Annotated in this window: 49 protein-coding genes, 6 tRNA genes and 3 rRNA genes (2 of these 58 running past the window's edge); 15 read left to right on the top strand and 43 right to left on the bottom strand. The window is 40.2% G+C overall.

Annotation, left to right across the window (positions count from 1 at the left end; genetic code table 11):
- The 6 genes from F931_RS14880 to tcuB all read left to right on the top strand — a co-directional run.
- Positions 1–480 carry the 3' portion of a LysR family transcriptional regulator gene (locus F931_RS14880; RefSeq protein WP_016142113.1) on the top strand. 450 nt of this gene lie to the left of the window's left edge, so the window shows 480 of its 930 coding nt (coding positions 451–930); its start codon lies off the left edge, out of view; it ends in the stop codon at positions 478–480.
- A 277-nt stretch (positions 481–757) separates the two neighbouring features.
- On the top strand, positions 758–2,068 hold the full coding sequence (gene citA, locus F931_RS14885) for an MFS transporter (RefSeq protein WP_016142114.1): 1,311 nt from the start codon (positions 758–760) through the stop codon (positions 2,066–2,068).
- A gap of 90 nt (positions 2,069–2,158) precedes the next feature.
- A complete protein-coding gene (locus tag F931_RS14890) occupies positions 2,159–2,953 on the top strand; it encodes a substrate-binding domain-containing protein (RefSeq protein ID WP_016142115.1) in 795 nt (264 codons plus the stop codon).
- Between the two features lie 131 nt (positions 2,954–3,084).
- Positions 3,085–4,014: a LysR family transcriptional regulator gene (gene nac, locus F931_RS14895; RefSeq protein ID WP_016142116.1), complete on the top strand. Its 930-nt coding sequence runs from the start codon at positions 3,085–3,087 to the stop codon at positions 4,012–4,014.
- A 103-nt stretch (positions 4,015–4,117) separates the two neighbouring features.
- Positions 4,118–5,524: an FAD-dependent tricarballylate dehydrogenase TcuA gene (tcuA, locus tag F931_RS14900; RefSeq protein ID WP_016142117.1), complete on the top strand. Its 1,407-nt coding sequence runs from the start codon at positions 4,118–4,120 to the stop codon at positions 5,522–5,524.
- Positions 5,514–6,647, top strand: coding sequence for a tricarballylate utilization 4Fe-4S protein TcuB (gene tcuB, locus F931_RS14905; protein WP_016142118.1), 1,134 nt, complete (start codon positions 5,514–5,516; stop codon positions 6,645–6,647). The genes tcuA and tcuB overlap by 11 nt, the downstream gene beginning before the upstream one ends.
- Positions 6,648–6,724: 77 nt before the next feature.
- Here tcuB and F931_RS14910 read toward each other — a convergent pair whose 3' ends face one another.
- On the bottom strand, positions 6,725–7,258 hold the full coding sequence (locus F931_RS14910; protein ID WP_016142119.1) for an HPP family protein: 534 nt from the start codon (positions 7,256–7,258) through the stop codon (positions 6,725–6,727).
- Positions 7,259–7,355: 97 nt separating this feature from the next.
- Here F931_RS14910 and F931_RS14915 point away from each other — a divergent pair, with 97 nt between their 5' ends.
- On the top strand, positions 7,356–7,907 hold the full coding sequence (locus F931_RS14915) for a TetR/AcrR family transcriptional regulator (protein ID WP_016142120.1): 552 nt from the start codon (positions 7,356–7,358) through the stop codon (positions 7,905–7,907).
- Positions 7,908–7,947: 40 nt separating this feature from the next.
- On the opposite strand, the gene F931_RS14920 is transcribed toward F931_RS14915, so the two are convergent.
- The 3 genes from F931_RS14920 to gcdH all read right to left on the bottom strand — a co-directional run bounded on the left by F931_RS14920 (position 7,948) and on the right by gcdH (position 11,999).
- Complete coding sequence (locus F931_RS14920) at positions 7,948–9,177, bottom strand: CaiB/BaiF CoA transferase family protein (RefSeq protein ID WP_016142121.1); 1,230 nt, start codon at positions 9,175–9,177, stop codon at positions 7,948–7,950.
- A gap of 52 nt (positions 9,178–9,229) precedes the next feature.
- Complete coding sequence (locus F931_RS14925) at positions 9,230–10,552, bottom strand: MFS transporter (RefSeq protein WP_016142122.1); 1,323 nt, start codon at positions 10,550–10,552, stop codon at positions 9,230–9,232.
- 226 nt (positions 10,553–10,778) lie between these two features.
- The gene (gcdH, locus tag F931_RS14930; protein WP_016142123.1) at positions 10,779–11,999 is read right to left on the bottom strand and encodes an acyl-CoA dehydrogenase; all 1,221 of its coding nucleotides are present in this window, start codon (positions 11,997–11,999) and stop codon (positions 10,779–10,781) included.
- A gap of 245 nt (positions 12,000–12,244) precedes the next feature.
- Here gcdH and gcvA point away from each other — a divergent pair, with 245 nt between their 5' ends.
- Positions 12,245–13,192 carry a LysR substrate-binding domain-containing protein gene (gcvA, locus tag F931_RS14935; protein ID WP_016142124.1) on the top strand — a complete coding sequence of 316 codons (948 nt, stop codon included), beginning with the start codon at positions 12,245–12,247 and terminating at the stop codon, positions 13,190–13,192.
- Positions 13,193–13,281: 89 nt separating this feature from the next.
- Here the strand turns inward: gcvA and F931_RS14940 are convergent, their stop codons facing one another.
- Positions 13,282–14,457: a zinc-binding dehydrogenase gene (locus F931_RS14940; protein ID WP_016142125.1), complete on the bottom strand. Its 1,176-nt coding sequence runs from the start codon at positions 14,455–14,457 to the stop codon at positions 13,282–13,284.
- A gap of 402 nt (positions 14,458–14,859) precedes the next feature.
- On the opposite strand from F931_RS14940, the gene add reads away from it, so the two are divergent.
- Positions 14,860–15,855, top strand: a complete 996-nt coding sequence (gene add, locus F931_RS14945; RefSeq protein WP_025470374.1) for an adenosine deaminase — start codon at positions 14,860–14,862, stop codon at positions 15,853–15,855.
- 169 nt (positions 15,856–16,024) lie between these two features.
- Here the strand turns inward: add and F931_RS14950 are convergent.
- The 14 genes from F931_RS14950 to rpe all read right to left on the bottom strand — a co-directional run bounded on the left by F931_RS14950 (position 16,025) and on the right by rpe (position 26,197).
- A tRNA-Pro gene (locus F931_RS14950) sits at positions 16,025–16,101 on the bottom strand.
- Between the two features lie 4 nt (positions 16,102–16,105).
- Positions 16,106–16,181: transfer RNA gene (locus F931_RS14955), tRNA-His, on the bottom strand.
- Positions 16,182–16,214: 33 nt separating this feature from the next.
- Positions 16,215–16,291: transfer RNA gene (locus F931_RS14960), tRNA-Arg, on the bottom strand.
- A gap of 56 nt (positions 16,292–16,347) precedes the next feature.
- Positions 16,348–16,424 (bottom strand) — tRNA-Pro (locus F931_RS14965).
- Positions 16,425–16,566: 142 nt separating this feature from the next.
- Positions 16,567–17,631 carry a quinolinate synthase NadA gene (gene nadA / locus F931_RS14970; RefSeq protein WP_016142127.1) on the bottom strand — a complete coding sequence of 355 codons (1,065 nt, stop codon included), beginning with the start codon at positions 17,629–17,631 and terminating at the stop codon, positions 16,567–16,569.
- Positions 17,632–17,775: 144 nt separating this feature from the next.
- The gene (gene argJ / locus F931_RS14975; protein ID WP_016142128.1) at positions 17,776–18,996 is read right to left on the bottom strand and encodes a bifunctional glutamate N-acetyltransferase/amino-acid acetyltransferase ArgJ; all 1,221 of its coding nucleotides are present in this window, start codon (positions 18,994–18,996) and stop codon (positions 17,776–17,778) included.
- 132 nt (positions 18,997–19,128) lie between these two features.
- On the bottom strand, positions 19,129–19,608 hold the full coding sequence (ogt, locus tag F931_RS14980; RefSeq protein WP_016142129.1) for a methylated-DNA--[protein]-cysteine S-methyltransferase: 480 nt from the start codon (positions 19,606–19,608) through the stop codon (positions 19,129–19,131).
- A gap of 11 nt (positions 19,609–19,619) precedes the next feature.
- A complete protein-coding gene (gene sugE / locus F931_RS14985) occupies positions 19,620–19,940 on the bottom strand; it encodes a DMT family transporter (RefSeq protein WP_004703760.1) in 321 nt (106 codons plus the stop codon).
- Positions 19,941–20,089: 149 nt separating this feature from the next.
- Positions 20,090–21,085, bottom strand: a complete 996-nt coding sequence (locus F931_RS14990) for a cation efflux transmembrane domain-containing protein (protein ID WP_016142130.1) — start codon at positions 21,083–21,085, stop codon at positions 20,090–20,092.
- A gap of 28 nt (positions 21,086–21,113) precedes the next feature.
- Positions 21,114–21,869, bottom strand: a complete 756-nt coding sequence (pcoB, locus tag F931_RS14995; RefSeq protein ID WP_016142131.1) for a copper resistance protein B — start codon at positions 21,867–21,869, stop codon at positions 21,114–21,116.
- A complete protein-coding gene (gene pcoA / locus F931_RS15000; RefSeq protein WP_016142132.1) occupies positions 21,856–23,793 on the bottom strand; it encodes a copper resistance system multicopper oxidase in 1,938 nt (645 codons plus the stop codon). Before pcoA ends, pcoB begins: the two co-directional genes overlap by 14 nt.
- A 41-nt stretch (positions 23,794–23,834) precedes the next feature.
- Positions 23,835–24,230, bottom strand: coding sequence for a hypothetical protein (locus F931_RS15005; protein WP_016142133.1), 396 nt, complete (start codon positions 24,228–24,230; stop codon positions 23,835–23,837).
- A gap of 103 nt (positions 24,231–24,333) precedes the next feature.
- The gene (gene supH / locus F931_RS15010) at positions 24,334–25,155 is read right to left on the bottom strand and encodes a Cof-type HAD-IIB family hydrolase (RefSeq protein WP_016142134.1); all 822 of its coding nucleotides are present in this window, start codon (positions 25,153–25,155) and stop codon (positions 24,334–24,336) included.
- A gap of 355 nt (positions 25,156–25,510) precedes the next feature.
- Positions 25,511–26,197 carry a ribulose-phosphate 3-epimerase gene (gene rpe / locus F931_RS15015; protein ID WP_000043044.1) on the bottom strand — a complete coding sequence of 229 codons (687 nt, stop codon included), beginning with the start codon at positions 26,195–26,197 and terminating at the stop codon, positions 25,511–25,513.
- Between the two features lie 184 nt (positions 26,198–26,381).
- Between rpe and F931_RS15020 the strand changes: the two genes are divergently transcribed.
- Entirely contained in the window at positions 26,382–26,654 is a 273-nt protein-coding gene (locus F931_RS15020; protein ID WP_004794449.1) for a DUF2218 domain-containing protein, read from the top strand.
- Here the strand turns inward: F931_RS15020 and fghA are convergent, their stop codons facing one another.
- The 6 genes from fghA to nudL form a co-directional block, all read right to left on the bottom strand.
- On the bottom strand, positions 26,655–27,500 hold the full coding sequence (gene fghA, locus F931_RS15025) for an S-formylglutathione hydrolase (protein ID WP_016142135.1): 846 nt from the start codon (positions 27,498–27,500) through the stop codon (positions 26,655–26,657).
- Positions 27,469–28,920 carry a C13 family peptidase gene (locus F931_RS15030; RefSeq protein WP_005071224.1) on the bottom strand — a complete coding sequence of 484 codons (1,452 nt, stop codon included), beginning with the start codon at positions 28,918–28,920 and terminating at the stop codon, positions 27,469–27,471. The genes fghA and F931_RS15030 overlap by 32 nt, the downstream gene beginning before the upstream one ends.
- 136 nt (positions 28,921–29,056) lie before the next feature.
- Positions 29,057–29,848 (bottom strand): class I SAM-dependent methyltransferase, encoded by a 792-nt coding sequence (locus F931_RS15035; protein WP_016142136.1) that lies wholly within the window; start codon positions 29,846–29,848, stop codon positions 29,057–29,059.
- Between the two features lie 9 nt (positions 29,849–29,857).
- Positions 29,858–30,523, bottom strand: a complete 666-nt coding sequence (gene tsaB / locus F931_RS15040; RefSeq protein WP_016142137.1) for a tRNA (adenosine(37)-N6)-threonylcarbamoyltransferase complex dimerization subunit type 1 TsaB — start codon at positions 30,521–30,523, stop codon at positions 29,858–29,860.
- Positions 30,524–30,656: 133 nt separating this feature from the next.
- The gene (locus F931_RS15045) at positions 30,657–31,184 is read right to left on the bottom strand and encodes a gamma carbonic anhydrase family protein (protein WP_080649728.1); all 528 of its coding nucleotides are present in this window, start codon (positions 31,182–31,184) and stop codon (positions 30,657–30,659) included.
- A gap of 22 nt (positions 31,185–31,206) precedes the next feature.
- Positions 31,207–31,833, bottom strand: coding sequence for a CoA pyrophosphatase (gene nudL, locus F931_RS15050; protein ID WP_080649504.1), 627 nt, complete (start codon positions 31,831–31,833; stop codon positions 31,207–31,209).
- Positions 31,834–31,947: 114 nt separating this feature from the next.
- Here nudL and F931_RS15055 point away from each other — a divergent pair, with 114 nt between their 5' ends.
- Positions 31,948–32,496 (top strand): NUDIX hydrolase, encoded by a 549-nt coding sequence (locus F931_RS15055; protein WP_002115876.1) that lies wholly within the window; start codon positions 31,948–31,950, stop codon positions 32,494–32,496.
- 56 nt (positions 32,497–32,552) lie between these two features.
- Here the strand turns inward: F931_RS15055 and F931_RS15060 are convergent, their stop codons facing one another.
- The 6 genes from F931_RS15060 to F931_RS15085 form a co-directional block, all read right to left on the bottom strand.
- Positions 32,553–34,562, bottom strand: coding sequence for a putative pilus system protein FilF (locus tag F931_RS15060; protein WP_080649505.1), 2,010 nt, complete (start codon positions 34,560–34,562; stop codon positions 32,553–32,555).
- A gap of 12 nt (positions 34,563–34,574) precedes the next feature.
- Positions 34,575–35,825 carry a putative pilus assembly protein FilE gene (filE, locus tag F931_RS22410; protein WP_016142141.1) on the bottom strand — a complete coding sequence of 417 codons (1,251 nt, stop codon included), beginning with the start codon at positions 35,823–35,825 and terminating at the stop codon, positions 34,575–34,577.
- A 17-nt stretch (positions 35,826–35,842) separates the two neighbouring features.
- The gene (locus F931_RS15070; RefSeq protein WP_016142142.1) at positions 35,843–37,507 is read right to left on the bottom strand and encodes a putative pilus system OmpP1/FadL family transporter FilD; all 1,665 of its coding nucleotides are present in this window, start codon (positions 37,505–37,507) and stop codon (positions 35,843–35,845) included.
- Positions 37,508–37,519: 12 nt separating this feature from the next.
- Positions 37,520–38,698, bottom strand: coding sequence for a putative pilus system protein FilC (locus F931_RS15075; RefSeq protein WP_016142143.1), 1,179 nt, complete (start codon positions 38,696–38,698; stop codon positions 37,520–37,522).
- 45 nt (positions 38,699–38,743) lie between these two features.
- Complete coding sequence (locus F931_RS15080; protein ID WP_016142144.1) at positions 38,744–39,577, bottom strand: putative pilus system C39 family peptidase FilB; 834 nt, start codon at positions 39,575–39,577, stop codon at positions 38,744–38,746.
- 300 nt (positions 39,578–39,877) lie between these two features.
- Positions 39,878–40,729, bottom strand: coding sequence for a putative pilus system protein FilA (locus tag F931_RS15085; protein WP_016142145.1), 852 nt, complete (start codon positions 40,727–40,729; stop codon positions 39,878–39,880).
- A gap of 355 nt (positions 40,730–41,084) precedes the next feature.
- On the opposite strand from F931_RS15085, the gene F931_RS15090 reads away from it, so the two are divergent.
- Positions 41,085–42,437: an anthranilate synthase component I family protein gene (locus F931_RS15090; protein WP_016142147.1), complete on the top strand. Its 1,353-nt coding sequence runs from the start codon at positions 41,085–41,087 to the stop codon at positions 42,435–42,437.
- A gap of 3 nt (positions 42,438–42,440) precedes the next feature.
- Here F931_RS15090 and hisC read toward each other — a convergent pair whose 3' ends face one another.
- The 12 genes from hisC to F931_RS15150 form a co-directional block, all read right to left on the bottom strand.
- Positions 42,441–43,526, bottom strand: a complete 1,086-nt coding sequence (gene hisC, locus F931_RS15095) for a histidinol-phosphate transaminase (RefSeq protein ID WP_016142148.1) — start codon at positions 43,524–43,526, stop codon at positions 42,441–42,443.
- 69 nt (positions 43,527–43,595) lie between these two features.
- A complete protein-coding gene (gene hisD / locus F931_RS15100; RefSeq protein WP_025470377.1) occupies positions 43,596–44,885 on the bottom strand; it encodes a histidinol dehydrogenase in 1,290 nt (429 codons plus the stop codon).
- Between the two features lie 106 nt (positions 44,886–44,991).
- Entirely contained in the window at positions 44,992–45,675 is a 684-nt protein-coding gene (gene hisG / locus F931_RS15105; protein WP_005071248.1) for an ATP phosphoribosyltransferase, read from the bottom strand.
- On the bottom strand, positions 45,675–46,931 hold the full coding sequence (murA, locus tag F931_RS15110; protein ID WP_016142150.1) for a UDP-N-acetylglucosamine 1-carboxyvinyltransferase: 1,257 nt from the start codon (positions 46,929–46,931) through the stop codon (positions 45,675–45,677). The genes hisG and murA overlap by 1 nt, the downstream gene beginning before the upstream one ends.
- 6 nt (positions 46,932–46,937) lie before the next feature.
- Positions 46,938–47,189 (bottom strand): BolA family iron metabolism protein IbaG, encoded by a 252-nt coding sequence (gene ibaG / locus F931_RS15115; RefSeq protein ID WP_002115399.1) that lies wholly within the window; start codon positions 47,187–47,189, stop codon positions 46,938–46,940.
- A gap of 138 nt (positions 47,190–47,327) precedes the next feature.
- Positions 47,328–47,666 (bottom strand): ribosome hibernation-promoting factor, HPF/YfiA family, encoded by a 339-nt coding sequence (hpf, locus tag F931_RS15120; RefSeq protein WP_016142151.1) that lies wholly within the window; start codon positions 47,664–47,666, stop codon positions 47,328–47,330.
- Between the two features lie 167 nt (positions 47,667–47,833).
- Positions 47,834–49,282: an RNA polymerase factor sigma-54 gene (gene rpoN / locus F931_RS15125; protein WP_016142152.1), complete on the bottom strand. Its 1,449-nt coding sequence runs from the start codon at positions 49,280–49,282 to the stop codon at positions 47,834–47,836.
- Positions 49,283–49,647: 365 nt separating this feature from the next.
- A 5S ribosomal RNA gene (rrf, locus tag F931_RS15130) occupies positions 49,648–49,762 on the bottom strand.
- 186 nt (positions 49,763–49,948) lie between these two features.
- Positions 49,949–52,839: ribosomal RNA gene (locus F931_RS15135) — 23S ribosomal RNA — on the bottom strand.
- Between the two features lie 354 nt (positions 52,840–53,193).
- Positions 53,194–53,269 (bottom strand) — tRNA-Ala (locus tag F931_RS15140).
- Between the two features lie 56 nt (positions 53,270–53,325).
- Positions 53,326–53,402, bottom strand: a tRNA-Ile gene (locus F931_RS15145).
- Positions 53,403–53,461: 59 nt separating this feature from the next.
- A 16S ribosomal RNA gene (locus F931_RS15150) occupies positions 53,462–54,999 on the bottom strand.
- The 16S, 23S and 5S rRNA genes sit together here with 2 tRNA genes alongside, the layout of an rRNA operon.
- A 573-nt stretch (positions 55,000–55,572) precedes the next feature.
- Here F931_RS15150 and F931_RS15155 point away from each other — a divergent pair.
- The 3 genes from F931_RS15155 to gigB form a co-directional block, all read left to right on the top strand.
- Entirely contained in the window at positions 55,573–56,451 is an 879-nt protein-coding gene (locus F931_RS15155; protein ID WP_016142153.1) for an MlaA family lipoprotein, read from the top strand.
- Positions 56,452–56,562: 111 nt separating this feature from the next.
- The gene (gigA, locus tag F931_RS15160) at positions 56,563–57,531 is read left to right on the top strand and encodes an RsbU family protein phosphatase GigA (RefSeq protein WP_016142154.1); all 969 of its coding nucleotides are present in this window, start codon (positions 56,563–56,565) and stop codon (positions 57,529–57,531) included.
- Between the two features lie 102 nt (positions 57,532–57,633).
- Positions 57,634–57,671, top strand: partial view of an anti-anti-sigma factor GigB gene (gigB, locus tag F931_RS15165; RefSeq protein WP_002117273.1) — the start only. 484 nt of this gene lie beyond the right edge of the window; the window shows 38 of its 522 coding nt (coding positions 1–38); it begins with the start codon at positions 57,634–57,636; its stop codon lies beyond the right edge, outside the window.

The raw sequence follows: 57,671 nt of genomic DNA on the forward strand, positions 1-57,671 counted from the left end.
AAGCAGTGGTCAATACAACCCTTAGTACGCGAGCAAATGTACTTAATGGCACGAAAAGAAGTGCTTGAGAAATACGGTCTTGCCGAGTGCATCAAAAGTGGCGTTATTCAGTCGCAGCAAATTGGTGATATTCCTTTAGTGTTGCCACGTCAGCGCCATAGCTTACGAAAACTGCTTGAACACAAGATTGGACAGCTTAATGTCGTCTATGAAATTGATGGCTTACACTTACTTATGGACAGCTTGATTCACCTTGACCTTGCCAGTGTTCGGCCCGGAAGTGCTTGCTTGCAAGAATACAAACACAAGCTGCAATTATTGAAGTTAATTGATCCTGAGGTTGAGCGTATTAATTATTTAGTCAGCCTTGCCGAAGAAGAATTATCACCTGCTGCACTCGCTGCAAAGTCGGCAATTAAAGCCTGTGTAAAAGAGCTAATTCAAAACCAAATTTGGCCGTGTTCTGAAATTATTCTATAAAGGGTCATTAATTTTATTAAAGACCTAATTAATTTTGCCCTCTCACTCCCTCCTTCTGTTTGAGATTACATTTTCTTTCGAATGATAAGTGGATTTCTGTTTATCGAATTATAGATGTGTAGTTTGAACTGGAAACAAGGCATCACATTTTCTGTAAAGGACCTTACTAATTCTCTTCTCTAGCCTACTTATAGGTAGGTTTATTGAATGAGCGGGTTTAAGTCCAAACATTGAAAATCGTGAATGTTTCCATTTTGTCAGGCCAAGGAGGTCTCCAATGGATGTCGTGAATAACCGTAGGGCTACTTTTAAAAAAATATTAAATGTAACGAGTGGCAACTTTTTAGAACAGTACGATTTTTTTCTTTTTGGTTTCTATGCCACTTATATTGCAGCAAAATTTTTCCACTCCGAAAATGAATATGTCTCGTTAATGATGACATTTACCGTATTTGCTGCGGGCTTTCTTATGCGTCCTCTTGGTGCTATTTTTTTAGGTGCTTATGTAGATCGAGTGGGTCGACGTAAAGGCCTTATTGTAACTTTAAGCCTTATGGCAATCGGAACCATCTTTATTACCTTTGTGCCGGGTTACGAGACCATTGGTATTATCGCACCAATTTTGGTGGTGATTGGACGTCTACTACAAGGCTTCTCGGCAGGTGTTGAATCTGGCGGTGTATCGATTTATCTCGCTGAAATTGCAACAGATAAAAACCGTGGGTTTATCACAAGCTGGCAGTCTGGCAGCCAACAAATTGCTGTTGTATTTGCAGCATTGCTTGGTTACTGGCTCAACACCATTTTAACTCATGCTCAAGTAGGTGAATGGGGCTGGCGTATTCCATTCTTAATTGGTTGTTTGATTATTCCTTTAATCTTCTTGTTCCGCCGTACTTTAGAAGAAACTGAAGACTTTAAGGCACAAAAGACTCATCCATCTTCAAAAGAAATTTTCAGCACACTAGTGAGTAACTGGCGTATCGTACTTGCGGGCATGATGATGAGTGCGATGACTACGACAACTTTCTACTTTATAACAGTTTATACCACAGTGTATGCAAAACGTACTTTAGAAATGTCAGTAACAGATAGCCTTTTAGCAACCGTGTTTGTTGGCTTGTCTAATTTCTTCTGGTTACCAATGGGTGGCTTACTTTCAGACAAAATTGGTCGTCGTCCTGTTTTAGTCGGTATTACCACACTTGCTCTCTTTACAAGTTATCCAGTTTTAAGCTGGTTAGTCAGTGATATCAGTTTTACAAACCTTCTAATTACGCTTGCTTACTTCTCATTCTTCTTTGGTATGTACAACGGCACCATGGTCGCAACACTTGCCGAAGTAATGCCAAAACGTGTGCGTACCGTCGGCTTCTCTTTAGCGTTCAGTCTGGCAGCCGCTATTTTTGGTGGTATGACCCCAATGGCTTGTACCTTCCTTGTCGAAAATACTGGCAACCCAAGTACACCCGCTTTCTGGTTAATGCTTGCTGCGGTATGTAGCCTCATCTCAAGTTTATATCTATGTCGCGGTTCTAAACAGAACAAACCTGACGCAATTACTGAACCTGCAAAAGTCAGCGCTTAAAAACTCACACTTTAATCTGAAATTTTAATGAACAGTACGGCAGATTTTCAGTCTCCGTACTGTGCTCTCTCGCAACTAAAGTGAGGCATTATGAAAAAGTCCCCTATCTTCCTGACCATTTGCTTAGCTGGTGCAGGCTTAAGCTCAACTTTTGCTAACGCAGATACGCTCGAAGTGATTAGCTCAGGCGGTTTCTATTCATCTATGGAAAAACTCATTCCAATATTTGAAAAGCAAACTGGTCACACGGTTCATCTTTCGTCTGGTTCATCCATGGGCGCGTCGCCAACTGCAATTCCAAATCGACTCGACCGCGGTGAACGTTTTGACATGGTGGTACTGGCAGCTCCTGAACTGAACAAGCTTGCAGAAAAAGGTTATGTAGACCCAAATTCACAAAGCGCTTTAGTGAATTCAAGCATTGGCATGGCTGTGCCTAAAGGTGCGCCAAAACCGGATATTAGCTCTGCGGCAAAATTTGAAAAGGTTTTATTAAATGCCAAGCACATCGGCTATTCAGCAAGTGCGAGCGGCACGCATCTTGAAAAAGATGTTTTCCCAAGCTTCCCACCTGTCGAATACAAAGTGATTGCTGGTAAAGCAGAAAAAGTGGTTGGTGACCGCGTTGCAAAACGTATTGCTGAAGGTCAGTTTGATATTGGGTTCCAACAAATTAGTGAAATCAAACCTTTTACCGGCCAATATGGTCAAGTTGATTTAGTCGGTCCAATTCCTGCGCCTTACCAAAAAGTCACTGTATTTGCAGCGGGCATTGGTAAAAACTCGGAACATGCAAAAGTTGCAAAAGAACTCATCAAATTTGTGAAATCGCCTCAAGCAACACAAATTATTGAAGAACAGGGCCTTGAGCAGGTTAAACAATAAAAGCTCTAAAAGGCAACGTCTTGAGGTGATGTTGCCTTTACTCTGTTGCTGGTTTACTCAGCGGAATAGAACAAAATGTATAGCGATAAACCAGTGTAGAATAACCAATAAAGGACAATGTAGTATTTGCCGTGGAACTCAAACAATTAAAGTATTTTATTGCGGTGATCGAGTCAGGGAGCTTGGGTAAAGCTGCAAAAAATCTCGATATTGGAACTTCCGCATTAAGTCAGCAAATCTCAAAATTAGAAAGTGAGCTTTCTATTCGCCTTTTACAACGTACTGCTTTGGGTACGGTTCCTACCCCTGCAGGTTTAGCTTTTTTTCAACAGGTTCAATTAGCGCTTAGGCACTTAGACCATGCCGTAGACTCTGCGCATTCTTCACGTTTAAGTGGTCATGTCACCGTCGGTTTTTCACCCAGTGTCGCGTCGGTTATAGGCACGCACTTTTTAAAACTCATGAGAAATCGTTACCCCGACATTAAAGTCCGTTTAATCGAAGGCTTATCGGGTGACCTCAAAGCATTGGTCAATGCAAGGCAGCTTGATGTTGCCATCATCTTTAGTGATGATGTCGACCCACAGTGGGCCATTCAGCCTTTAGTCAAAGAGCAAATGTTTTTAATCTCACCTAAAGAAGTGCTGAGTCAGTACCATCTTGAAAGCTGTATAGACAGTCAAACTATTAGCCATTCACAGCTTAAAGAACTTCCCCTGATTTTACCGAGCCAGCGACATGGACTGCGTTTGTTGCTCGAACAGAAAATTCATCAGCTTAAAGTGGCGTATGAAATTGATGGGCTGCATTTGTTAATGGAAAGCATTAGCCAACTCGAAATGGCAACCATTCAACCTGCAGGTGCATCATTAAACGCGCGGCAAGACTTATGTCTGCTACGCATTGTAGAACCTGCTATTGAGCGTATTAACTATTTAATTAGTCTCTCTGAAGAAGAACTCTCGCCTGCTACTTTAGCCACGAAAGTAGTGATTCGTGCCTGTGTGGCTAATCTGATTAATGAAAAGCGTTGGCCCGGTGCGAAACTCATAAACACTTAAGCCTTTAGTGTTTATTTTTACTAAACACCCATTCAAATTTAGCCTCTCACTTCATCTTCCCTTTTAAAGCTACATTAGCCCTAGCTGAGAAAGGGAAAAATCCATGCATGATGTGATTGTAATTGGTGGTGGGAATGCCGCACTGTGTGCCGCGCTCACAGCAAAAGAAAGTGGTGCTTCTGTACTTGTAATAGAAGCAGCCCCTAAAGAATGGCGTGGTGGTAACTCACAACACACTCGTAACCTCCGTTGCATGCATGATGCCCCTCAAGATGTATTGGTTGATGCCTACCCAGAAGAAGAATATTGGCAAGACCTGCTTAAAGTGACTGCGGGCAAAACCAATGAGCACTTAGCTCGTCTGGTCATTCGTAGCACAGCCACCTGTCGTGATTGGATGCGTAAACATGGCGTGAATTTTCAGCCACCATTATCGGGTGCTTTACATGTTGCACGTACCAATGCCTTTTTTATGGGTGGCGGTAAAGCCCTCATGAATGCGTATTACCGTAGTGCCCAAGAGCTTGGCATTGAGATTTTATACAACACAAAAATTAAAGATCTAAAGTTAAACCAAGGACATTTTGAAGCTGCAATTGCAGAAGATGGTCGTGTATTTAAAGCGAAAAGCTGTGTATTGGCCGCAGGTGGTTTTGAGTCAAATCTGGAATGGTTAAGAGAAGCATGGGGACAAAATGAAAACGGCGAATGGCCTGCCGATAATTTCATTATTCGTGGTACCCGCTTTAATCAAGGTAACTTGCTCAAATTTATGATAGATCAAGGCGCCGATATTATTGGTGACCCATCGCAATCGCACTGCGTCGCCGTAGATGCAAGAGCACCGTTATACGACGGTGGCATCTGCACCCGTATTGACTGCGTTTCATTGGGAATTGTGGTCAATAACAAAGCCGAACGTTTTTATGACGAAGGCGAAGACTTCTGGCCTAAACGTTATGCCATCTGGGGCCGCCTTGTTGCCAAACAACCTCAGCAAATTGCCTATTCCATTATTGACTCAAAAGCCATTGGGCGCTTTATGCCCCCTGTGTTTGCAGGTGTAAAAGCAAATAGCATTCAAGAGTTAGCCGAAAAAATCGGGCTGGATGCAAAAACCTTATGCCATACCGTAGAAGAATTTAACCAAGCCTGTGTTCAAGGTACCTTTAACCATACCGTTTTAGATGACTGCACCACCGAAAATATTGTTCCCAACAAAACCCACTGGGCAGTTCCTCTCGATCACCCACCGTTCTATGCCTATGCGCTTAAACCCGGCATTACCTTTACCTATTTAGGTTTAAAAGTCGAAGACGATGCTGCTGTACGTTTTAACAATAAAGCGAGCCGCAATCTGTTTGTTGCAGGTGAAATGATGGCAGGTAACGTACTCGGTCAGGGTTATACCGCAGGTGTCGGCATGTCGATTGGCACGACATTTGGGCGAATTGCCGGAAAAAATGCAGCCCACTATGCACTTTCACAAGGAGTTGAACATGAATGCTAGTACTAAAGCCCTAATTCCAGTTGTTCAGCTCTCTGACCATGAACAAGAAGTTCAAAGAGCTTTACAGATTTGTAATGCTTGTCGCTACTGTGAGTCATTTTGTGCTGTATTTGCGGCCATGACCAAGCGTCTTGAGTTTAATCAAGCCGATATTCATTATCTTGCAAACCTGTGCCATAACTGTGGTGCATGTTTACATGCTTGCCAATATGCCCCCCCGCATGAGTTTGGTGTAAATATTCCAAAAGCAATGGCGCAAGTACGTTTGGAAACTTACCAAGAATTTGCTACCCCTCAACCGCTAGGCCGACTTTATAAATCGGTTGGTATTCCTTTTGTTTCAGCGTTATCAGCTATTTTCTTTTTATACATGTTAGCTGTGGTGTGGTACAAAGGCACTGACCTGTTTGCAGGCTATCAAGGTAATTTCTATGCAATTTTCCCGCATAACTTTTTAGCTCTACTTTTTGGAGCGACCTTTACAGTTGCGATTGTTTTGCTCGGCATTGGAATTAGCAAATTTTGGAGACAGACGTCTAAAGTTATTCACGGTAAAGTTGAGAAACCAGACCTTATTCAAGCCTCTCAAAATGTTTTAACGCTTAAATATTTAGATGGTGGACATGGCAAAGGCTGTAATGAACAAGATGATCATTACACACAAATCCGCCGTGTGTTCCATCACCTGACGTTTTATGGTTTTATGCTTTGCTTTGCAGCCACAGGCGTAGCGACGTTATATCACTATTTTCTTGACCTACACGCACCTTATCCGTACTTAAGTTTGCCTGTGATTTTAGGCACTTTAGGTGGACTTGGCTTAGTGATTGGACCATCTGGCTTGCTCTATTTAAACCTTAAACGGCATCCGTTGCATGGTGACCGTGAGCAAAAACCTGTAGATCGAGGCTTTATTTTCCTTTTAATTTTAGTCAGTGCTTCAGGCTTAGCCCTCATGGCATTTCGCAATACACCGTATATGGCACTTTTACTGATTTTCCATTTAGCCACGGTCATGACATTCTTCATTACTATGCCATTTGGAAAGTTCGCACATGGTTTTTACCGCAGTGCTTCTTTGCTCAAATTTGCCATCGAAGAACGTATTTCTAAGAAGTCATAATTTCACTCAAAAGGATTCACTACCTTGGCGTAGTGAATCCTTTCATTATTATAAGTTCAAAATACTTCATAGCCTGCCTACTTTTTACTATTTAAAATTCCCAAGCCATAGATTGGCCACTTGGTACTCGCTTTAATATTATTAATCAGCATCGCTACCAAAACTAAAGACACTGCGCCCACCAAAACAGGGAAAATTAAGAAACTCCACTCATAATGTATGCTGCTTGCGGTGAGTAAAATAACCAAAGGATTGGCTCCAGCAGGTGGATGAACGCATTTAAACACTTGCATGAGTGCAATGGCGCAGCCCACTGATAAAGCAATTGTAAAAATAGAAACACCGACAAATTTTAGAAAAAACAAACCCACAAAAGCCGAGATAAGATGCCCAAATATAATATTTCTCGGCTGCGCCAAAGGTGACTGAGACACGGTATAGAGCAATACACAGGTCGCACCAAACGGTGCCATGATAAAGATATTGTGTGTGAGCTTGCTCAACCACAAAAGTATAAAAATACTGACCGTCCCCCCAATAAGACTTCGTAAAATATCAATTTTAGTAGGCGATGAAGCCAATTTTTCTTTGCCATAAAAGATCGAGAACATATTTTTTTTCCTTAAACAGACATTGCTTTTTAAAAAGCATATAGATAAAATTCCAAATAGTACAGATCTGTACTATTTTATTTTTTGGAAAAGTTTTATGTCTAAATCTGCCTTAAAAATATTAGATACAGCCGAGAAGTTATTTAATGAAAATAGTTTTGTCGGAGTTGGCGTCGACCTGATTCGCGATGAATCTGGCTGCTCTAAAACCACCATGTACACGTACTATAAAAATAAAAATCAACTGGTTAAGTCCGTGCTCGTTGCACGTGATGAGCGATTCAAGCAAAGCCTTTTGAGCTATGTGGGAGAAGCAACGGGGTTGGAAGCCATCAATAAAATTCTGGATTGGCACACCAACTGGTTTAGACAAGATTTTTTTAAAGGCTGTTTATTTGTAAGAGCTGTCGCTGAATCTAACCAAGATGATCAAGACATCATTTCGATTTCAAAAGCCCATAAACAATGGATTAAAGAACTCATCGCCGCAAACTGTAATATGCCAAATGGTGAAGCTTTATCTGAGTTGATCTATACAGTGATTGAAGGGCTCATTAGCCGCTTTTTAGTCGATGGCTTTGATGAGGCCCTTGCGATAAATATGAAAAATTCGATTAATCAATTATTTAATATCAATCAAAATTTATAATTGCAGCCCTAGAGCTGCAATTGAATAGATGAGAATTTGATTAAGCAATTTTTCCATCAATAATGCCTTTCTCTTTTAACGCAGCCAGTTCTTCTGCTGTTTTAAATCTCGATAAGATTTGAGCAGTATGTTCACCCAGCTCTGGCGGTGCATGATGATATTCGACCGGAGTATCAGACAGTTTGATTGGTGAACCAATTGTTTGGAAGTTTTCATTTAAATGATGAGGAATATTCACCACCAAATTGCGATGTACGATTTGTGGTTCAGCCAAAGCATCCTCAATAGAGTTGATAACACCTACAGGTACTTTTAAGGCATGAATCATGTCGACCCATTCTTTAGCAGTTTTCTGCAAAAAGTGCTCCGATAATAAAGGAATCAATTCATTTCGATATTTTACACGGTCTTGGTTGCGCACAAACTTTTCATTTTCGAGCAGTTCTGGATAACCAATCGCAATACATAAATCTTTAAACTGTTTATCGTTACCACAAGCAATAATAAATTCTTTATCTTTAGCCTTAAAAGTTTGATACGGCACAATACTCGGATGTTGATTACCCATGCGCTGTGGCGCTTTACCCGAAGCTAAATAATTCATTCCCTGATTTGCCAGTGCCGCGACCTGCACATCAAGGAGTGACATATCAATATATTGACCACGTCCCGTGTGCGAGCGTGCAATCAAAGCTGCCTGAATGGCAATAGTTGAATACAATCCAGTTTGTATATCTACAACAGCCACGCCAACCTTTTGCGCACCACCACCTGCCACATCATCAGGCTCACCGGTAATGCTCATTAAGCCAGACATACCCTGAATAATAAAATCATAGCCAGGTTCTTCTGCACGTGGACCATCTTGCCCAAAACCGGTAATCGAGCAATAAACAATATTTGGGTTTAACTCACTTAAGGATGCATAGTCCAAGCCATATTTAGCCAAAGACCCTGTCTTATAATTTTCAATAACGACATCGGCAGTTTTGGCAATTTCATAAATTAAGGCCTGACCTTCAGGTGTGGTTATGTCTACCGCAACAGAATATTTATTTCGGTTGGTACACTGAAAATAACCAGATTCACGAGTCATGTTTCCATCTTGATCGGGCATCCATGGTGGCCCCCACATACGGGTGTCATCACCGACTCGAGGACGTTCAATTTTAATGACTTCTGCACCAAGGTCTGCCAAAATTTGCCCACACCACGGTCCTGCAAGTACACGACTTAAATCTAAAACCCGAATTCCTTGTAATGCACCCATAACGATACCCTTATCTTTTTAGAAGGTACTCAACGCACCTTCTTGTCATTGTTTATGATTGTTTTTGCGGATCGTACTGACGATCTTTAATAAATAATCCCGGCAATACACCCGCAACAAAATACGCAGCGCCCATCACAATAAAAGCCATGGTAAACGTACCGCCCGACGCCAAGAATCCAATCGTAGCTGGTGCAATCGCAGCCCCGACACGACCAATGTTATAAGCACCGCCAATGGCTGTTCCGCGTACATCGGTTGAAAAACTTTCAGCCATATAAGTCGCATTCACACCGTATGGAATGCCATATAAGAAGCCAAAAGTGATTAATAAATACAAAATATTGTCCGGGGTATTGAAGAAAATAATGATTGGCAAAAACACAGCACTGGCAATTGTGCCAAACACAAAAACAGCACGGCGATTAAATTTGTCAGCAAGATACCCTGCTAAAATTTTGCCTAAAATCATTGCGGTATATGAACCCACCATATAACTGGTTAAGTTTTTAAAGTTCATATGCACTTCTGTTTCTAAATAACTTGGCATCCAGTTGTTAATGCCGTAATAACCGAACTGCAAGAAGAATGCTGTGGTCATCCACAACAGAAACATTTTACGGTGCTTAAAATTATTAAAGATTTGCTTATAGATACTGCCACTTTTCGGCTTTTCAGCCACCACTCTTTCTTTAGGTTGTCTGTTGCCTTGTAAGCTTTCAATTTTAGTGAGCTGCCAAGATGTTGGCTCTGGTACAAATCGTTGCAGGAAAATATTAACGAAAGCAGGCACCACGGTCAGGAAGAATAAAACACGCCAGCCATGATCTGGAATAATCGCCCCAGCTAATAGCGTCGCGGCAATATAACCTACGGTCTGACCCGTCTGTAGCGTACCCAAGACTGTTGTACGGTAAGTGGTTGGCACATATTCAGCCATTAAGGTATTACAAGCCATATAAAGTGCTCCGATTCCCAAAGCACCAATAAAACGTAGAGCCATAAATTGCTCGAAGCTTTGCGTAAAACCCAATAAGCAAGTCGCTACCGAAAAGAAGGTTACCGAGTTAGCAATGGTTCTTACACGGCCAAACTTGTCACATGCCCAACCACCCAAAATACCGCCAATACCCATACCTGCTAAAGAAGCACTGCCTAAGGCACCTGCTTGAAAGGTACTTAAACCAAACTCTGCCTTTAAACTGGTCAAGCTATAAGACAGCAGCATAATATCAATGCCATCGACCACCATTGCAAAATAGGCAAATAACAACGCCCATTTCCATGTATTCGGTCCGATCTTTTCATATGTTCCAAGATTGCTTGGAAATGTATTTCTTAATTCTTTCGATATTACTTGAACGTCATTGTTCATCTTTAGTTCCTCATTTTCCCAAATGAGTCATCGGTAGCCTACTTATGTTTTCTGTATGACTTAATCTTCTATATTTTCATCATCTTACATTTGGTTTTAAGTACACAGAGGCACATCTTTACATGAGTATCCTTACGATGAATCTTGTCATTTTCCATAAATTTTTGCGTAAAAATCCCTAAAGGTGCTCTCGAAAGAACACCCCAATCTTTTAAAAATGAATGAGTTAGTTACTAAATGCGGCAATGCCTGTTTGCGCACGGCCTAAAATTAAAGCATGAACGTCATGTGTGCCTTCATAGGTATTTACGACTTCAAGGTTAACCAAATGGCGTGCCACACCAAACTCGTCACTAATGCCGTTTCCACCCATCATGTCACGTGCCATACGAGCAATATCAAGCGCTTTCCCACAGTTATTGCGCTTAATTAAAGATGTACCTTCAACTGATGCAATGCCTTCATCTTTCATACGACCAAAACGTAAAGCCGCTTGCAAACCTAATGCAATTTCAGTTTGCATATCTGCCAGTTTCTTTTGTATTAACTGATTTGCAGCCAACGGACGACCAAATTGTTTGCGGTCCATGGTGTATTGATGTGCAGTATGCCAGCAGAACTCGGCAGCTCCCATTGCGCCCCATGCAATACCATAACGGGCACTGTTCAAACAGGTAAATGGGCCTTTTAAACCGCGAATTTCAGGGAACGCATTCTCTTCAGGTACAAATACGTTATCCATGACAATTTCACCCGTAATCGATGCACGTAGACCGACCTTGCCATGAATAGCAGGTGCAGATAGACCTTCCCAGCCTTTTTCTAAAATGAAGCCTCGAATATCACCCACATTGCCTTCAGCAGAAACTTCTTTTGCCCAGACGACAAATACATCGGCAATCGGACTGTTGGTAATCCACATTTTTGCGCCAGTTAAACGATAACCACCATCAACTTTTTTAGCGCGGGTAATCATACTGCCCGGGTCTGAACCATGGTCTGGTTCAGTCAAACCAAAACAACCAATGTATTCACCCGTAGCTAGTTTAGGTAAGTACTTCTGCTTTTGCTCTTCGGTACCAAATTCATGAATCGGAACCATCACCAATGAGCTTTGCACACTCGCCATAGAGCGGTAACCCGAGTCAACATATTCAATTTCACGCGCAACCAAACCATAACTCACATAGTTCAAACCCGCGCCACCATATTGCTCAGGAATGGTTGGACCAAGTAAGCCAAGCTCTCCCATTTCACGAAAAATAGAAGGATCTGTTTTTTCATGACGGAATTGTTCAAGTACACGGGGTTGCAAACGTTCTTGGCAATAGGCATGAGCCGCATCACGAATCATGCGCTCATCTTCGGTAAGCTGCTGCTCAATTAAAAATGGGTCTTGCCAGTTAAATTGAACTTTTGCTTTTTTTGTTGTCACCATGTGATTCATCGCATCCTCTGCTTGATTTGATCTTCTTTCTTTAACTCGATGTTATGCGTGAAAAATGCAGTAATCAAACGATAAATGTTCATGCAGATATGCAACTTACGCATATTTAAAACAAGACGCGTTAAATTTAGATATTTAATTCATTGTATTTCATTAAAAATGGCTTATTTTTATACTAAACTTTGATCTCTGCATTTAGGTCATATGCTTTTTCGAAATATGACGACAAATAAAAGGATTTATCTATGCGAAGAAGCATCCCGTCTATTCAGGGCCTGATTTGCTTTGAAAGTGCAGCAAAACATCTAAGTTATACCTATGCTGCGCAAGAGTTATCTATTACGCAAAGTGCAGTTTCTCGTCAAATTCAGCAGTTAGAAGACTTCTTAGGAGTTGAATTATTTATTCGTACTCGACATGGTGTTGAGCTGACCATTGCAGGACAACAATATTTCAAAAGTATTAAGCCCTATTTATTGGGGTTAGAGAAATGTACGGCCGATGTGATTTCTCACAAAGGTTTAGGCGGAACTCTAAAATTAGGCGTCGTTCCTACCTTTGCAACGCGCTGGCTGTTACCTAAACTTCATCTTTTAAATCAAAAGTATCCTGAAATTACCGTTCATTTAGAAACCAGTACCAAGCCATTTTTATTTAATGACAATATTTTTGATGCCGCTATTTTTGCGGGTACACAGCAGCAAATTGACCACTGGCCCGGCATACAAGCACATTATTTAATGGATGAAGAAATTGTACCTGTGTGCTCACCAAGGCTAATCGAAAAGTATTTTCCAGATGCGGTGATGATCAATGAAAATACCTATGATTTAAGCTGCGAGGATTTGCTAAAAATTCCCCTACTTCAACAAACCACTCGACCTAGCATTTGGCAAGAATGGTTTCTTACTCATCACATGCAGCACCCTAAGCCTTTTGATGGACAGCGCCATGAGTTATTTTCAATGCTTGCCGTTGCCGCCAGTCATGACATGGGAATGGCTTTAATTCCGCAAATGTTGATTGAATCTGAACTACAAAAAAAAGAACTGGTGATTGTTTCTAATAAAAAACTAAAAGGCAGCCGAAAGTACTATCTCATCCACTCAAGCCAAGACATCTCACCGACTATTCAAAAATTTGTTGAGTGGATTTACCAAGAGTTAGAACAACTAAAGAGCAATTCAAATTAGCTGAGTCACTTTGTGCGTTCTATACACATAAAAAAAGATTGTAATTGATGAGATCACAATCTTTTTAATTAAGCATAAATGACTTTGAATTAATGACTCATCAATTGAATATCTGAACCGCTAAGTTTAGGGTCAATCAAGATTTTGGCATGTTGTTCAGGGTCACGTAATGCTTCAAATGCACTCGTAACACCCTCTAAGCCGACAACACCGGTAATGAGCGGTGAGCAGTTCACTTTACCTTCTGCAATCATATGCAGCGCATCTCTAAACTCAAGCGGTGTATATCCCAACACAAATTGAATTTCTAACTCTTTATTAATCGCAAGTGCGGGTTCGATTCTGTCACTTTGCATGCATACCCCCACCCCAACAATTCGGGAAAATAAAGGTGCACCTTCAATAATTTGCTGTAAAACACCCGGTACACCCACACACTCAAAAATAACAGGACGTTTTGGCAGAGCACCTAATTTATCAATCATGCGCCATCCATGCCACCACGGTAAGCGTGTCGCTTGCAACTTATCAAACAGCCCCATACCCATATTAATCGCATCTGATACATTGCCAAGCAAACCAAATTCTTTCCAGTTGGCAAATGGCGATGTTTCTTTAGGGTCTACCACAATATCGGCACCGCATTGCTCAGCAAGCTTACGGCGGTTAGGTGAAAAGTCGCTGGCAACCACGGTTTTAACTCCCGCAGCTTTAAGCATTAATATAACGCCTAGCCCAACAGGTCCGCAGCCAATCACAATAGCAGGCTCACTGGTTTTCACACGGCTACGGCGAACAGCATGCAATGCAACCGCCATAGGTTCAGTCATGGCGGCGCTATCAGCATCCAAGCCATTGGGTACTTCAAACATCAAACTCGATTGAGCCAATACTTGCTCGGCATAACCACCGGAAGCATTTGGAGAAAGCCCTGTAGACAAATAACCATGTTGATCTACATTTAAAAGCGGCATTGCACAAACAAGTGTATCGGCTTTAAATTTGCGACGTGTTTTTGGGCCGTAGTCTAAAACCTTGCCACAGAACTCATGTCCTAGTACAAATGGGTCTGTAGACTTCGCTAAACCATTAAACCCAACACGTGCCGCCAAATCATGCATGTGGTCGCAGTGATGCTGCATATGTAAATCAGAACCACAGATCCCGCATCGCACCACTTCCAATAACACCTGCCCTTTTGCAGGCGTTAAGTTCGGTTGGTCCACTACTTGCAATTTTGCTTGATGACAAAGTACCGACTTCATTTGAGTGCTTCCTATTTCTTCTTTTTCATTTACTTGCCAGAAATAGATTTCTACAGATAAATTAATCGCTTTATCAGTTTGGTCTTTAGCAAGCCTTTATTCATCTTTACAACTAAAAGGCAAAATACCAATGACCATTCTTCAGCCAATCCACTCTTGAAGAGTCAACAAAAAACAGGCTCAGCGAAATTAAAAACAATAAAAATCATGATGCTCGTATCTTACACAGACTGCGTTGTCTTCTTAGGCCAGAACAATGTCATCAAAATTAAAACTTATACAAATATAGTAAGTTCAAAAAACTCAACTCAACGCTTTTCACAAAAACATAGCAAAACCAATCTTTTATCAGCACTCTTAAACAGGCATGATGAATTAATACAAACAGATAAGAAGAGATTTATGATTACAAAAACGCTCCCGCTTACAGATATACACCGTCATCTTGATGGCAACATCCGCATTCAAACCATTTTAGACTTGGGGCAACAATACAATTTAGATTTACCTGCCTACGACATTGAATCTTTACGCCCGCATGTACAAGTGATGGATAACCAACCTGACTTATTAAGTTTCTTATCAAAGCTCGATTGGGGCGTAAAGGTATTAGCGAGCCTAGATGCCTGCAAACGTATTGCTTTTGAAAACATGCAAGATGCAGCACAACAAGGGCTAGATTATGTAGAGCTGCGTTTTTCACCGGGTTATATGGGAATGACACATCAACTCCCCCTTGAAGGTGTTGTCGAAGCAGTTATTGCTGGTGTGAAAGAAGGCAGTCAAGCTTACGGGGTAAAAGCGAATTTAATTGGTATTATGAGCCGTACTTTTGGTCAAGAAGCCTGTGAAAAAGAGTTAAATGCTCTACTCGCCCATAAAAATGATATTAAAGCGTTGGATCTCGCTGGAGATGAGCTTGGTTTTCCGGGCAACTTATTTATTGATCACTTTAAAAAAGCACGTGATGCAGGTTGGCACATTACGGTACATGCAGGCGAGGCGGCTGGCCCAGAAAGTATTTGGCAAGCTATTGAAGAATTAGGTGCTAAACGAATTGGACATGGTGTTAAAGCAGTTCAAGATTTAAAACTTTTAGATTATTTAGCTAAACACCAGATTGGTATTGAGTCTTGCTTAACCTCAAACATTCAAACTAACACAGTGCCTTCTTTAGCAGAGCACCCATTAAAGACATTTTTAGAACATGGTGTGCTTGCCACCATTAATACGGATGACCCTGCTGTAGAAGGTATTGAAATACAACATGAGTATTTAACTGCTGCCCCACTGGCAGGTTTAAGCCCTGAGCAAATTTATACAGCTCAGGAAAATGGACTAAAGGTCGCATTCTTATCAGAACAAGAAAAAGATGAGTTAAGGCAAAAATATCAATAACAGAGAACAGAGAACAGAGAACAGAGCTTATATAAAGAAATTCAAAGATTGGAGTATGTATGAATTAAAATTTCGAACTAGAAAACAAAAAAATTCCTTCTATCTGTAAGACTAGAAGAAATGATTTTAATATTTGGGATATTTTAGAAAGCTTTAACGCTTTTAAATATGGTCGGAGCAGTAGGATTCGAACCTACGACCCCCTGGTCCCAAACCAGGTGCACTACCAGGCTGTGCTATGCTCCGAAATTGGGGTGAATGACGGGATTCGAACCCGCGACAACTGGAATCACAATCCAGGGCTCTACCAACTGAGCTACATCCACCATCAAATAAGTTCTATGTACCAAGCTACCGAATGGCGCGCCTGACAGGATTCGAACCTGTGACCATCCGCTTAGAAGGCGGATGCTCTATCCAACTGAGCTACAGGCGCTTAACCGATGATGCTTATCATGCGATACTTCGCCGATCTTAAAATATTATTTTAAGTGGTCGGAGCAGTAGGATTCGAACCTACGACCCCCTGGTCCCAAACCAGGTGCACTACCAGGCTGTGCTATGCTCCGATCTATCTCAGCTTTTGCTGTATCGCACATCGTGCGGTACGGTGTGCATTCTAGGCGCGACGCCCTCAGACGTCAACACCTATTCTCAAAAAAAGTTAAAAATCCTTATCAAATGTATATTTAACAAGCATTTTGAGGTTTTTTAACGTTTTATCGATGCGCTAAAGGCTAACATTCGATCTAAAGGTATTTTGGCACGTTCAGCAAGCGCTGGATCAACGTGTATTTCCTGATCACCTTTTTGTAAAACTTCTAAAATTCCGTCGAGTTCATTCATTGCCATCCACGGACAGTGAGCACATGAACGACAAGTTGCTCCCTCACCCGCTGTTGGTGCCTCAACTAAAATCTTATTAGGCACCGCTTGCTGCATTTTGTAGAAAATACCGCGGTCTGTTGCCACAATGAGTCTTTCATTTGGCAGAGTCTGCGCAGCTTTAATCAGTTGAGAAGTACTACCTACCGCATCTGCAATTTCTACAACCGACTCTGGTGACTCTGGATGTACCAATACCGCAGCGTCTGGGTATAGTGCTTTCATGTTGGCAATGCCACGTGCACGGAATTCTTCATGCACAATACACGCACCATCCCAAAGCAACATATCTGCACCAGTTTTCTTTTGAATATAGCGACCTAAGTGCTGATCTGGTGCCCAAATAATTTTTTCACCTAAGCTATCTAGATGCTCAACAATTTCGACTGCACAACTTGAAGTCACGACCCAATCTGCCCGTGCCTTAACAGCAGCCGATGTATTGGCATAGACAACTACGGTGTGGTCTGGGTGCTGATCACAAAATGCTGTGAACTCGTCAACTGGACAACCTAAGTCAAGTGAACAGGTTGCTTCAAGCGTCGGCATTAAAATTGTTTTTTCAGGAGACAGAATTTTAGCTGTTTCTCCCATAAATTTTACACCTGCAACTACGAGTGTTGAGGCAGCATGATCTCGTCCAAAACGGGCCATTTCTAAAGAGTCAGAAACGCATCCACCTGTTTTTTCGGCAAGTTCTTGTACTTCGGGGTCGCAATAGTAATGAGCAACAAGGACAGCATCACGTTTTTTGAGCTCTGCTTCGATCTGTGCAAACTTTTGTTGTTTTGCTTCTTCACTTAAGCGATTGTCTTTTGGCTCACCTAAACGGTCTAAATGCGCTTGTACAATGTTTTTTGCATCGTTGGCAATTAAAGTCGCATCACTCATAAAACGTCTTCTCTATCCTTCATGCTGGCATACCTGCTCGCATATAACGTTACTGCTTAAATGATTTATGGATTGAATCATTTAATATCAAAAGATGGGGCTAATAAAAAAGCCTCTTTGTCGAGGCTTGATTATAACTGATATTTAAGAACGGTAATCAGCATTAATTTTGACATAGTCGTAAGATAAGTCACAGGTATATACCGTGTCTTTGGCCTGACCACGTCCTAAATCAACACGAATGGTAATTTCGGTTTGAGCCATAACGCGCGCGCCCGCTTCTTCGGTATAGTCCTCAGCTGCGCCGCCGTCTTTACAGATTTGTACGTCGTCTAACCACACTTGAATTTTAGACACATCTAAGTCTTTAACTCCTGCATAGCCAATTGCAGCTAAAATACGTCCCCAGTTCGGGTCCGATGCAAAAAGTGCAGTTTTGACCAGTGGTGAATGCGCAATACTATAAGCAATGTCACAACATTCTTGAGTATTTGCGCCGCCTTCTACAACCACAGTAATAAACTTCGTCGCGCCTTCGCCATCACGGACAATTAACTGTGCTAAACGATTCATTACACGAGCAAGTACTTCTAACACTTTAGCGTAGCGTGCATCGCTTTCCGATGTAATTTCAGCACCACCAGCCTGACCAGTTGCCACAAAAATACAAGAGTCATTTGTTGAAGTATCGCCATCAATCGTAATACGGTTAAATGAATGCTCAACCGTTGTCTTTAATAGTTTTTGTACTAAATCACGGCGAATAGGTGCGTCTGTTGCCACAAAGCTCAACATGGTTGCCATGTTCGGCCGAATCATTCCAGCACCTTTACTAATACCTGTCATGGTATAAGTAATGCCATCAAGCTCAAATTGTTCAGATGCACCTTTAGGTACGGTGTCTGTCGTCATGATGCCAGATGCAGCATCATTCCAAGCCGTATCTTGCAAAGTATTTAATGCCGGCTGCAACCCAGCAAGTAAACGCTCCATTGGAAGCTGTTCACCAATCACACCCGTAGAAAATGGAAGAACTTCAAAACTGTTTACTCCAGCAAGCTCCGCTAACTTCGCGCAAGTATCCTGAGCATTTTTCAAACCCGTAGACCCTGTTCCCGCATTGGCATTACCCGTATTAATCACTAAATAACGAGGGTTACCTTCGGCAAGATGGGCTTTAGAGACATGAACTGGCGCTGCACAAAATGCATTTTGAGTAAATACACCAGCAACATTTGAACCTTCTGCAAACTCAAAAATGACTAAATCTCGTCGGTTTTGGTAACGTACGTATGCTTCTGTTGAGCCAATTTTTACACCTTTTACCACATGCATTTGTGGCATTGTTACGTCACCGACAGCCATTTTTAGAACATCCAAAGTTTGTTGAATAAGATCAATATTTCAAAAAAGTGATGCAGTAAAGCACCAGCCTTATGAAATATCATAATTGACAGCTTAGTAGAAAAGTCTAAAAAAATCGAGCGCAAAAACTGCTCATTGTTGCTCTAGTTTTAATAAAATATCTTTCTTATCAAGCCCGCCAGCAAAACCCACTAAAGCACCACCCACACCAATGACTCGGTGACAAGGTGCAATAATTGAAATCGGGTTTTTGCCATTTGCCGCGCCCACTGCTCTCACCGCTTTTTCATTTCCAATTTGAACAGCAATATCTTTATAACTTCTTGTTTCACCATAAGGGATGGTCAGTAAAGCAGACCAGACCAGCTTTTGAAATGCAGTCCCTTCAAAATCTAGTGGCAATGTAAACTCACGGCGCTTACCTTCAAAATATTCTTCTAATTGTTGTTCGGTCTTTAATAAAACGGGATGTTCAAGTTGTTCGACCAGCTCGGCCAACCGAACACGTTTTGGATTTTCATTGTCCCAGAGTACTGCCACCAAAGCATTTTCATTCGCAACTAGCTTTAATTGCCCAACAGGCGAATTGATATACTTATAAGACAGCAACATAGTTTATTCTCTTAAGACGGCGATGAAATTTTCATTAAAACCAAACCTGACACAATCAAGACAGCGGCAATCATTCGCATAGCACCAATAGGCTCATGAAGAAAGAAAATACCGACTAAAAATGACCCAATTGCGCCAATTCCTGTCCAAACCGTATAGGCAGTACCAAGGGGTAATGTTTTCATTGAAATTGAAAGTAGAACTACACTCAAAATCATAAAAACTACGGTAATAATACTAGGGGTTAAACGGGTAAAACCTTCGGACATTTTCATAGAATATGCCCAAATGATTTCAAATACACCTGCTAAAATTAAAATAGCCCAAGCCATAACATTCACTAATTTTTATAGTGTCAGGTCGTCCCGACATGATTACCCATTATGGGGGAGGTCGTTCCTCCTTTATGTGAGGACTCAGTTTACTTTAAAATAAAAAATGAAGGCAAACCCTATCTAAAGCTCGCCTGTCTTAGAGAATCTTATTCACTTTTTAACTGTAAAATTTTTCGTGCACCATTTAAGACAAACAAAACAATAATTAATCCAATAATCAAATCAGGATAACGAGAGCCTGTTATGGCAACCAATATTCCCGCGACAATCACACCCAAGTTTACGATGACATCATTTGCAGAAAAGATATAACTCGCCTTCATATGTGCCCCACTCTCCTTATGGTCTCTCATTAAATAAAGGCAACTAATATTGGCAGCAAGCGCTAATCCGCCAATTAAAATCATGAGAATTGAAACAGGTTCACTGCCATACATAAAACGGCGCAATACATCGATTAACACAATCATGGCTAAAGCGAACTGAAACCATCCAGAAAGATGCGCAGCCTTTAATTGTGCATCTAGATTTTTACCTACCACAAATAAAGCAATGCCATAAATTGCAGCATCGGCAAACATATCAAGCGAGTCAGCAATTAACCCTGTCGATGAAGCAATAATGCCTGCCATCAACTCAATGACAAACATGACCCCATTAATCAGCAACAACCATTGTAAAACTTGCTTTTGTGCTGCATTACTTGAAGAACTGGCTCGTACCTTTTTTGGTTTTTCAATGGGTTCATAATGTGGCTGTGTTTGTTGTAGTTCGGCCCCTAGCCCTAAACGCTGTAGACTTTGAGTAATCATTTCAGCTTGAACACTGTGATAAATCGCCAAATGTCGTGCTGGCAAGTCAAAATGAAGCTCTTGGATATCGTCAGCGTAAGAGGCCAAAGCCATCCTCACCATTTGCTCTTCGGCTGCACAATCCATACGAGGAATATGATAATAACTTACCCATTGACTCTTTTTAGTCACAGGTTCACTAGGAGTAGAATACTCCTGAGACGGTACGCTTGAGCACCCGCAGCTAGAACTAGTTTTACTTAAATGTATTTGATTCTGTTGTTTTTCTAAAGCCATCTGTGCACCATAACTGACACAAAAAACAATGCCATTAGTATAAACCAATGGCATGTCATTAAGCTTAATTTTTGTTCGGCAATTAGAACTTAAGTGTTAACCCTGCTCCATAATACCAACCATGTTCAGAGTCGGTTCCAGTTTGCCAAGCAGTTTGTTTTAAACCTTTTTCATAATCGTAACCAACATCAACAAACGGCATCACTTTTTTGTTGATTTCATAACGGGTTTGAAAACCAGCTTGTAAACGTGATAAACCTGTTTTACTTGCATAGCGAGATTCATCTTGCAAAATAACATCTGCTTTTAAATAAGGTTTACCAATTAACTTTTGTGTAAAGAGTAAGTCCCTTTCCGTTTCTAAACTTAACTTCCATAGCTGATCTTCACCTGCATAAAGATAAGCATCAGTTTCAAAAAAGTAAGGTGCCATGCCATGTAAACCTACTACACCAGCCCAGCGATCTTGCTTTTCATCTTCCCTCTGCGAACGCTCGTAGTTTACCCCAGCCTGTACATCCCAATAGTCAGCTATATTTCGACTGTAAAGTACTGAACCGCCGTAATTAGCATCTTCCGACTCGGCTTTATCAACATGGGCTTTAATGAACAATTTGTTTTCATCCGTTCCCACCCAAGTTTCTAATTCAGATGAAAAACTACCTTCTCCTTCTTCATTTTGAATCCAGCCAGTATCAATTTTTGTTGCTTGATAAACCTGTCCACCATGTTCACGTAAATGATCATGCGTTAAGGGGTCTTGAGCAAAACTAAATATAGAGATGCCAGAGAAAACACCGCAACATATCATTTGAGAAAATAACTTAGTGATGCGCATGACTAGCTCCTTTTTCATTTTCAGATTGAACAGTTGGCTGGGTCTGAGCGGGTTGTTGCTCATCGTTGACTTGAGCCACAATCAATTTATTCATCATGCCTGCACTCATGTGATAGAGCAGATGGCAATGAATCGCCCATTCTCCTAAGGCATCGGCTGTCAGCAACGCAGTAACGGTCTTTCCTGGCGGAACAATAACGGTATGTTTATTTGGTAAGTTTTCAGCTTGCTGACCATTTTCCAATTGCATGAACATGCCATGTAAATGCATTGGATGCGCCATCATGCTGTCATTCACAAACTTCAAGCGGATACGCTCACCATATTTAACTTGCAATGGCGCAGCTTCGCTAAACTTCTTGCCATTAATAGTCCAGATATAACGCTCCATGTTGCCGCCTAAACGAATGACTAACTCTCGCTCTGGCGCACGTGTATCTGGTTGAGGACTTAAAGACTGCAAATCGCTATATTGCAGTGCTTTCATACCCGCTGGCGTTGAAGCATTTGCCCAGCCATAAACTGGTTCATCCTTTTTAGGCTTATTCTCAGATTGAGTCGGCATCTCATGATTCATATTCATCATAGCGTGGTCATGCTCGCTAGATGACATTGCCTGCATATCATGTTTCATTTCAGGCATCGCTGACATGTCGTGCTTCATTTGCATCATAGAATAATCATGTTGGCTAGATGACATATTTTTCATGTCATGATCCATGCTCATCATTGCATGATCATGATTAGTCTGGCCCGCCTCTTTTTTCATGTCAGACATAGTCGACATGTCATGTTGCATTTTCATTTGATGGCCAGCATGTTTATCACTCGCCCCATCACCATGGCTCATGCCCATATCGTCCATAGTCAATAAAGCGCGTGGACGTGGCTCTGGCATTTGAATTGGACCAACCGCCTGAGTATTTTCATTATGCAAAGTACCGATGGCAAAACCATTACGATCAATAGACTCTGCTTCAATCTGATAATTCGCCTGTTTAGGTTCTACAATGACATCGTAAGTTTCGGCTGTACCAATACGAAACTCATCAATTGCCACAGGCTTAACTGGCTGCCCATCTGCACTTACAACTGTCATTTTCAAATTTGGGATTCTAACGTCAAAGAATGACATTGCCGATGCATTAATAAATCGTAATCGAACCTTCTCGCCAGCTTTAAAATTACCTGTCCAGTTTTGCTGTGGTGTCTTACCGTTGACTAAGAAAGTATAGCCCGTCACATCAGACATATCGGTTTTTAACATCCGCATCTGATTCCACATCGAACGATCTTGCCAAGTTGCTTTTAAGCCTTGTGCTTTAACTTGCTTCCAAACATCCGATACGGTTTCACGGCGGTTTTGATAATACTCAGCAGATTTTTTCAAATTCTTCATAATGCTATCGCTAGAAGAATGATGAAAATCTGAAAGCATCACTACATAATCACGATCAATTTTTTCATGTGCAGCTACGGGTATTTTCCCTTTTGGGTAAATCACGAGCGGGCCATATAAACCATCTTGCTCTTGGCCTTTACTATGGGCGTGATACCAATAAGTACCGTTTTGTTTCACCTTAAAGCGGTAAACAAAATCTCCGTTTGGCGCGATTCCTTTGAAATTATTAAAACCCGGCACACCATCCATTAACCCTGGCAGTAATAACCCATGCCAGTGTAAAGACGTGTCTTGATTCTTTAATTGGTTATGAACATGAATCACTGCCTCATCTCCTTCCTCAAACTCAAGAAGTGGGGCTATAAATTTTCCATTTACGGTAATTCGTTTTAGCGGTTGACCCGTAATATTCACCTGTTGTTCATTAATATTCAGGTGATATTCCTTAATTGCGGCAAGAGTCCATGGTGAAACCAATAGACCAAATACAGCGACGAGGCTGCTAATTGTTTTATGAGACATTGCTGTAATCCTTTTTAATTAAAAAAATAAGTAAGAAAGGATTAAGCTTTAGGTGGGCGTAAAATCTCTTGCCAGTATCCGGCTAAATGCTGAGCCTGATAAATACTGCTAAATTGAGAGGAAATAGGAATGAATTGTGATTCAAGATCCGGTAATGCATGCTGTAATGCCAGATTCACAATCTGACAATGAACTGGGTTACAGTCCTGACAATGCTCACCATGCGAGTGAGAAACCTGACCCATAGACTCATGGCATATGGCTTGATCACTAGCATGACTATGCATATTGTTATGCGAAATTTTTTCACTATGACACGGCATAGTAGGAAGATTATGCTGCTTCGGCGTCTGAGCAATAGACACGCCACTCCACCCAATGACCAAAGTCATTAGGAACACAAACCAAGCATACTTGCGTAAGTGTTGTAGAGTCATTAGAGTTTATTGCCTAGAACCGACGATTAATCTTAACTCCATTAGCATAACCAAGTTTTAAAACAGATACAATTTTCATTCCTAACTGTTTGTTTTTAAGTGATTAAGAAAATGGTGTTTGTTGCTGAAGCACTAAATCAATCACATGTAATGCCCCCTCTTGCTCGTTACTTACAGTTGCATAAGGAGCTACAGCTTTTAAAGCTTCTACTGCATTTTCAACTGCAAACCCATACCCCACAGCTTTAATCATCTGAATATCATTATTGTTATCACCAATCGCGACTACCTGATCAGGTTCAACCTGCCATTTTTGTAGTAATAGCTTTAAACCATGGGCTTTATGTTGGTCTGGAAGGATTAAATCAATAAAATTAAAACCACTTGAAACAGGTACTAAGACCTTATCTTTCACAAAACTTTGCTTCTGGAAATGTTCAAAAATCGTAAAGCTTTCATTCTCATCGGCAGTAAAGGTAATTTTACATACCAAGTCATCTAGTGCATAAAAGTCATCTACAACTGTCAGCTTTTCAAAATATCGAGCGACTTTGGCATAGTCCTCTGCGTTCATACTGCGATGTACATAAGCACTTTGTTTCCCACAAATGACCATTTTAGAAATATATGTAGAGTCAATCGCTTTTAAAATTTCAGTAAATTGTTCTTGGCTTAAATGAGCAAATGCTAACTCTTGTCCTGCATCTACAACGTGCGCACCATTTTCTGCAATAAAAGTAATTTCATGACTAATTTCTGGGAAATAGGTAATAAGCTTTGCGAGTTGGTTTCCGCTTGCGACCACAAAATGAATATTATTTCGTTTTAATTGTTCATACTGATTTAAAAAACGTGTTTTGTTGTACTGCTTCTTAGAATTAAGAAAAGTCCCATCCATATCTACCGCTAAAATTTTTATCGACATTAATTATCTAAATCTCTGGCTAAAATCTTATTAAAACAAATTTAGCTTTATTTTTCATGACACTTTTACAGTTTTATACCGAACTATTCACAAAAAGTTTTACACAGAGCCATCTCGTTTTTTACACAGGTTATTTTTTAGTAAAGCTTAATAAAAAACCAGATAATAAAATATACAGTGCGCATAAAAAAAGAACGCCAAAACGTTCTTTTTTCATCATTTTTGTCTAGAGAATAAACGGTTGATCTAATTTTGTTTATTTTACCAACATCTTATCCATACGGTTATCAACACAGTTATCCATACAGTTATAAACAAAGTTATCCACAAGCTTATTCTCAGATCAATATCTTTTTTAAGCGTCTACGCTACCTACTTTTGCAAGTTCTGCACGCATTTGATCAATCACAACTTTATAATCTGGTTGGCCAAAAATTGCTGAACCTGCAACAAACATATCTGCCCCAGCTTCTGCAATTTCACGGATATTTGCAGGACCAACACCACCATCAACTTCTAAACGAATATCACGACCACTTGCATCAATGATTTTACGAGCTTCACGTAATTTTTCTAAAGTCATTGGAATGAACTTTTGTCCACCAAAACCAGGGTTTACACTCATTAATAAAATTTGGTCAACTTTATCAAGTACATAATCAAGATAGTGCAATGGCGTTGCTGGGTTGAAAACTAAGCCTGCTTTAGCACCACCAGACTTAATCAGCTGTAATGAACGATCAATGTGGTGAGATGCTTCTGGGTGGAATGTAATAATATCTGCACCAGCTTCCAAAAAGTCTCCAATAATTCGGTCAACTGGAGATACCATTAGATGCACATCAACTGGCGCTGTAATCCCATAATTTTTTAAAGCCTTACATACACCTGCACCAAAAGTTAAATTTGGAACGTAGTGATTATCCATCACATCAAAATGTACTACATCGGCACCTGCGGCTAACACTTTGTCTACATCTTCGCCTAAACGAGCAAAATCGGCAGATAAAATAGAAGGAGCAATTAAGTAGGGCTTGGACATAGGTGAATGACCTGGCTAAAAATTTAAGGAGAGGCTTAAAATTATAACAAAAAAGAAACTACTTGGCCCGCGCTTCCTTGTTTAAATGACAACATTTCAAACTTGAAACGTAACGTTGCAACAATAGAATGCTAACGTCTAAACGAATTTGTTAAGGTACATTAAACCAATGTGAGGATTGATAATGAAAAGCACAACTTATCTATTAACAAACGATGGAAAACGCATTGCAAAACGTCTGGTTAATCATTGGAAACACAAGTTCGAAGTACAAGAAACTGAACAAGACTTTAAAATCTTAATGCCTACAGCAACGATTACACTTGCACCAGAAACAGAGCAGTTAAATGTTGCTATTGATAGCCAATTAGATGACCACGACCACTTAGAAAAAGTTGTCCTTGATCATCTAAACCGTATGGCTCAACAAGAATTTCAGGTGGAGTGGCAGCACTAATTAGCCGCCGACCTTTTCTAACTGGATTGCATGAAACTGTAAGTGCTCATCCATAAAGGTTTGAATAAAGTAATAGCCATGGTCATAACCAGCATGTTGTCTTAAAGTTAAAGGCTGTCCCGCTTTTAAACATGCTTGCTTAAATTTTTCAGGGTGAAGTTGTTCATAAAATTGGTCATCTAAGCCCTGATCAACCAAAATTTCGTCAAATACTGCCCCATTTTTTGAGACCAACGCTGTGGCATCATGAGCCAACCAGCTTTCGCGGTCTGCACCCAAATAATGGCTAAAGGCTTTGTCTCCCCATGCACATTCAGTTGGTGCACAGATCGGAGCAAAAGCAGATACCGACTTAAACTTTTCTGGATATTTAAACGCTAAAGTTAATGCACCGTGACCACCCATTGAGTGCCCAAAGATACCGACTTGTTGAGCGTTTACAGGAAAGCTTTTTAAAATGAGTGGGTATAACTCATCTATTAAATAACTTTCCATTTGATAATGCTCAGACCAAGGTGCTTGTGTTGCATTAATATAAAAGCCCGCGCCTTGCCCAATATCCCAATGATCCCCTGCTGCGACTTGTTCTCCACGAGGAGAAGTATCAGGTGTAATCAGTATGAGGCTTAGTTGTGCTGCCATATGCTGTGCATGCGCTTTTATGGCAAAGGTTTCTTCAGTACACGTTAAACCAGCTAAGTAAAATAAAGTTGAGCAAGCTTTACCTTCTAAAGCTGCCGGTGGCAAATAAACACCAAACTTAGCTGATCCTTTTAAATAAGAAGATTCAAATTGGTATATACGCTGCTCGCCCTCAAAGCAGCGGTTTTTTTGCAGGAGTTGCATCGTTTTTAGCCTCTGTTTTTGTTTGAGCAATATCTACACTACCCGTATTTTGTTGAGGAAATAGATATTTTTCCAACTGAGGTAGCATAAGTTCCATATTTTTACCGATCATCCACTGAGGCTCTGAAGGTTCAACACCTTGAGCCACTTCCCATTTGGTTACAGTTTGCTTAGCTGTGTTAAACGAATCTTTCATCGACGATTGCTCTCGCATCGCCAAATCAAAGAAAGCTCGACCAAAATAGGTATAGTCAGCTTCGTTATTACACCCAAAAGAAGTTTTATCAGCAGCTGAAGCAGTAATAATTAAAGTATCTGGAGACTGTAAAGCAGGAATAAAACTTCCTGAATAGCAGGCTGAGATCACAATTACACGCCAGCGAATACCAGATTTATCAAGTGTTTCTCGCAACCATTTCGGATCGACTTGTCCTAAATCTAGTGGTGCATTTTCAATTTCAAAATGATTTTGTTCACCGTGTGAAGTCATATATAGAAATAGCACATCACTATCACGGTTCATTTGCTGGCCCATACGGCGTAGGGCTAACTCGATACTTGTTTTAGATGCAATCGGAATTTCTGTGCGGGTGTCTGGATTATTGACCAGCATCATTGAACGCCCAATCGTTCCAAAGCGTGTATCAAACTGTTCTTTAATACGGACCACTTCCGATTTAAAAACGTCTTGATAACTATCGCCAGCAACACCTAAAAAATACCAATGACTCTTAGCAAGTTCACCATATTGGACTTGCTCCAAAGAATCATTTAATAGTTTACTTTGAGCATAAAAAGCATCTTCAGCAAACGTTGGAGCAGAATCTTCTACCTTCCAAATCGGTTGGTCTTTTACAGAAAGTTGCCACACCACCATCGTTGCAATAGTCGCAACCATAACCAGTGCACGTTCCCACCAAGGCCACTTGAGCTCACGTGAGAAAACCCAAATTACCGCTAAACTTTGCCATACAAACAAAGCTACAAATAAGCTCGGCAATATTCCGTTATAAATAGCATCGGGAATAAAGTTGAGATAACCGTTAGAACCTAAATATTGAATTAAACATTGGATTAATAAGATATTAGTATCTAGAACCAACCACAATAAAGCAGGTACTAGCATTAAGCGAGGTTGATTGGTTCGCTGTGATAAGAAAATACCAACAATTAAGGCAATGAATGGCCAAAGTGCATAACCAATTAAACCTTGTGAATTGAAATCACCGATTTGACCCGCCACAAGCCAACTATAAAGAGAGTTGGTACACCCTCCTAAAATCCCCCAAACAATGAGCTGAAGGATAGATGGATGCACTATCTGTAAAGAACGTCTTGACCCCAAAAACAGCCACATTCCGGCAATTTGGTTGCTTTTAAAATCATGCCAAAAGTTAATGGAGGGTTTAAGATCAATCATAGAAGGTTTTCAAAAATTTCGTTTTTGACAGGCATCTTAAGTGTATGCCTGCTAAGAATTTTAGCAATCATGCTTTTGAACTATATCACATATATTTGTGCATTATTCAAGCAATAAAACCTAACCTTACATAAGCCTACTGAAAATACGCATCAAAACGACAAGCATCTCCTTGCCATTGATGAGCTGGCTCTTGATTTGCCAAAAAAATAGCATGACGTGGCCGTTTAACAACTACACGTTTAGCAACTTTCTGCGCCAAAACCAGCAAATTATCCCCTAAATCCATTTCACCATCTTCGGGTAAAAGAAGATGTAAAAGCTGCATCTGTTTTTTGACTTGAGCTTGTTTTTTGATGGCTTGGTGATTCTGGTCACGCTGCGGAAACATCGGATCTAAATACACCACATCAACCGTTTGGGCTTCCTGCTGTAACTGTTGTAAATAAGTTGCAGAATCAGCAAAGATCAGTTGAATCCGATCCATAAACTGGCTTAAAAAACTATCTTGTTCAGCTTGTGCTTTTGCATCTTCAAGTAAGGTAAACAAAATTGGATGGCGTTCAACCAATTGTATTTGTGCGCCTAGATAAGCCATGAGCAAGCTATCGTGGCCTAAGCCTGCTGTAGCATCAACAAGTATGGGTTTTTCACTTAACTGACAAGCACGGGCAATCATTTCTGATTTAAGACTTGCACGCTTTAAACGGGGAATTTCAGCTTTCCAGTCGGGCTGCATTTTCATGCCGTTTGCAGATAGCCATAATCCATTTTCATCTACACACAGTGCCAACTCAGGATTTAAACGTAAAAAACGTGCATTCAGTTTTTCAACTAACTGCAAATCGACAGTCACACCTCTAGAATAAAGCACAGCTTGGTAGTGCTGTGCTTGTTCTTGAAAATCAATTTCAAAATATATGTGCATGATTAGCCTTTATTTTGCTTTACCCTGATCTGCTATTTTTTTCCATGCATCATCACGTAAATAAACTGGCAAAGCATGTTCGGCATCAACCCACTGCTTTTGCGATGCATAAACACGTGCAATCGAAGCAATATCTTGTGCAGTTGCGGTGATTGTTTGATGCTCAGCATCAGCTTGAAGTAGTTTTGCGCCCGAACCAATTAAGCAATGCTTTGCGTAAACAGCTGCTGGCTCATAGCCCATTAATTTTTCTTCATCAATACACTGCATGATACCTTGTTCATTTAGAACAAAACTTGCGATATAAACTTCATTCATACGCGCATCAAGAACCGCAGTCACTTGTTCCAAACCTTCAAGTCGGTATGCCGCTTGAGCTAAAGCTTGTAAAGTAGAAACTGGAATGACTGGTAAATCTTGTGACCATGCCAATGCCTGAGTCACAGCTGCATTAATTCGGACACCACTAAAAGAACCTGGCCCACGGCTAAAGGCAATTGCATCTAAACCAGCAACTTCAAGACCTGTTTCTTGTAGCCCCTGCTCAATCATGGGCAAAATGGTCTGGGTTTGTGCTTTCGCCCGCGTATCGAGTTGAAAAAACAGTTCTTGGGTTTCATCGACTAATGAAATAGAACACTGCTCATTTGCAGTTTCCAACGCCAGCAATTTCATGCACAACCTTAGTATTAAATCAGATTAAAAACGAGGGTTATGATACCCCACTCGGCTCTGATAGGCGAGTTGTTCTCTCTCTAAATAAAAATGCCAAGCTTGTGCTTGGCATAGAACATATCTTACTCAAATTTTAAAAGTGGAATTCTTTTAAATCTGCATAGTTCTTAAAGTGCTCTGCATAATGCAATGCACTCAATCGTATTTTTGCAGCGCCATCTTCATCTAAAGTTTTGACAATTTTGCCAGGTGAGCCCATCACCACTGAATTATCTGGAATCACCTTCCCTTCAGGAATTAAAGCATTAGCACCGATAATACAATTTTTACCAATCACAGCCCGATTTAAAATTACGGCGTTCATACCAATCAAACTATTATCACCAATCGTACAACCATGCAGCATGACTTTATGACCGACCGTGACATATTCACCAATATTTAACTCAAGTCCAGCATCGGTATGTAATACAGAATTTTCTTGAATATTAGAAAAATTACCAATTCGAACTACACAGTTATCAGCACGCACTACCGCACCAAACCAAATACTGACCTGACGGCCTAGTTCTACCTGCCCAATAAGCGTTGCAGTTGGAGCAACCCAACCATCCCATGGCTCATGTAAGGCTTTTGGGTGCTGGCCTTGATAGCTATACATCATAATTTATCAATCCTGATCTTTATTTTTTATGAGAAAACTTTGGCATTCCAAAGGTTGGTGAGTTAAGTAAAAATGGCCAATCTTTTTGATAGCCTAATCCATATTTAAACAGCGCAACCAACATACGAGCAGTTAAACCCCAGATAATTTCATTATCAATCTGTAGGCTCGGAAAATATAAAGACTGATGGGCATACCGTACTTCATAGGGTGTCGGACGCGTCTCGATAAGTTGCTGTAACGGGACAAAGAAAATTCGATCAATTTCGGTGGGCTGAGGTATTAAAGTCACCTCTGGAGGAATAAGCCCAACGATTGGTTTTACAGACAAACCGCTTCTTGCACGTTGCATCGGCAAATCACCTAACAACTGTACATCAAACGGATTTAAAGCTGTCTCTTCCTGAGCTTCTCTTAACGCTACAACAATATTACTGGTATCACTAGGATCACGCTTTCCACCCGGAAAAGAAACTTCCCCCGCATGGTTGTTCATATGTATTGAACGGCGTGTAAGCAGTACCTTTGGATTATTCTCATTCGTAATTGCAATGAGTACTGCTGCTTGTGCTTCTTGTATGCGGGTGGAAAAGCGCAATCTTTGCTGTAACTTTTGTGTTAGCAAGTGCTCTTCCATACCTTTCACCTATTATTCTGTCTCTCTTTGCATCATATCTGAAAATCAAACTTAGGGAATAGAGTTGATGCGTAAGTCTAAAAATTCAGTTATGCTGAGGCATCTCTATACTCGATGATAATTATGAGTTTCTGTGTAGCGTGTGGGCATAAAACCGAACAAAAAATTCCTTTAGGTGATCATAAAGTACGCCGTGTTTGTACTCATTGTGGAAATATTCACTATGAAAATCCCAAAGTAATTTGCGGTGCCTTAGCGTTATGGGAAGACAAAGTATTACTCTGTCGTCGTGCGATTGAACCTCGTTATGGCTTGTGGACATTACCTGCTGGTTATATGGAATTGTTCGAAACCATGGAACAAGGCGCAGCACGTGAAACTCGTGAAGAAGCAGAAGCTGAGATAGAAATAGAACAACTCTACTGTATGTACAATATTCCGCGTATTGGCCAAATTTATGTACTTTTCAAAGCGCAGCTGAAAGATGGCATTTTTGGTGCAGGTGAAGAAAGTATCGAGAGTCGTCTATTTGAAGAGCATGAAATCCCATGGGGAGAACTAGCCTTCCCTAGTGTCGAACATACCCTAAGACACTATTTTGAAGATCGTAAAAAACAAGTTTTCCCAACACATCTTGAAACTTTAGGTACTCGTTTAGATCATACGGGTTAATTAATTAGATAATAAAAAAAGACCGCTAAGCGGTCTTTTTTTATTTGTTTAATATTTTAAGATTTAGTTTTAATTGCTTTACAAGCTGGAATAGACTGATCGGCAAGTTTAATTGACACGGTTCCAGTAATACGTTGTGCTAATGCTTTTTCTTCATCTGTTGGTGCAGGACTAATATCCTTAATATTATTATAGACAGCTTGATAGAAAGCATACAGATTAACCCAACGCGCAGTCTTGTTGTCATAATCACTTAAATTAATACTACTACTGCTGTTTTGACCTGCTAATAGATTATAGAGGTTAATCTTAGCGCCACCCACTGAAATTGAGTCATCTATCTTATCTTCTGGGTCAGAATCTGGTTTGATTACAGAGTTAAGTCCCATCAAAATCCCATTAAGGTTACCTAACTGAGGGTGTGATAAAATCATACGAACAGGAATAGAGCTATCATTTTCAGATGACTGCGTTCCTCCAGTAGTACCAAGTCTATATTGTTGTACTCCATTACTATCAATTAAGCTATTGTCTGCTACTGTTGCGCATTGACCAGACATATCTGTTGCAGTTGCATTTGGTTTAATATCCGTACGAATATCTCCCTTTTCATTAACAACAATACCTAAATCGATAGGAGCTATCCCTGTCGTATCAAATCTGAATGTTAAGGTTGCATATAATGGGAAGACATAACGTTGACCAGAACTCACATTAGCTGCTGTCTTAAAGATTTCTTTTCCAAGATAACTAATTGGATTGGCTTTAATAATATCAAGTGAACCCTTATAGTTTTCTGTGCCTACTGTTTGTCGCCATAAACCATAATGCTGAATATTCCCTGTTGTTGAACGTGTTAATTGCTTATAAAAACCTTCACTACCCGCAACAGCATAATCATTCATAAACTTACCTTGATAGATTTGCAAATCATTATTCACATTGCTATCAACGCTCAAACGTAATGGCTGAGTCGATTGAATATCTTTTGAAATTGGGTTGAGCCAGCCATTTTGTTGGGTAGCAACCAGCATTTGCATTGGTTTTGCTTTGGTCCACAATAAAACTGGTGGAGCAACACCAGTCACGTTTCCTTTATCATCTTTATAGAAAGTAGCATCACCGCGCCATTGCAGACCATATCCCATTGCATAACCTTCACGGTCAGTCAGCATGAACATATTAGCCATCATATGACGTAAATTAGTGGTAGATTTATTAAAGCAATCTGTTAATGCCTGATTACAGCCATAAAAACCGAGTGGAAGCGGTGAACTTACAGGATCTGCAAATCCTGCATAAGTTGCTTCAGTTGCCTGGAATAATGCAGCATTTGCTAAGTTCGTTACTTGAACTACAAGTGCATAAGCTTGTGCATCAGACACTTTGCTTACATCTAACCAAGGTTTGAGAAGAGTTGCATATTGTCCATTTTTCCATTCTGTTGCGGTTATATCTTGTGTCAAACTCGTCAACAGGTTTTTCTTATCTTGAGTAAATTGGGTTGGTTGTAAATCTCCCACCACATTATCGCGACGTTCAACGCCAATACTTTGGAATAACTTAACTAAAGCGATTGCCACTTTAATCGTTGGATCAGAACTACTCATTGAAGCTGGAGGTTGGCCAGTTAATGCTGTTGCCATGTCCAAAACTGTTAAATGTGTTGTTCCGTATTTTCCTAATGTATCGAGTTTTATCGTACCTAACGCAATCTTGTGGGTATTACTACCTTGTAGATAAAGCGTAATTGTTTCATCAGATTTACTACTACTGATACTACAAGCACCACCAACCGAGTTACCCACCAATTTAGTAATATAATGCTGATTCGGTGATAAACTACAATCAAAATTCAATCCAGCAACTGGATAATTTAATTCAAAGTTTAAACAAGACTCATCTGAAATATTAGCAGCTTTACAATCCAAATTAGTGGTTGGAATCTCACCTCCACCCTGAGTAGGATCTTCATTAATTGTTGAGCCACCACCACCGCAACCATTTAATACAATTGCCAATGTGGATAATGCAAAAGGTAATAAAAAATTTTTACTCATCATCATTCCTATTTATTTTTAACGTAATACCGAAATTTTAATTTGTCCCTGATTAGATAGCTCTTGATCCGGCATATCTACAGCCGAAGATAAAGGCGTTAACATAATATAATGTGTACGTTCTGGTACCTGTAAAACACCTGAAATTGAGGCATGTTGTAAAATCGTCGCAGGATAAGACTTACTTTTAAAACCGCTAGCACCTTCCAAGACACAACCTTTTTCATCTAAGAAAACTGCAAGAGGCCAATAATATGTAGGCTTGTCATTTGTTGTAGCATAAGAAGCCACTTGTATATTCTTAATAGAAGAATCTATTTTTACGACTTCGTATTCAAACTTTTCTTTAAGAGGTTTTCTCGGCCATAACCCCACTTCTTTATTTTGGGTCAGTTTTTTAATTGATTTTTTATAGCCATTAATAAAACACAAATCGTTTTCAAAAGTGCTTGCCAACTCTTTGTGCGATAGTCTCACATACGTAGGAGCTAATACCACAGAAGAGATCTGGTCTTCATGAGATCGATGTAATACGTTATCAAGGATAGATTGACCGACGCCTTTTTTACGCTCAATAGATTCAGTACGACCTAAACCGTCAGGCATAATATAAAAACGTTTTTTTCCTTCTAGATTAAACTCTTGATTCTCTAAATATTCGTTATTGACGTATTCCACACCATCAATTGTAGTGTACTTCGTCTCATCCTTTTTTGGTGCTACCGGTGTTGATGAAGTAACGACATTCTTAGACAAGGTTTGAACTGAATTCGATTCTACTTTTTCTTCAATCTTTTGTTGGGAAACAGAATCCTTGATTAATGTTTTTTCTTTACTAGTTTCTAAAGTGGACTTTTGATCAATAACTTCTGTTTTTTCTTTACTGAGTTTTGCTTGTTTTGAAACTGTAGATTGTTTATTTATCGAGATAGTTGGTGCAGTTGGTGCAGTTGGTGCAGTTGGTGCAGTTGGTGCAGTTGGTGCAGTTGGTGCAGTTGGTGCAGTATTGGAAGACTTTTTAATTAATTTAGGCAAGTCTTTTGATTTTAAAGATGTTTCTGGCAATACTTGTTGTTCTGGACGAGTCGCCTTTATCTCTGGATGTGTTAATACTTTAGACGGTGCAACAGTTTGTTCCACCCTTTTACTCGGAACAATCATTGGTCGACCATCAGGACCAATAATCGTATAAAAACCGTCTGCGTAAGATACAGAAACACTTGCTATTGCAACAAAAAAAATCGCAATAGCAAATCTAGGTCGAGACATCCGTTTGCAATTTAATTTTACCATTTTGTTCTATAATTTAACCCGAGTACTGTAACTTTGGTATTGGTTTTAACATCCAAACCGGCATAAGGGTTTAACAGGATATTATCAACTCCTGTTTTATTAGATAAGGTACTAGTCCCTGCTGGAATATTATCGCGGCTACGTAAGAAACCAACTGAAAGATCCAAATCTGTATCTGCATCAAAACGATATCCAATACCCAAACCAAATAATTGTGCATTATTAATTGGAATCATAGTGTTGCGTTTATCATTGGGAATAGCACTAGCACGAGGTTCATAACCTGCACGTAACTTCAAACGATCTGTTGCCGAATACTCTAAACCAATACCCCAACTCCATGGTGAAGTAAACTTTAAAGGTAATCCTAATGAAGCATCTGTCACATCATTTGATAAAAGTTTGGCAACTTTGAGTAAGGTAATCTGTCGATCAAATTCAAATTTGAACTTATCCCATGCCGAATAGTCTGTCCAACCCACGTCAAAATTAACTTGCAAATCAGGGAATATTTTATATTTAATCCCTGCCTGAAAATGTGCAGGATATTCCAAGTCCATCGCGGCCAAACCAGACTCAGAGTTTGGTACATTTCCCGGTAAACCGAGAATAGCGGCCAGAACCTGACCTGTAGCTGAGGAGTTTAAGCCTTTAATTAATTCTTGAGGAGCCTTAGCATTATTAATCAGGTATTTCCCTTTCATACGCATTTTAGCCGCGCTTTGGTAAACCATACCAAAGCCAAAATCGTCCGTTGGTTCCCACATTAACCCCAAGTTATAGCTTGGGCTTAAAGACTGCTCCATAGAAACTTGCAGTGACCCCATTTTCTTAAAAGGGTCCATCCCTTCTTGAGTATTACATAAACCAAATAACAATAGATTAGTGATCATATCGTTATTGTCTTTAAACGGCCCACATACGACGTCATCAACCATACGCAATACCCCAATCATATCATTGGGAAAACGCAAATCAGTTTTCATAGCAAGAGCGTTATAAGACATACCAACCGAAGCACCGATCGATAAATGATCATTTACTTGATAACCAAAAGATGGAGATAAATAAGTAATCCGCTCAACAGCCACCTGCTGCCCCATGAAGTTTCCAGCGTTACCATTTTCTGCGCCGAAGCCTGCAATTAAGGGTGCATAAATTGCTGTAGCATAGGTCAACTTTGAACCTGGAGGTTTATAAGCAATTCCTGCAGTTGGAGCAGCTAATGGATAGCCAGCTCCCAGATCAACCATTTTTTTTAGAATCGGTACATATAAGCTGGCATATTCAACATCACCACGTACAGGTCCTTTAAAATCAGTACAAATATTGGCTGTAACTTCTGGACCATCATTACAAACAAGAGGGTCATCTGAGTAGCCAAAAACGTTATAACCTGGAGGTGCCGAGAACTCACGTTGAATATCAAAGTTCGCTAGAATTCCTTGGACATCTGTCTGTAACCCATCAATTTTTGCTAAAGCTGCTGGGTTAAAGTGAACTGCACTAATACCAGGGGGATCTGCAGTTACTGCATTCCCCATCGAAAGTGAACGAATATCAACAGCTAGGTTTTGTCCTAATTGAGCATTGGCAAAGCTAGAAAAACCGGAGATAACAATTGCCGCCGTTAAAGGACATAATTTAGGATATTTCACCTGCATATCTCCTTATTTGGTTTTTTTGCCAAAGCCTATAAAATCTAGTGGGAAAGACAAACCAAGCGAAACATCTGGTGCATCTTCAGTTAAACCAATCCCTACCGTACCATTAACGATTGTTTCAGGTGAAACACGTACACCTAAAGCAAAAGACAACATTGCACTACTTTGGTCTGGCGACTTATATGCCTCACCGTTCTCGAACTGGAATTCTGCATCCATGTTGAAACTTTGTTGATATGACATGGTTAAAGACACGTCATAGTTAAATGAATAAGCAAAACCGAATGAAAAACCGCCACTAATGCCTGGGTCAAAAGAAGTTAACGTCCTCGAACCTCGTGCCTGATTTAAACCTGTTTCTTTAAAACCATAATTGGCAGATGCCGATGCAAATAACACAACTGGATCGATATATTTACGGGTACTTGCTCCCACCCCAACAGAGTAATAACCCTTACCAGTTGAAAGCTCATCTAAACCAATTTCATAAGGACTATCGCCAGTTTTTGTTGATAGGTTACCAAATAATACCAATGGCAAACGGCCTTGCTTTAATGGGAAAGGTTCCCAGCGTGCCCCTAAAGAAATATCACCCAAACCAGCTGCAGTTGTATCTCGAACAATTTCAGACTTCGCAACGAAAGGAACGGTTGCAGATAATGTTAAGTTGTCCAATACACCATATTGAACAGTAAAACTATTCGTTAAAGTATGGTTCGCATCTTCTTCAATACGTAAACGGTTGAGTTGAGAAGAATTATCAGCTAAAGCTAAATCAATTCGAGTATCACGGTAATAGGTATAATCGAGATCGTAATAAGCTGAGAATACGCCTCTTTTAATCAATGAATATTGTCGCTCATTCGAAGTAAATACTTCTTGCAAATTTGTTTCTTGAGTCGCATCACCTTCTTTCTTCTGTAAGGCAGTTGCGGCTTGATCAGCTCCAGTATTTGCAGGTGTAGAAGCAGGTTCAGTAGTTACAACGTCTGTGGCTGGAGTCGTACTCACTTCCTGGGCTGAATCTGTGGCTGGAGTTACTTCTGCTGTTGTACTCGCTTCAGAAACAGCTGTAGTATTTTGTTCATCTGCTTGTTGTGCAACTTGATCATCTGCATAAAGTGTACCCGTAATGGCACTTATACTTAATGCCAATACACTCATCTTCATCCATTGATTATTCATGTTTATTCCCACCTAATGTATTTATTTTACTCAATTCATATTTGATTATTTACGCTTATAGTAAAGACGCATATATGTTTCAATTGGCTGATTATAAGTTGCAGAATTTGGGTCTTTATCTAATACCCGGCGCATGGTTGATGCTTTATTTGCTAAACGGTCATAATTGAATGTTGGATATTGCACATCCACAAAGGCATAACGGTTAACAGTCGCATCTTCCACATGACGCATATCTGAATCTTTTAGAGCCAATAAGTCTTTACGCTGCGGTTCAGGAACAGAAATAACAAATAATGTATTATTATCCCAAACCTCTTTAAAACGATTTTCATCAAAGCTGATATTCCCTAATGCTGGGTCAGCAACATATACACGTCCATCTTTATAAGCTTTATATACGACAAAATGCTTAAAACCAGCATAAGAAATTGGAACAATCGCAGGTTGTCCAAGATTGACTAAATCCGAAAATTCTCCACGGTACCCCCCACTTTCTAAACCAATAGCAGTTACAAAGCGCTTCATATCAAGTAAAGAGAAACTTCGACGCTCAATAATACGTTGATATTCGCCATATTGTAGTAAGCCGCTCATGGTCTGCTGTTCAGTCAAACTCGTTCCCACATAACCATTTAAAAGTGTCGTAAGAGCAGCTGAACCACAGCTATAGTCATAAGCTTGTCGAACAATACCTCGAAACTGATCTTCTACAGCTGGTTTAATTTGAACTGGTTCAATATGATTACGGCGAAAAGATAAATTACGTGAATCGGCGGTCTCTGTATAATAAACAGTTCCCGGTGGCTTTTTTTCTATTTCGAAGGCTTCTGTCGCAAAGTAATATATCAATGCTGAGCCTAAAGCAATCTCTAACATAAGCACTTGTTCTAAATGGTGGCCTAACCGGCCTTATTCATTTTATTCTTAGAGCAATAGCTCTACATCCCTGTGTGTTGAAGATACCTTTTTTTTTTGAAAAAAACAGCCTTTTTTTACTTTTTTTTGATGAACGTTTAGTTTTATAAAAATAGAGAGACTTTTATACTTAATTTAATTTAATTCTTAAATTTAATAACTTATTTTGATCAATAAAAATATTTTTATATATAATAAAATTAGGTAATTAATAAATTAAAAAAGCGCGTATTAAACGCGCTTTTTAATTAAATACTCAGATTAGTGGCCTGAGATTGTAATTGTAGAAGTCCCTACATTTAAACCTTGGATTTCAACATCACCAATTGAAGCGGCAGTATTAGAACCCAAATGTACGCCTTGTACATAAACATTCATACCTTGAGCACTATTATTCTGAATTTTTAAGCCTGTTGGTACAACTGAAATGTTAGCATCAACATCTAAATCACCAGTTGTGTTACCCGCACCGCGAACCATAACTTTATCTAAGAAGATTTCACCACCACCGGCAGCGTCATTAATACCAAAATTAGATAAAGTTAAACCACCCTGTAAGCTTGAATTTACTTTAATCATTGCTCCTTGTGGAGTGGAACCTAATTGTACATTCGCTGAAATTGCGCCTAGAGACAAATCTAAACCAGAGATAATTTCAGTTGGAGCAGTTTCAGTAATACCACGTACAGCAGTAGTTGTATTTAAAGTACCAGATGTTCCTACACCAATTGAACCAACACTTACATCAACTGCACCAACATTTGCAGCAACGTTTAAAAACGCGCCGTTTGTACCCGAAGCACCAACGCTGTCAATTTTAAGGTCTAACAAATTAGCAGTTTGATCAACCTGTGTAACAGATACTCCGCTTACTACAATCGCACCCGCAGTTGCTGCAGCACCTGTAATGCCTGTAGCAGGATCTAGACCATCATTATCATGAATAAATACTTTATCGATAGAAATACCGCCAGCACCTAAAGCGATACCGATGTTAATACCATCTTGACCTGTAGCAGCACTAAGCGCAGCATCGTCCATTGACTGCATTGCCATTGCATTTGCACTGATAGCTAAAGAAGAAACTAAAGCAAGTTTAGTGAACATTTTCATTGAGCACTCTCCCAAGAGCATTTATTTTTTGACTTTAACCACTCTCATTGTCTCAAGTCGCATTTTTCTTTATATGGCAACCGAAACTTCCAATCCTTGAGTAGTTTTGCTTAGCAATTACTAAATTACATGTACGTTACTTTTTGTTCAACTAGTGTTGTGCATTTTTTGCCAATTACCCGACAAACGGTACACCTTAGGTTTTACTTCATAAATGCTCATAAACATATAAAATCTTAAGCTGTAATTGTGCTTGTTTTATCAGCAAAAAGTTTCCCATATAAAAGTCTTCCTCCTGATGAACTATGACTTGTAGTAAACTATGTTCTCTCATTAACCACTATCCTATTTAAAAATGTCTCAGTTAAAGAAAAAAATCTCTTTACATGGTAAAAGTGCTGCCGATATTTTAAAAAAGTTACAAGGGTTAACTGGGCTTGTTTATTTAAATGACAATAACAATCCAATTATTGGATTTCTTCCTAAAAAATATATTCTTTTTCAAGATGAAAGTTATCTAGAGTTTCAACATCAAAATTTTAATGAATATAGAAATATATCAAAATTAAATCACTTAATAGACTTTGCCCAATTTAAAGAGAATAATTCACAAGTAAATATTAACGCTACAACAAGTTTTACAGGGGGTTATATTGGTTTTATCAGTTATGATTTTTCTGCTCATCAGTTTATTGATATACGAAATGATATACAGCCCGCTTTATTCTTAGGACAATATGGTTCTTTTTTAAAATATATAGATAATGATTGGTATTTTTTTAGTGATGAACCAGATGCACTTGAGCTATTCTCATATCTTGAAAATAGAATAGAGAATTCTATTTCTAATCATTCTAAAAATATATTTGAATTAAAAACCACTATTCAGCCAAGGTGGTCTAAAAAACAATATTTTGATGCTTTTTATAAAATACAAGAATATATTAAAGCTGGTGATTGCTATCAAATTAATTTAACCCAAGAATTTAAAGCTGATTTCAAAGGATCTTTATTAAATAAAGCAGCAGATTTATGGAGTCTTACTAATGCACCATATGCAGGTTATTTAAAATTAGATAATTTTGAATTATTAAGTTGTTCCCCAGAGCTTTTTATTGAGTTCAATCAAAATAAACAAATTAAGACAAGACCTATTAAAGGAACAATGCCTCGCTATAAAAATGTAGAAAAAGATTTTATTTCAAAACAAACCTTAAAAAACTCTCAAAAAGATCAGGCAGAGAATGTCATGATCGTTGATTTATTACGTAATGATTTGAGCATTTATGCCAATACAGGATCAGTAAAAACAACAAAACTATTTGAGATTGAAAGTTTCAATCAAGTACATCACATGGTAAGCGAAATCGTTGCGACCCTTAAAGATGATGTTAATCCTATGCAAATGCTGCTCTCTGCCTTACCTGGAGGATCAATCACAGGTGCTCCGAAAATTCGGGCAATGCAGATTATTGAAGAGTTAGAGGAAGCAGCAAGAGGTGCATATTGCGGGACATTGGGCTATTTCAATTTTGATGGGACAGGCCGCTGGAATATTCTTATCCGTAGTTTTCAACAATATCAAAATCAGCTTTCTTTATGGGCTGGTGGTGGTATTACAATTGCATCAAATGCTGAAGCGGAATATCAAGAGAGTCTTGATAAAGTCTCTGCTATGCTGAACCTAATGAACAGCACAGCAGAGTAAAATTTAGAGAATATCTTGTTTTAATGTTTGTACTAAACGCTCATTTTGCTCGTCAGTCCCTACTGTAATCCGTAAGAATTGATTAATACGCGGCTTATTGAAATAGCGCACAATAATGCCCTGCTCACGTAATTGCTGTGCAAGTTGACCTGCATCATGCAATGAATGTGAAGCAAAAATAAAGTTCGCTTTAGATGGCAAAACTTTAAAGCCTAAAGTAGTTAAATCATCTACTAGCTTTTCACGACTAGAAATAACTTTCTGGCATTGCTCTTCAAAATAAGCTTGATCTTCAAAAGACGCTACAGCTGCTGCAATTGCAAAACGGTCAATAGGATATGAATTAAAACTATTTTTGACAGCTTCAAGAGCTGCAATTAAATGAGGCTGAGCAATCGCGAAGCCAACGCGCAAACCAGCAAGAGACCGAGATTTTGAAGTTGTTTGGCACACCACCAAATTCTCATAGCGGCTTACCAAACTAACAGCGGATTCTGCACCAAAATCAACATAAGCTTCATCAATCACAACCACTCGATTTGGATTCGCTTTTAAGATTTGTTCAATTTCTTGCAAGCCGAGGGCAATACTTGTTGGTGCATTAGGGTTCGTAATAATAACTCCCCCATTTGGTTGCACATAATCCTTAACGTCTATCTCAAAATTCTCATTGAGTGGAAGTTCTTTAGTTTTTGTTCCAAAGAACTGACTATAAACTGGATAAAAACTATAAGTGATATCTGGATACAGAATCGGTTCATCTTGAAGAAAAAATGCTTTAAAAATATGAGCAAGTACTTCATCTGAACCATTACCAACGAAAACTTGAGATACTTCAATATTCTGTTGTTTAGCAATTGCTTGCTTTAAAGCTGTTGCATCTGGATCGGGATATAAACGCAATGCATCAGCTTGTTGAGTTAAAACAGCTTGAACTGCTTCAACTACTTTTGGTGATGGTGGATATGGATTTTCATTCGTATTGAGTTTCAATAAATTCTGAATTTTAGGCTGCTCACCCGGAACATAAGGTTCCAATTCACGAACTTCTGGACTCCAAAAGCGCATTTGTGCTGTAGATAAAGTCATGGTCTTATCTCAAAAAAGGGCTGAAAATCAGCCCTGAGTAATAATTAAAAAACTACAAGGTTTATAAACTTATTGATAACGATAGCGAGCTGAGCGTGCATGGGCATCCAAGTTCTCTTGGACAGCTAATATGTCGGCTGTTTTAGCTAACGTTTTAACCCCATCTTTCGAACACATAATCAAGCTCGAACGCTTTTGGAAATCATAAACGCCTAAAGGAGAAGAAAAACGAGCTGTTCCAGAAGTTGGCAATACATGGTTTGGACCTGCACAATAGTCACCAATTGCTTCAGGTGTATAACGTCCCATGAAAATTGCTCCAGCATGACGAATATGTTCGCTCATGGCTTCGGCATCATCCAAGCAAAGTTCTAAATGCTCTGGTGCAACCTGATTAATCAATTCAATTGCTTCTGCACGGTCTTTGACTAATACCAAAGCACCACGGTTTTCAATCGAAGTTCGAGCAATATCTGCCTTTGGCAATTCATTTAAATGCTTTTCAATTGCCAACTCGACTGCATTAAGCAAAGCTTCATCTGGAGTAATAAAAATAGCTTGAGCGACTGTGTCATGTTCAGCTTGAGATAAAACATCCATAGCTAACCAATCTGCATTATTCTCACCTTCTGCATATACTAAAATTTCAGAAGGTCCAGCAATCATATCAATGCCGACTTGGCCAAATACAGCACGTTTAGCAGCTGCTACAAAACGATTCCCTGGACCAGTAATTTTATCTACAGGTGGAATCGTCTGTGTTCCATAAGCCAAAGCTGCTACAGCCTGTGCCCCACCAATAGTGAATACTCGACTAACCCCAGCAAGGTAAGCTGCCGCAAGGACCAATAGATTCAGTTCACCATTCGGTGCTGGAACAACCATAATAATTTCAGGTACACCTGCAACGTGGGCTGGCACAGCATTCATTAAAACTGAAGATGGATAAGAGGCTAAACCGCCTGGCACATAAATACCTACACGGTCTAGAGGTGTCACTTTTTGCCCTAAGGTATTGCCCAAATCATCTATATAAGTCCAGCTATCTTGCTTCTGAGCCTCATGAAATGTACGAATACGAGCTGCTGCCAACTGAAGAGCATCGCGAATTTCTGGATTTAAATTATCAAAAGCAGTTTTAAGTTGTTGTTGAGATAATTCTAAATCTGAGAATTGATGCGCTGGATGTCGATCGAACTGTTGAGTGAGCTTTAAAACATGATCATCACCATGCTGACGAACATCAGCAATAATTTGATCTACTGTTTGCACTAAATTAAGATCATTTACGGTTTCAAATGCTAAAAGCTCAGCAAAAACCTGTTTGAAGTTCTGATCTTGAGTCGATAAACGTCGCATCAATTTACCCACAAGGCGAAAAAGAAAAACCAAGTTTACTCTTTTTCTAAGCGCTTGTGGGCATCATCTGAAGCAACTATCACAAAAGCATGATGGGAAATTGCTTTTAACGTGATTGAACGGCTTGCTCAAGCTGTGAAATGATTGGATTTAATAGAGTCTGCTTACGTTTAAAACTAGCTTTATTTACAATTAAACGTGAAGAAACTTTGCAAATTTCCTCTAATGGTTCAAGACCATTTGCTCTGAGCGTATTACCAGTATCGACCACATCTACAATGTAATCACCCAACCCAACCAAAGGCGCTAACTCCATAGAACCATAGAGTTTAATTACATCAACTTGCTCACCTAAGCTTGCATAATACTGACGTGTAAGATTGACATATTTCGTGGCAATTTTTAAACGGCCTTTTGGACGCTCCATTCCCACTTTACCAGCAGTCATTAATTTACACTTAGCGATTTTCAGATCAAGTAGCTCATATACATGCTGAGCACCATGTTCCATCAACACATCTTTTCCTGCTACACCTAGATCTGCTGCGCCATTTTCTACATAAGTAGGCACATCAGATGCACGTAAAATCAAAATACGTACTTGCTTATGCGTAGTAGGAAAAATCAGTTTACGGGACTTTTCCGGATCTTCCAGCAAATTAATGCCCGCTGTAGCTAGCAAAGGTAACGTCTCTTTTAAGATACGCCCTTTACTAAGTGCCAAGGTCAAACCATGATCAAAATTGCCCATCACATCAAAATTAGGATCATCGTTTCTTACATCATTCATTAACTTACTCGCTTAATTTTGGCACCTAAACCTTGAAGTTTCTCTTCGACATGCTCATAACCACGGTCAATATGGTAGATACGATCGATTAAGGTATCTCCCTCTGCAACTAAAGCTGCCAAAACTAAAGAGAATGAAGCACGCAAATCAGTTGCCATTACAGGTGCTGCCTGTAAAGTTTCTACTCCAGTTACAATTGCATCGTGACCTTCGACCTGAATATTAGCTCCCATGCGTGATAACTCAGGAACATGCATAAAACGATTTTCAAAAATCGTTTCAGAAATCGTTGCAAATCCGCGACCGATAGCATTTACAGCCATAAGCTGAGCTTGCATATCTGTTGGAAACTCCGGATGTGGCAAAGTTCTAAAACTTACAGCCTTAGGGCGTTTGCCTAACATATCAAGCTCGATCCAGTCATCGCCACGAGTGACTTCAGCACCCATTTCTTCAAACTTATCCAAAACAGATTCAAGTAATGCAGGGTCAGTATGAGTAGTTTTGACACGACCACCGGTAATTGCAGCAGCTGCTAAATAAGAACCCGTCTCGATACGATCAGCTACAACAGCATATTCACAGCCGTGCAAACTTTCTACTCCAGTTACAACTAAAGTATCAGTATCAATACCTTCAATCTTAGCACCCATTTTAATGAGCATTTGAGCAAGGTCAGTAATCTCAGGTTCACGAGCTGCATTACGAATAGTTGTAACACCATCAGCCAGTGCAGCAGCCATCAAGATGTTTTCAGTACCACCAACGGTAACCATATCGAAAACAACTTCGCCACCTTTTAAACGACCTTCAACTGAAGCATGGACATAACCATTTTCAACTTCAATATGTGCACCTAAAGCTTCTAAGGCTTTTAGATGTTGGTCAACTGGACGTGATCCAATTGCACAACCACCTGGTAAAGAAACCTTCGCATTACCATAGCGTGCTAATAATGGTCCTAAAACCAAAATTGAGGCACGCATTGTTTTTACCAATTCATAAGGAGCAAACTGATTATCTAAAGTAGAGGTATCAGCTTTTACTGTGTCATTTTCATAGCCGATTGTAACCCCTAATCCACCAATCAACTTAACCAAAGTATTTACATCTTTAAGATTTGGAACGTTGGTAATCGTAATTGGTGAGTCTGCAAGAATAGTTGCAGCAAGTAATGGTAAAGCCGCATTTTTAGCACCAGAAATGCGCACTTCCCCTTCGAGCTTAACACCACCCGTAATTAAAAATTTATCCATTAATATTTAAGCTCCGAAAAGGCTTGCTTTACGCCATTCATCTTTGGTCATTGCACGAATTGTTACCGCGTGAACTTCGCCACTTGCAATATAAGTATTTAATGGTGCATAAACTAATTGTTGGCGAGCAACAGTACGCTTACCGTCAAATTGATCATCCACAATACGGAGGTCAAATTTTCCGGCCTGTCCGCTCACCGCTACTTCCGCTTCAGGGAAAGCTTCTTTTAAAATTTGAGTGAGCTGTTCACTATTCATTGCAAAGACCTCTGACACAACCTAAGGTGTAAAACGAAGTATTTTACTATAACTTTTTCAAAGAATTCAGTACGTGTTTATATTTTATCAATAAAAAAGAGGCTATCTTTCAAGCCTCTCTCAATTATATAAAACTTATTAAGCAGAAACAGTAACTTGCGAATAAGTACACTGCATTTTCCGATATTTTAATAATTGTTTTTTTAATTTTTCAGTCAGCTTTTTAATTGAAGTATACATGTCATCAGCAGTTGCCTGAGCAAACAACTCAATTCCCGGCAACCTTACAATAGCCTCTGCAACATGGTTTGAACTACCTTTATGAGAGCGCTTATCAATTTGATGATCTTTTGTTAATTTAATCTGCATACTATTCACCTGATCTAGATGTTTCGTTAACTGATTAAATTTTGATTTAATATTTTCTTCTATAGCTGGTGTAATTGCTAAATGATGTCCACGAATCGTTATTTGCATAATTCTATCCCTCACCTTTTTTAGGTTATCTAAAGAAGAACCAAAACGATTTAATGCTATCAAAAAGAAAACTTGGGACAATTAAACCATTTTAGTTACTCTCTTGGTGAAAATGAAATTTCATTATTTCGTCATAATGAATTCCTAGAATAGTCATACTTCAAAATTCAGATCAAGACTTTTCTCTCAGACGACGAAGGAATATGTAACGATTCTCGATATTTTGCAACCGTTCTTCGAGCCACTTCAATTCCCTCCTCCTTTAATAATGTAGCAATTACATTATCTGACAAAGGCTTACGTGGATTTTCATTTGCAACCAGTTTCTTGATCATTGCACGAATCGCAGTAGAAGAAGCCTCTCCCCCCGTAGTTGTTCCTACATGGCTAGAGAAAAAATATTTCAACTCAAACAGACCACGAGGCGTAAGCATATACTTATTTGTAGTGACCCGAGAAACTGTAGATTCATGCAATTCAACCTCTTCCGCCACATCTCGAAGAACAAGCGGCTTCATTGCCTCAGGACCTATCTCCAAAAAGGCTTTTTGATGCTCCACAATACAAGAAGCTACTTTTAATAATGTTTTATGCCTTTCATCAATACTTTTAATAAAATTTTTCGCCTCAAGCATTTGATTACGTAAATATAAATTATCCTCGCTCTGATCTGCTCTACGAATCATACTCGAGTAAAAAGAATTAATTCGTAATTTAGGAAGTACATCTGGGTTTAGCTGAACCTGCCAATGTAAATCTTTTTTTGAAACGACTACATCTGGAATTTGATAATCAGATTCTTGCTTATCAAAATCCATACCAGGATATGGTTTTAATGTCTTTAAAAGGTCGATTGCAAATTTTAGTTGGTCTCTCGTTAGGCCTGTTTGTTTGAGTAGCTTATTTAGGTCATTTGCTATTAAAAGCTCATAATGCTGCAATAAGCTTTTTGCCTCGCTTAAGTACTCAACATCTTTTGGTAGAAATTCGAGCTGTACCTTTAAGCATTCCGCTAAATTGCGTGAACCAATCCCTAATGGATCAAGACGTTGAATATGCTTCAAAACAACTAGAACTTCATCCTCTTCAATTTCTTCCCCAATATCCATTTCATTTAACAATTGTTGTGCTGCTAAAATTATTTCTTCTATTTCAGCATCTAAGAACCCTTTATCATCTAATGCATCAACGATACAATAAGCAATTAATTGATCTATTTTAGAGAAATGCAAAAGATTAACTTGCTCTAAAATATGTTCCTTTAGAGATAATTGAACTTGACGATTATCCTCTCGCTCCTCAAATTCTGGAGTAGCTAAAGCCGTTGATTGATGTGTATAAACATCATCCCAATCGGTATCGACTGGCAAATCATCAGGCAAATGGTTTGCATTTAGTTCAGTTGTCAAATCATCTGATTCTTTACTTTCTAATGTAGACAGACTTTCCGTTAATGACTCTTCTTCTATTTTTTCAAGTAACGGATTACTATCTAATTGAATCTGAATTTCCTGTTCTAGCTCTAAACTAGAGAGTTGTAATAAACGAATCGCCTGCTGCAATTGAGGTGTTAACGATAAAGAATTCGCAACTTTCAATCCAACAGATAATTTCATATATTTTAGTTTCCATTAAACAAGCAAAAATCATGCCTATTCAATATTTATAACATATAGTCTCCATTTGTTATACATATCCAACTGAATTTTCTAGAAGAAAAAATAGATTTTTCCAATTATAAAAATAATCTTATTAAATTAATTCTATCAAACATAATTCCAAAGAAAGTAGACACAACTCTTTATGAAAAATTTAATTAAAAAAGTTAGGCCTTTTCTATTTCTTCTTATTAATTACCCTTTCTCCTTATAGTTTTTTATTGAATTTAAAGATTTAATCCATAAATCTCATTTAGATTTTTAAAATCTTATAGATATAAAAAAACACCCCTGACCATTGAGTCTGGGGTGTTTGAATAATGAGCTGGCGATGACTTACTCTCACATGGGTAACCCCACACTACCATCAGCGCTAAGAGGTTTCACTTCTGAGTTCGGGAAGGGATCAGGTGGTTCACTCTTGCTATGGTCGCCAGCACAACTGGTATGGATACTTGCTTCGTTTTATTCACATGGTGATACGTTGCGTTTTCCAAATCTTTACAGATGGGCTGATTGAATCTTACTTTATCTGTTCATTTTAGCTAAGCGTTTAACTAAATCAAGTTGCTTTGCATGTTTATGAATCGATTGATGCTTCATATACAACTGCTTGGGTGTTGTATAGTCAAGCCTCACGAGCAATTAGTATTGGTCAGCTTCACATATCACTATGCTTCCACATCCAACCTATCAACGTCCTAGTCTCGAACGGCTCTTTAGAGGAATAAATTCCTAGGGAAATCTTATCTTGAGGTAGGCTTCCCGCTTAGATGCTTTCAGCGGTTATCCCTTCCGAACATAGCTACCCGGCGATGCGACTGGCGTCACAACCGGTACACCAGAGGTTCGTCCACTCTGGTCCTCTCGTACTAGGAGCAGATCCTCTCAAATTTCCAGCGCCCACGGTAGATAGGGACCGAACTGTCTCACGACGTTCTAAACCCAGCTCGCGTACCTCTTTAAATGGCGAACAGCCATACCCTTGGGACCTGCTTCAGCCCCAGGATGAGATGAGCCGACATCGAGGTGCCAAACACCGCCGTCGATATGAACTCTTGGGCGGTATCAGCCTGTTATCCCCAGAGTACCTTTTATCCGTTGAGCGATGGCCCTTCCATACAGAACCACCGGATCACTAAGACCTACTTTCGTACCTGCTCGACTTGTGGGTCTCGCAGTTAAGCGCGCTTTTGCCTTTATACTCTACGCGTGATTTCCGACCACGCTGAGCGCACCTTCGTACTCCTCCGTTACTCTTTAGGAGGAGACCGCCCCAGTCAAACTACCCACCAGACACGGTCCTCGTCCCGGATAACGGGACAGAGTTAGAACCTCAACATTACCAGGGTGGTATTTCAAGGACGGCTCCATTGGAACTAGCGTTCCAACTTCAAAGCCTCCCACCTATCCTACACAAGTAAGGTCAAAGTTCAGTGTCAAGCTGCAGTAAAGGTTCACGGGGTCTTTCCGTCTAGCCGCGGGTACACTGCATCTTCACAGCGATTTCGATTTCACTGAGCCTCTGCTGGAGACAGCGCCGCCATCATTATGCCATTCGTGCAGGTCGGAACTTACCCGACAAGGAATTTCGCTACCTTAGGACCGTTATAGTTACGGCCGCCGTTTACTGGGGCTTCGATCAAGAGCTTCGCTTACGCTAACCCCATCAATTAACCTTCCAGCACCGGGCAGGCATCACACCCTATACGTCCACTTTCGTGTTTGCAGAGTGCTATGTTTTTAATAAACAGTTGCAGCGGCCTGGTTTCTGCGGCTGTCGTCAGCTCAGGAAGCAAGTTCCATCACCAACAACAGCGTACCTTCTCCCGAAGTTACGGTACCATTTTGCCTAGTTCCTTCAGCAGAGTTCTCTCAAGCGCCTTGGTCTACTCGACCTGACCACCTGTGTCGGTTTCGGGTACGATTCCTGTGTAACTGAAGCTTAGAGACTTTTCCTGGAAGCATGGTATCAGCCACTTCGCTGTACAAGTACAGCTTGCTATCGGATCTCAGTATAGAGTACCCCGGATTTGCCTAAGATACATACCTACATCCTTCCACCTGGACAACCAACGCCAGGCTGACTTAACCTTCTCCGTCCTCTCATCGCATTACACAGAAGTATTGGAATATTAACCAATTTCCCATCGACTACGCCTTTCGGCCTCGCCTTAGGGGTCGACTCACCCAGCCCCGATTAACGTTGGACTGGAACCCTTGGTCTTTCGGCGAACGGGTTTTTCACCCGTTTTGTCGTTACTCACGTCAGCATTCGCACTTCTGATACCTCCAGCATACTTCTCAATACACCTTCATCGGCTTACAGAACGCTCCCCTACCACTTGACTAATGTCAAATCCGCAGCTTCGGCACATAGTTTTAGCCCCGTTACATCTTCCGCGCAGGCCGACTCGACTAGTGAGCTATTACGCTTTCTTTAAAGGGTGGCTGCTTCTAAGCCAACCTCCTAGCTGTCTATGCCTTCCCACATCGTTTCCCACTTAACTATGATTTTGGGGCCTTAGCTGGCGGTCTGGATTGTTTTCCTCTTGACTACGGACGTTAGCACCCGCAGTCTGTCTCCCGGATAGTACTCATAGGTATTCGGAGTTTGCATCGGTTTGGTAAGTCGGGATGACCCCCTAGCCGAAACAGTGCTCTACCCCCTATGGTATTCGTCCGAGGCGCTACCTAAATAGCTTTCGGGGAGAACCAGCTATCACCAGGCTTGATTAGCCTTTCACCCCTATCCACAAGTCATCCCCTGGCTTTTCAACGACAGTGGGTTCGGTCCTCCAGTTAGTGTTACCCAACCTTCAACCTGCTCATGGATAGATCGCCTGGTTTCGGGTCTATACCCAGCAACTAAACGCCCTATTAAGACTCGGTTTCCCTACGGCTCCCCTATACGGTTAACCTTGCTACTGAATATAAGTCGCTGACCCATTATACAAAAGGTACGCAGTCACACCACGAAGGTGCTCCCACTGCTTGTATGCATGCGGTTTCAGGATCTATTTCACTCCCCTCACAGGGGTTCTTTTCGCCTTTCCCTCACGGTACTGGTTCACTATCGGTCAGTCAGGAGTATTTAGCCTTGGAGGATGGTCCCCCCATATTCAGACAAGGTTTCACGTGCCTCGCCCTACTCGTCATCATTATGTGTGCCCTTTCGTGTACGGGAATATCACCCTCTACGTTCGCACTTCCCAGAGCGTTCCACTAAAACACACATAACTTAATGGGCTGATCCCCGTTCGCTCGCCGCTACTGAGGGAATCTCAATTGATTTCTTTTCCTAAGGGTACTGAGATGTTTCACTTCCCCTCGTTCGCCTTGCAACACTATGTATTCATGTTGCAATACCTACCTTAAAGTAGGTGGGTTTCCCCATTCAGAAATCTCCGGATCAAAGGATATTTGCCGCCTCCCCGGAGCTTATCGCAGGCTATTACGTCTTTCATCGCCTCTGACTGCCAAGGCATCCACCACATGCACTTAATTACTTGACTATACAACCCCAAACAGTCGTCAACACCTACAAGTGAGTGTTGTCCGTGCGATTCTTCATCGCTACTATCTGTTGTCTGTGTACTTAAACACTGTACAGCTTCAATCTAAATTCATATACCAAAACGCTTGATTCAGTTAATTTGCTAGTTCTCAATTCATTCAGATTAATTGCTTAATCTAAACTCTTGAGTGAACAATTTATTTCAGACTCAATTTTGCCAATCTGTTAATGAATAAACATGCCTTCGTCAGGTCATGCTTAATACCGTGATACTTAAATCACAGAAGTTAATAAACCAAGATCATATAATCTCTATTTACTAATTTCTGTAATCCGAACTTCTCTTAAGTTCTGGTGGAGACTAGGAGAGTCGAACTCCTGACCTCCTGCGTGCAAAGCAGGCGCTCTACCAACTAAGCTAAGTCCCCAGCTTACATCATCAGTCATGTATCTTTTTATCTATAACTTTAACCAGTCAAAGTCATGGTGGGTCTGACAAGACTTGAACTTGTGACCCCACGCTTATCAAGCGTGTGCTCTAACCAACTGAGCTACAGACCCTCAGATACATCTATGAAGAACAACTTGTTGTGGATTCTTACCAATCGTCAATCTTTCGTTAAGGAGGTGATCCAGCCGCAGGTTCCCCTACGGCTACCTTGTTACGACTTCACCCCAGTCATCGGCCACACCGTGGTAACCGCCCTCTTTGCAGTTAGGCTAGCTACTTCTGGTGCAACAAACTCCCATGGTGTGACGGGCGGTGTGTACAAGGCCCGGGAACGTATTCACCGCGGCATTCTGATCCGCGATTACTAGCGATTCCGACTTCATGGAGTCGAGTTGCAGACTCCAATCCGGACTACGATCGGCTTTTTGAGATTAGCATCCTATCGCTAGGTAGCAACCCTTTGTACCGACCATTGTAGCACGTGTGTAGCCCTGGCCGTAAGGGCCATGATGACTTGACGTCGTCCCCGCCTTCCTCCAGTTTGTCACTGGCAGTATCCTTAAAGTTCCCGACATTACTCGCTGGCAAATAAGGAAAAGGGTTGCGCTCGTTGCGGGACTTAACCCAACATCTCACGACACGAGCTGACGACAGCCATGCAGCACCTGTATGTAAGTTCCCGAAGGCACCAATCCATCTCTGGAAAGTTCTCACTATGTCAAGGCCAGGTAAGGTTCTTCGCGTTGCATCGAATTAAACCACATGCTCCACCGCTTGTGCGGGCCCCCGTCAATTCATTTGAGTTTTAGTCTTGCGACCGTACTCCCCAGGCGGTCTACTTATCGCGTTAGCTGCGCCACTAAAGCCTCAAAGGCCCCAACGGCTAGTAGACATCGTTTACGGCATGGACTACCAGGGTATCTAATCCTGTTTGCTCCCCATGCTTTCGCACCTCAGCGTCAGTGTTAGGCCAGATGGCTGCCTTCGCCATCGGTATTCCTCCAGATCTCTACGCATTTCACCGCTACACCTGGAATTCTACCATCCTCTCCCACACTCTAGCTAACCAGTATCGAATGCAATTCCCAAGTTAAGCTCGGGGATTTCACATTTGACTTAATTAGCCGCCTACGCGCGCTTTACGCCCAGTAAATCCGATTAACGCTTGCACCCTCTGTATTACCGCGGCTGCTGGCACAGAGTTAGCCGGTGCTTATTCTGCGAGTAACGTCCACTATCTGAAGGTATTAACTTCAGTAGCCTCCTCCTCGCTTAAAGTGCTTTACAACCATAAGGCCTTCTTCACACACGCGGCATGGCTGGATCAGGCTTGCGCCCATTGTCCAATATTCCCCACTGCTGCCTCCCGTAGGAGTCTGGGCCGTGTCTCAGTCCCAGTGTGGCGGATCATCCTCTCAGACCCGCTACAGATCGTCGCCTTGGTAGGCCTTTACCCCACCAACTAGCTAATCCGACTTAGGCTCATCTATTAGCGCAAGGTCCGAAGATCCCCTGCTTTCTCCCGTAGGACGTATGCGGTATTAGCATTCCTTTCGAAATGTTGTCCCCCACTAATAGGCAGATTCCTAAGCATTACTCCCCCGTCCGCCGCTAAGATCAGTAGCAAGCTACCTCTCTCCGCTCGACTTGCATGTGTTAAGCCTGCCGCCAGCGTTCAATCTGAGCCATGATCAAACTCTTCAGTTAAAATCATTTTGCACCTTATTTAAAGACAAGGTGCCAATTCTGGCTCATCAATTACTGACTTAAATTTCGCTCAAATAAACTTCGAGTAATTTAAACCAATCAATCAATGAAAATTATTTCGATTAATCAACCAGTAAAAATCCACACAAGTTGTTCTTCAATTCTCTTAATGATCTTCTTCCTGGTTCGTCACCAGCAAGCTAGGTCGGCTATATTACTCTTAATCTCTTAAAAGTCAACAGGTAATTTCGATATTTTTAAAACTTAATCTCAAAACCAACTTCTCATCAAATTCATCGCTTAAAGCAACCAACTTAATCACAAGTAACTGTTTTTCAACAAGTTTCTATCTGCATCACCGCCGATGGATGTGCATTATAGACCATCCCATCCCCTTTGCAACCCCTTTTTTAATTTAATATTATCACTTGGCTAATTTTTAGGCTTTTTAGCATTTTATCTATATTATTTGATCAATTTTACATTGATAATAGATTATCAGTTTTGTATTAAAGCATATCTCCACCCAACTGCACATTTAAGTATTAGCCTGGCTGGCGGTTAAGGAATTATATGAATTATTCTAATTTAATTTTACTCAGCGTATTATCTGTAGGTGTTTGTACCTCTATATATGCTCAAGAAAATACTATAAGTGAATCTTCTGATGCTAGCTCACTAGAAGAAACAGCACCTGCTCATCCGCGCTCACAAATTATTAAAGATTTAAAAAATATTAAAGTTAAAGATTTAAAAATTAATGCGAACGCAGCACAACCAGATCCTGTAAAAGATCCATTGCAATCATTAAATCGTCCAATTTATTCATTTAACGATATGTTGGATCGAAATTTTTTGCGCCCAGTTGCAGTTCAATATAGAGAGAAAACTCCAGAAGATGTTCGTGGTTCTTATCGCCAATTCCGTAAAAATCTAGGAGAACCTTGGAATGCGGTTAACCAGCTTATTCAAGGTCGTCCTGGTCGTGCAGCGAAAACTTTAGGCCGATTTACTATTAATACTTTAACGACTCTTGGTTTAGCTGACCCTGCCAGCCGTTTAGGTTTACCGACTGAAGAAGAGAATTTTGGTGTAACCCTCGGTTACTATGGCGTCCCTTCTGGCCCATTCCTTATGTTACCTTTTTTCGGTCCGAGTACCTTGCGTGATGGTTTCGGTTTAGCAGTAGATGCTCAAGCTCGCCCACAGAAATACATTATGGAAGATCAAGATGGTCTTTATTGGTCGAGTAATATGTTACAAGCTGTTGATACTCGTGCTCAGTATCTAGATTTAGATCAAACCTTACAGGGTGATCAATATGCCATGATTCGAGACTTATATCTCCAACGTAAAGCATTCCAAATTGCAGAGAAGAAAGGCGACTCAGCTGATGTATCTTTCATAGATGATGATTCAGACGATACTCCAGATGAGGATCAAAACCCTTAAAAGATGAAATCAAGGTATTGCTCGGATTAAGAGTTCAGCAATACCTTGATTTTGATCATACATACTCTATGATGAATAAAGTGATCATATAAAAGGACTACCATATCTTCTATGTATTTTATTAAACCGACACGCTCTATCCCTTATTTAGAGCAAGCTTTGGATAAACTGCCAGGCTTACAAGTCATTAACATAGATGATTTAGATTTATATGATCCAACCATCATTGCAATAGCAGATGTACAAGATTTTCTGTCTTATAAATGGAATTTACCCACCATTGTCATTGCTTTTGAACATGAAGGGAGCGCTTTAGCTCAAGCATGGGAAGCCGGTGCTCTTGCAGGTTGGGTATGGAATCAATTACCTAACGATTTAAATAAAGCATTAACAAGAATTGATGCTCAATATAAGCGTAACCAAGATAGTCGTGATTTACCTTCAGCTGCTGAACTGCAAAAACGATTACTGCCTAATCCAATTGATTTATTAAATTATGAAGTCGAAACTTTCTTTCAGCCTTCAGCTTATCTTTCCGGTGATTGGTATGACTACTGGAAATTAAATGATAAAGAAGTTTTATTTTATCTTGCCGATGTTTCAGGACATGGTGTAACCAGTAGTTTATTAACATCATGGATGGCAGCTTTCCATGGTCGCTCAAAAACCCCAAGACAATTAATAAAAAAATTAAATGGAATGTTGGTTCAAGAGAATATTGAAAAGCACATTACGATTGTGGTGGGTATTTTAAACCTAGAAACACATACGCTTCGCTGGTCAAGTGCGGGCCACTACCCTCCTCCTATCATTTTTGAACCGAATCAAGCTCCCAAAATTCTAACAACAAGTAGTTTTCCATTAGGCTTAACCGATGAACTTGAAGTTGAAGAGCATATTTGTACATTAAATCATCAATCCCGCTTTATTGTTTGCTCAGATGGAGCACTTGAACCTTTTGATGGTGGTTTAAATGATCAGTTCCAACAATTGGTTCATCATTTGCAAAATCAATCATTTCAAGCACCTGATCATGTGGCTGATGATATTGCCATCTTTAGTCTTTGTCGAATGAATTAATTTACGAATCAATTAATTACATAATATACGACTTAAGGACTCTTGAGTCTGAGATGGCACTATGTGATAATTTTTCTATCCTTCTCTGAAAATGGCATTTATATGTCAACAGGTCATGTTGAATATGCAAGTTTAAATGG

Origin of the sequence: Acinetobacter pittii ANC 4050 (genome assembly GCF_000399685.1) — a bacterium.
Lineage (GTDB): Bacteria > Pseudomonadota > Gammaproteobacteria > Pseudomonadales > Moraxellaceae > Acinetobacter > Acinetobacter pittii_E.

Excerpts from the sequence above, each read along its gene's own strand:
- F931_RS15005 (WP_016142133.1), bottom strand. The coding sequence starts at position 24,230 with ATGACTCTACAACACTTACGCAAGTATGCTTGGTTTGTGTTCCTAATG.
- F931_RS15035 (WP_016142136.1), bottom strand. The coding sequence starts at position 29,848 with ATGCACATATATTTTGAAATTGATTTTCAAGAACAAGCACAGCACTAC.
- murA (WP_016142150.1), bottom strand. The coding sequence starts at position 46,931 with ATGGATAAATTTTTAATTACGGGTGGTGTTAAGCTCGAAGGGGAAGTG.
- gcdH (WP_016142123.1), bottom strand. The coding sequence starts at position 11,999 with ATGAATCACATGGTGACAACAAAAAAAGCAAAAGTTCAATTTAACTGG.
- F931_RS15090 (WP_016142147.1), top strand. The coding sequence starts at position 41,085 with ATGTCTCAGTTAAAGAAAAAAATCTCTTTACATGGTAAAAGTGCTGCC.
- F931_RS15030 (WP_005071224.1), bottom strand. The coding sequence starts at position 28,920 with ATGATTGATCTTAAACCCTCCATTAACTTTTGGCATGATTTTAAAAGC.
- tsaB (WP_016142137.1), bottom strand. The coding sequence starts at position 30,523 with ATGAAATTGCTGGCGTTGGAAACTGCAAATGAGCAGTGTTCTATTTCA.
- F931_RS15045 (WP_080649728.1), bottom strand. The coding sequence starts at position 31,184 with ATGTATAGCTATCAAGGCCAGCACCCAAAAGCCTTACATGAGCCATGG.
- F931_RS15155 (WP_016142153.1), top strand. The coding sequence starts at position 55,573 with ATGAATTATTCTAATTTAATTTTACTCAGCGTATTATCTGTAGGTGTT.
- citA (WP_016142114.1), top strand. The coding sequence starts at position 758 with ATGGATGTCGTGAATAACCGTAGGGCTACTTTTAAAAAAATATTAAAT.
- gcvA (WP_016142124.1), top strand. The coding sequence starts at position 12,245 with ATGCGAAGAAGCATCCCGTCTATTCAGGGCCTGATTTGCTTTGAAAGT.
- gigA (WP_016142154.1), top strand. The coding sequence starts at position 56,563 with ATGTATTTTATTAAACCGACACGCTCTATCCCTTATTTAGAGCAAGCT.
- rpoN (WP_016142152.1), bottom strand. The coding sequence starts at position 49,282 with ATGAAATTATCTGTTGGATTGAAAGTTGCGAATTCTTTATCGTTAACA.
- add (WP_025470374.1), top strand. The coding sequence starts at position 14,860 with ATGATTACAAAAACGCTCCCGCTTACAGATATACACCGTCATCTTGAT.
- rpe (WP_000043044.1), bottom strand. The coding sequence starts at position 26,197 with ATGTCCAAGCCCTACTTAATTGCTCCTTCTATTTTATCTGCCGATTTT.
- F931_RS15075 (WP_016142143.1), bottom strand. The coding sequence starts at position 38,698 with ATGAATAATCAATGGATGAAGATGAGTGTATTGGCATTAAGTATAAGT.
- hpf (WP_016142151.1), bottom strand. The coding sequence starts at position 47,666 with ATGCAAATAACGATTCGTGGACATCATTTAGCAATTACACCAGCTATA.
- F931_RS15060 (WP_080649505.1), bottom strand. The coding sequence starts at position 34,562 with ATGATGATGAGTAAAAATTTTTTATTACCTTTTGCATTATCCACATTG.
- filE (WP_016142141.1), bottom strand. The coding sequence starts at position 35,825 with ATGTCTCGACCTAGATTTGCTATTGCGATTTTTTTTGTTGCAATAGCA.
- supH (WP_016142134.1), bottom strand. The coding sequence starts at position 25,155 with ATGTCGATAAAAATTTTAGCGGTAGATATGGATGGGACTTTTCTTAAT.
- argJ (WP_016142128.1), bottom strand. The coding sequence starts at position 18,996 with ATGGCTGTCGGTGACGTAACAATGCCACAAATGCATGTGGTAAAAGGT.
- F931_RS14920 (WP_016142121.1), bottom strand. The coding sequence starts at position 9,177 with ATGGGTGCATTACAAGGAATTCGGGTTTTAGATTTAAGTCGTGTACTT.
- F931_RS14910 (WP_016142119.1), bottom strand. The coding sequence starts at position 7,258 with ATGTTCTCGATCTTTTATGGCAAAGAAAAATTGGCTTCATCGCCTACT.
- hisC (WP_016142148.1), bottom strand. The coding sequence starts at position 43,526 with ATGACTTTATCTACAGCACAAATGCGCTTTTGGAGTCCAGAAGTTCGT.
- sugE (WP_004703760.1), bottom strand. The coding sequence starts at position 19,940 with ATGGCTTGGGCTATTTTAATTTTAGCAGGTGTATTTGAAATCATTTGG.
- F931_RS14990 (WP_016142130.1), bottom strand. The coding sequence starts at position 21,085 with ATGCCATTGGTTTATACTAATGGCATTGTTTTTTGTGTCAGTTATGGT.
- F931_RS14925 (WP_016142122.1), bottom strand. The coding sequence starts at position 10,552 with ATGAACAATGACGTTCAAGTAATATCGAAAGAATTAAGAAATACATTT.
- ogt (WP_016142129.1), bottom strand. The coding sequence starts at position 19,608 with ATGTTGCTGTCTTATAAGTATATCAATTCGCCTGTTGGGCAATTAAAG.
- F931_RS14890 (WP_016142115.1), top strand. The coding sequence starts at position 2,159 with ATGAAAAAGTCCCCTATCTTCCTGACCATTTGCTTAGCTGGTGCAGGC.
- F931_RS14915 (WP_016142120.1), top strand. The coding sequence starts at position 7,356 with ATGTCTAAATCTGCCTTAAAAATATTAGATACAGCCGAGAAGTTATTT.
- tcuB (WP_016142118.1), top strand. The coding sequence starts at position 5,514 with ATGAATGCTAGTACTAAAGCCCTAATTCCAGTTGTTCAGCTCTCTGAC.
- tcuA (WP_016142117.1), top strand. The coding sequence starts at position 4,118 with ATGCATGATGTGATTGTAATTGGTGGTGGGAATGCCGCACTGTGTGCC.
- F931_RS15080 (WP_016142144.1), bottom strand. The coding sequence starts at position 39,577 with ATGTTAGAGATTGCTTTAGGCTCAGCATTGATATATTACTTTGCGACA.
- F931_RS14940 (WP_016142125.1), bottom strand. The coding sequence starts at position 14,457 with ATGAAGTCGGTACTTTGTCATCAAGCAAAATTGCAAGTAGTGGACCAA.
- pcoA (WP_016142132.1), bottom strand. The coding sequence starts at position 23,793 with ATGTCTCATAAAACAATTAGCAGCCTCGTCGCTGTATTTGGTCTATTG.
- F931_RS15055 (WP_002115876.1), top strand. The coding sequence starts at position 31,948 with ATGAGTTTCTGTGTAGCGTGTGGGCATAAAACCGAACAAAAAATTCCT.
- ibaG (WP_002115399.1), bottom strand. The coding sequence starts at position 47,189 with ATGAATAGTGAACAGCTCACTCAAATTTTAAAAGAAGCTTTCCCTGAA.
- F931_RS15085 (WP_016142145.1), bottom strand. The coding sequence starts at position 40,729 with ATGAAAATGTTCACTAAACTTGCTTTAGTTTCTTCTTTAGCTATCAGT.
- pcoB (WP_016142131.1), bottom strand. The coding sequence starts at position 21,869 with ATGCGCATCACTAAGTTATTTTCTCAAATGATATGTTGCGGTGTTTTC.
- F931_RS15020 (WP_004794449.1), top strand. The coding sequence starts at position 26,382 with ATGAAAAGCACAACTTATCTATTAACAAACGATGGAAAACGCATTGCA.
- nadA (WP_016142127.1), bottom strand. The coding sequence starts at position 17,631 with ATGAGTGATGCGACTTTAATTGCCAACGATGCAAAAAACATTGTACAA.
- hisG (WP_005071248.1), bottom strand. The coding sequence starts at position 45,675 with ATGAATGATGTAAGAAACGATGATCCTAATTTTGATGTGATGGGCAAT.
- fghA (WP_016142135.1), bottom strand. The coding sequence starts at position 27,500 with ATGCAACTCCTGCAAAAAAACCGCTGCTTTGAGGGCGAGCAGCGTATA.
- hisD (WP_025470377.1), bottom strand. The coding sequence starts at position 44,885 with ATGCGACGTTTATCGACTCAAGATCAGAACTTCAAACAGGTTTTTGCT.